Annotated in this window: 46 protein-coding genes and 1 tRNA gene; 26 read left to right on the top strand and 21 right to left on the bottom strand. The window is 63.2% G+C overall.

Annotated elements, in window-relative coordinates:
* Positions 1 to 139: 139 nt before the first annotated feature.
* Entirely contained in the window at positions 140 to 1,108 is a 969-nt protein-coding gene (locus BCY78_RS21005; protein WP_068305721.1) for an NAD(P)H-dependent glycerol-3-phosphate dehydrogenase, read from the bottom strand.
* 85 nt (positions 1,109 to 1,193) lie between these two features.
* Here BCY78_RS21005 and pncB point away from each other — a divergent pair, with 85 nt between their 5' ends.
* The 3 genes from pncB to BCY78_RS20990 all read left to right on the top strand — a co-directional run bounded on the left by pncB (position 1,194) and on the right by BCY78_RS20990 (position 4,525).
* Positions 1,194 to 2,486, top strand: coding sequence for a nicotinate phosphoribosyltransferase (gene pncB / locus BCY78_RS21000; RefSeq protein ID WP_068305731.1), 1,293 nt, complete (start codon positions 1,194 to 1,196; stop codon positions 2,484 to 2,486).
* Between the two features lie 126 nt (positions 2,487 to 2,612).
* Entirely contained in the window at positions 2,613 to 3,719 is a 1,107-nt protein-coding gene (gene aroC, locus BCY78_RS20995) for a chorismate synthase (protein WP_068305719.1), read from the top strand.
* Positions 3,716 to 4,525 (top strand): MaoC family dehydratase N-terminal domain-containing protein, encoded by an 810-nt coding sequence (locus BCY78_RS20990; RefSeq protein ID WP_068305718.1) that lies wholly within the window; start codon positions 3,716 to 3,718, stop codon positions 4,523 to 4,525. Before aroC ends, BCY78_RS20990 begins: the two co-directional genes overlap by 4 nt.
* A 105-nt stretch (positions 4,526 to 4,630) precedes the next feature.
* Here the strand turns inward: BCY78_RS20990 and BCY78_RS20985 are convergent, their stop codons facing one another.
* The 4 genes from BCY78_RS20985 to BCY78_RS20970 all read right to left on the bottom strand — a co-directional run bounded on the left by BCY78_RS20985 (position 4,631) and on the right by BCY78_RS20970 (position 6,936).
* A complete protein-coding gene (locus BCY78_RS20985; RefSeq protein ID WP_068305716.1) occupies positions 4,631 to 5,074 on the bottom strand; it encodes a GNAT family N-acetyltransferase in 444 nt (147 codons plus the stop codon).
* 75 nt (positions 5,075 to 5,149) lie between these two features.
* Positions 5,150 to 5,431, bottom strand: coding sequence for a 50S ribosomal protein L28 (rpmB, locus tag BCY78_RS20980; protein WP_068305715.1), 282 nt, complete (start codon positions 5,429 to 5,431; stop codon positions 5,150 to 5,152).
* Positions 5,432 to 5,537: 106 nt separating this feature from the next.
* Positions 5,538 to 6,554 (bottom strand): methylmalonyl Co-A mutase-associated GTPase MeaB, encoded by a 1,017-nt coding sequence (gene meaB, locus BCY78_RS20975; protein ID WP_068305713.1) that lies wholly within the window; start codon positions 6,552 to 6,554, stop codon positions 5,538 to 5,540.
* A 112-nt stretch (positions 6,555 to 6,666) separates the two neighbouring features.
* Complete coding sequence (locus BCY78_RS20970) at positions 6,667 to 6,936, bottom strand: DksA/TraR family C4-type zinc finger protein (RefSeq protein WP_068305712.1); 270 nt, start codon at positions 6,934 to 6,936, stop codon at positions 6,667 to 6,669.
* A 93-nt stretch (positions 6,937 to 7,029) separates the two neighbouring features.
* Between BCY78_RS20970 and BCY78_RS20965 the strand changes: the two genes are divergently transcribed.
* The 8 genes from BCY78_RS20965 (at position 7,030) to BCY78_RS20935 (ending at position 13,874) form a co-directional block, all read left to right on the top strand.
* Entirely contained in the window at positions 7,030 to 7,707 is a 678-nt protein-coding gene (locus BCY78_RS20965; RefSeq protein ID WP_068305710.1) for a DUF4336 domain-containing protein, read from the top strand.
* Between the two features lie 49 nt (positions 7,708 to 7,756).
* Positions 7,757 to 9,211: a 1-acyl-sn-glycerol-3-phosphate acyltransferase gene (locus BCY78_RS20960; RefSeq protein ID WP_068305708.1), complete on the top strand. Its 1,455-nt coding sequence runs from the start codon at positions 7,757 to 7,759 to the stop codon at positions 9,209 to 9,211.
* A gap of 108 nt (positions 9,212 to 9,319) precedes the next feature.
* Complete coding sequence (gene ccrA / locus BCY78_RS20955) at positions 9,320 to 10,609, top strand: crotonyl-CoA carboxylase/reductase (protein ID WP_068305707.1); 1,290 nt, start codon at positions 9,320 to 9,322, stop codon at positions 10,607 to 10,609.
* Positions 10,610 to 10,787: 178 nt separating this feature from the next.
* Positions 10,788 to 10,958 (top strand): hypothetical protein, encoded by a 171-nt coding sequence (locus BCY78_RS25675; protein WP_158515976.1) that lies wholly within the window; start codon positions 10,788 to 10,790, stop codon positions 10,956 to 10,958.
* A 91-nt stretch (positions 10,959 to 11,049) separates the two neighbouring features.
* Positions 11,050 to 12,321: an FAD-binding oxidoreductase gene (locus BCY78_RS20950; protein ID WP_083195208.1), complete on the top strand. Its 1,272-nt coding sequence runs from the start codon at positions 11,050 to 11,052 to the stop codon at positions 12,319 to 12,321.
* Between the two features lie 74 nt (positions 12,322 to 12,395).
* On the top strand, positions 12,396 to 12,704 hold the full coding sequence (locus tag BCY78_RS20945) for a hypothetical protein (RefSeq protein ID WP_068305705.1): 309 nt from the start codon (positions 12,396 to 12,398) through the stop codon (positions 12,702 to 12,704).
* Positions 12,705 to 12,784: 80 nt separating this feature from the next.
* Positions 12,785 to 13,399 (top strand): LysE/ArgO family amino acid transporter, encoded by a 615-nt coding sequence (locus BCY78_RS20940; protein ID WP_068305703.1) that lies wholly within the window; start codon positions 12,785 to 12,787, stop codon positions 13,397 to 13,399.
* A gap of 4 nt (positions 13,400 to 13,403) precedes the next feature.
* A complete protein-coding gene (locus tag BCY78_RS20935; protein WP_068305701.1) occupies positions 13,404 to 13,874 on the top strand; it encodes an OsmC family protein in 471 nt (156 codons plus the stop codon).
* Positions 13,875 to 14,020: 146 nt separating this feature from the next.
* Here BCY78_RS20935 and BCY78_RS20930 read toward each other — a convergent pair whose 3' ends face one another.
* Both BCY78_RS20930 and BCY78_RS20925 read right to left on the bottom strand, forming a co-directional pair.
* Positions 14,021 to 14,704: a gamma-glutamylcyclotransferase gene (locus tag BCY78_RS20930; RefSeq protein ID WP_068305699.1), complete on the bottom strand. Its 684-nt coding sequence runs from the start codon at positions 14,702 to 14,704 to the stop codon at positions 14,021 to 14,023.
* 86 nt (positions 14,705 to 14,790) lie between these two features.
* On the bottom strand, positions 14,791 to 15,219 hold the full coding sequence (locus tag BCY78_RS20925; RefSeq protein ID WP_068305697.1) for a MarR family winged helix-turn-helix transcriptional regulator: 429 nt from the start codon (positions 15,217 to 15,219) through the stop codon (positions 14,791 to 14,793).
* 156 nt (positions 15,220 to 15,375) lie between these two features.
* On the opposite strand from BCY78_RS20925, the gene BCY78_RS20920 reads away from it, so the two are divergent.
* The 8 genes from BCY78_RS20920 (at position 15,376) to BCY78_RS20890 (ending at position 24,279) form a co-directional block, all read left to right on the top strand.
* Positions 15,376 to 17,280 carry an FAD-dependent monooxygenase gene (locus BCY78_RS20920; RefSeq protein ID WP_068305696.1) on the top strand — a complete coding sequence of 635 codons (1,905 nt, stop codon included), beginning with the start codon at positions 15,376 to 15,378 and terminating at the stop codon, positions 17,278 to 17,280.
* 70 nt (positions 17,281 to 17,350) lie between these two features.
* Positions 17,351 to 18,376, top strand: coding sequence for an ACR3 family arsenite efflux transporter (arsB, locus tag BCY78_RS20915; RefSeq protein WP_068305694.1), 1,026 nt, complete (start codon positions 17,351 to 17,353; stop codon positions 18,374 to 18,376).
* Between the two features lie 226 nt (positions 18,377 to 18,602).
* Positions 18,603 to 20,129, top strand: coding sequence for a site-specific integrase (locus BCY78_RS20910; protein ID WP_068305693.1), 1,527 nt, complete (start codon positions 18,603 to 18,605; stop codon positions 20,127 to 20,129).
* On the top strand, positions 20,129 to 20,635 hold the full coding sequence (locus BCY78_RS20905) for a hypothetical protein (protein WP_068305691.1): 507 nt from the start codon (positions 20,129 to 20,131) through the stop codon (positions 20,633 to 20,635). The genes BCY78_RS20910 and BCY78_RS20905 overlap by 1 nt, the downstream gene beginning before the upstream one ends.
* A gap of 92 nt (positions 20,636 to 20,727) precedes the next feature.
* Entirely contained in the window at positions 20,728 to 21,063 is a 336-nt protein-coding gene (locus BCY78_RS24855) for an AlpA family transcriptional regulator (RefSeq protein WP_083195207.1), read from the top strand.
* 134 nt (positions 21,064 to 21,197) lie between these two features.
* Complete coding sequence (locus BCY78_RS20895; protein ID WP_139103254.1) at positions 21,198 to 23,207, top strand: AAA family ATPase; 2,010 nt, start codon at positions 21,198 to 21,200, stop codon at positions 23,205 to 23,207.
* Positions 23,208 to 23,410: 203 nt separating this feature from the next.
* Complete coding sequence (locus BCY78_RS25360; protein ID WP_139103253.1) at positions 23,411 to 23,812, top strand: hypothetical protein; 402 nt, start codon at positions 23,411 to 23,413, stop codon at positions 23,810 to 23,812.
* 98 nt (positions 23,813 to 23,910) lie between these two features.
* A complete protein-coding gene (locus BCY78_RS20890; protein ID WP_139103252.1) occupies positions 23,911 to 24,279 on the top strand; it encodes a hypothetical protein in 369 nt (122 codons plus the stop codon).
* Positions 24,280 to 25,133: 854 nt separating this feature from the next.
* On the opposite strand, the gene BCY78_RS20885 is transcribed toward BCY78_RS20890, so the two are convergent.
* The 5 genes from BCY78_RS20885 to BCY78_RS20860 form a co-directional block, all read right to left on the bottom strand.
* Positions 25,134 to 25,655, bottom strand: a complete 522-nt coding sequence (locus tag BCY78_RS20885; RefSeq protein ID WP_068305686.1) for a type II toxin-antitoxin system VapC family toxin — start codon at positions 25,653 to 25,655, stop codon at positions 25,134 to 25,136.
* On the bottom strand, positions 25,655 to 28,327 hold the full coding sequence (locus BCY78_RS24850; RefSeq protein ID WP_158515975.1) for an N-6 DNA methylase: 2,673 nt from the start codon (positions 28,325 to 28,327) through the stop codon (positions 25,655 to 25,657). The genes BCY78_RS20885 and BCY78_RS24850 overlap by 1 nt, the downstream gene beginning before the upstream one ends.
* Positions 28,328 to 28,763: 436 nt before the next feature.
* A complete protein-coding gene (locus tag BCY78_RS20875; RefSeq protein WP_068305682.1) occupies positions 28,764 to 30,023 on the bottom strand; it encodes an McrC family protein in 1,260 nt (419 codons plus the stop codon).
* A complete protein-coding gene (locus BCY78_RS20870; RefSeq protein WP_083195209.1) occupies positions 30,020 to 32,275 on the bottom strand; it encodes an McrB family protein in 2,256 nt (751 codons plus the stop codon). The genes BCY78_RS20875 and BCY78_RS20870 overlap by 4 nt, the downstream gene beginning before the upstream one ends.
* A 1,075-nt stretch (positions 32,276 to 33,350) precedes the next feature.
* Positions 33,351 to 33,434 (bottom strand) — tRNA-Tyr (locus BCY78_RS20860).
* Positions 33,435 to 33,591: 157 nt separating this feature from the next.
* On the opposite strand from BCY78_RS20860, the gene rlmB reads away from it, so the two are divergent.
* Together rlmB and BCY78_RS20850 are read left to right on the top strand one after the other, a co-directional pair.
* Entirely contained in the window at positions 33,592 to 34,380 is a 789-nt protein-coding gene (rlmB, locus tag BCY78_RS20855; RefSeq protein WP_068305679.1) for a 23S rRNA (guanosine(2251)-2'-O)-methyltransferase RlmB, read from the top strand.
* Positions 34,381 to 34,597: 217 nt separating this feature from the next.
* The gene (locus tag BCY78_RS20850) at positions 34,598 to 35,080 is read left to right on the top strand and encodes a CoA-binding protein (RefSeq protein ID WP_068305723.1); all 483 of its coding nucleotides are present in this window, start codon (positions 34,598 to 34,600) and stop codon (positions 35,078 to 35,080) included.
* Here BCY78_RS20850 and BCY78_RS20845 read toward each other — a convergent pair.
* Entirely contained in the window at positions 35,064 to 35,498 is a 435-nt protein-coding gene (locus tag BCY78_RS20845) for a MarR family winged helix-turn-helix transcriptional regulator (RefSeq protein WP_068305677.1), read from the bottom strand. The two genes, BCY78_RS20850 and BCY78_RS20845, sit on opposite strands and share 17 nt — an antisense overlap.
* A 107-nt stretch (positions 35,499 to 35,605) precedes the next feature.
* Between BCY78_RS20845 and BCY78_RS20840 the strand changes: the two genes are divergently transcribed.
* Entirely contained in the window at positions 35,606 to 36,034 is a 429-nt protein-coding gene (locus tag BCY78_RS20840) for an organic hydroperoxide resistance protein (protein WP_068305675.1), read from the top strand.
* Here BCY78_RS20840 and BCY78_RS20835 read toward each other — a convergent pair whose 3' ends face one another.
* Positions 36,035 to 36,823 (bottom strand): alpha/beta hydrolase, encoded by a 789-nt coding sequence (locus BCY78_RS20835; RefSeq protein WP_068305674.1) that lies wholly within the window; start codon positions 36,821 to 36,823, stop codon positions 36,035 to 36,037.
* An 82-nt stretch (positions 36,824 to 36,905) separates the two neighbouring features.
* Here BCY78_RS20835 and BCY78_RS20830 point away from each other — a divergent pair, with 82 nt between their 5' ends.
* The gene (locus BCY78_RS20830) at positions 36,906 to 38,384 is read left to right on the top strand and encodes an NAD-dependent succinate-semialdehyde dehydrogenase (protein WP_068305672.1); all 1,479 of its coding nucleotides are present in this window, start codon (positions 36,906 to 36,908) and stop codon (positions 38,382 to 38,384) included.
* Between the two features lie 143 nt (positions 38,385 to 38,527).
* On the opposite strand, the gene BCY78_RS20825 is transcribed toward BCY78_RS20830, so the two are convergent.
* The 6 genes from BCY78_RS20825 to BCY78_RS20800 all read right to left on the bottom strand — a co-directional run bounded on the left by BCY78_RS20825 (position 38,528) and on the right by BCY78_RS20800 (position 43,012).
* Positions 38,528 to 38,800: an HPr family phosphocarrier protein gene (locus BCY78_RS20825; protein WP_068305670.1), complete on the bottom strand. Its 273-nt coding sequence runs from the start codon at positions 38,798 to 38,800 to the stop codon at positions 38,528 to 38,530.
* Positions 38,797 to 39,198 carry a PTS sugar transporter subunit IIA gene (locus BCY78_RS20820; RefSeq protein WP_068305668.1) on the bottom strand — a complete coding sequence of 134 codons (402 nt, stop codon included), beginning with the start codon at positions 39,196 to 39,198 and terminating at the stop codon, positions 38,797 to 38,799. The genes BCY78_RS20825 and BCY78_RS20820 overlap by 4 nt, the downstream gene beginning before the upstream one ends.
* The gene (gene rapZ / locus BCY78_RS20815) at positions 39,195 to 40,103 is read right to left on the bottom strand and encodes an RNase adapter RapZ (protein ID WP_068305666.1); all 909 of its coding nucleotides are present in this window, start codon (positions 40,101 to 40,103) and stop codon (positions 39,195 to 39,197) included. Before rapZ ends, BCY78_RS20820 begins: the two co-directional genes overlap by 4 nt.
* Before the next feature lie 3 nt (positions 40,104 to 40,106).
* On the bottom strand, positions 40,107 to 40,511 hold the full coding sequence (locus tag BCY78_RS20810) for an HPr kinase/phosphorylase (RefSeq protein WP_233499458.1): 405 nt from the start codon (positions 40,509 to 40,511) through the stop codon (positions 40,107 to 40,109).
* 26 nt (positions 40,512 to 40,537) lie between these two features.
* Positions 40,538 to 42,241, bottom strand: coding sequence for an ATP-binding protein (locus BCY78_RS20805; RefSeq protein WP_233499457.1), 1,704 nt, complete (start codon positions 42,239 to 42,241; stop codon positions 40,538 to 40,540).
* A 69-nt stretch (positions 42,242 to 42,310) separates the two neighbouring features.
* Positions 42,311 to 43,012: a response regulator transcription factor gene (locus BCY78_RS20800; protein WP_068305661.1), complete on the bottom strand. Its 702-nt coding sequence runs from the start codon at positions 43,010 to 43,012 to the stop codon at positions 42,311 to 42,313.
* Between the two features lie 357 nt (positions 43,013 to 43,369).
* Here BCY78_RS20800 and BCY78_RS20795 point away from each other — a divergent pair, with 357 nt between their 5' ends.
* Together BCY78_RS20795 and BCY78_RS20790 are read left to right on the top strand one after the other, a co-directional pair.
* Positions 43,370 to 44,968: a phosphoenolpyruvate carboxykinase gene (locus BCY78_RS20795; protein ID WP_068305660.1), complete on the top strand. Its 1,599-nt coding sequence runs from the start codon at positions 43,370 to 43,372 to the stop codon at positions 44,966 to 44,968.
* Between the two features lie 76 nt (positions 44,969 to 45,044).
* Positions 45,045 to 45,560 carry a DUF3859 domain-containing protein gene (locus tag BCY78_RS20790; protein ID WP_068305658.1) on the top strand — a complete coding sequence of 172 codons (516 nt, stop codon included), beginning with the start codon at positions 45,045 to 45,047 and terminating at the stop codon, positions 45,558 to 45,560.
* On the opposite strand, the gene BCY78_RS20785 is transcribed toward BCY78_RS20790, so the two are convergent.
* On the bottom strand, positions 45,529 to 46,299 hold the full coding sequence (locus BCY78_RS20785) for a sulfite exporter TauE/SafE family protein (RefSeq protein WP_068305657.1): 771 nt from the start codon (positions 46,297 to 46,299) through the stop codon (positions 45,529 to 45,531). The two genes, BCY78_RS20790 and BCY78_RS20785, sit on opposite strands and share 32 nt — an antisense overlap.
* Before the next feature lie 173 nt (positions 46,300 to 46,472).
* Between BCY78_RS20785 and BCY78_RS20780 the strand changes: the two genes are divergently transcribed.
* On the top strand, positions 46,473 to 48,146 hold the full coding sequence (locus BCY78_RS20780; RefSeq protein WP_068305655.1) for an acyl-CoA dehydrogenase family protein: 1,674 nt from the start codon (positions 46,473 to 46,475) through the stop codon (positions 48,144 to 48,146).
* Positions 48,147 to 48,172 lie beyond the last annotated feature (26 nt).

Below are 48,172 nucleotides of genomic sequence, written 5' to 3'. Positions count from 1 at the left end.
GTTCTGAGGCTTGGGCTTTGGGGCGGCCGGGCGGCCGGGGCACGCTCCCGCCCACCCACCCGCGCGCCCCGGCCGCCCTGTGCGGGCCTTGGTCCGGGGCGGGTTTTGAGTATTTGGGACAAGGTGAGGGGGCGGGTTCTTAGCCCCTTTCGTGGCGTAGCGGGCGGGAGAGGAGCAGGTCTTTGGCCTCGTCGAGGCTAACCGCGCCTTTCAGAAGGGCCGAGACCATGCAGGTCACCGGCATCGTGTCGGCATCTTCCTGTGCGGCGATGGCGTGGGCGGTCATCACGCCTTCGATCGTCTGGGCGGCGTCCGGGACCTCACCGCGCCCCAAGGTGAGGCCGTGGCGGAAGTTGCGGGACTTCTCGGAGGTGCAGGTCAGAACCAGATCGCCGAAGCCCGAAAGGCCGAACAGCGTCTCGCGTTGACCGCCGCGGGCCTGCGCCAGCCGGCCGATCTCGGCAAAGCCGCGGGTCATGAGGGCGGCGCGGGCGCTTTCGCCAAGCCCCGCACCCAGGACCACGCCGGCGGCAATGGCGACGACGTTTTTCAGCGCCCCGCCCAGCTGCGCGCCGATCACGTCCTCGGCCAGATAGAGGCGCAGGTTATGGGTGGCGAGGGCTTCCTGCAGCTCGGCCCCGCCATGGGCGGTGGCGAGGGTGAGGGCGGTCGGCTTGCCGCGGGCGATGTCGATGGCGAAGCTGGGGCCGGTGAGGACAGCGACACGGGCGCCGGGCAGGACGGCCTGCAACACCTGCGTCGGCAGGAGGCCCGTATCCAGCTCCACCCCCTTGCAGCAGGCGACCAGCCAGCGCCCGGCCAGCGCGGCGGCATGGGCCTCGGCCAGACGGCGCACTTGCTGGGTGGGGACGGCCAACAGCAGGATCGGCGCCGTCGCGGCCTCGGCCAATTCGGCGGTCACGGTCAGGCTGTCGGGGAAAGGCGCGCCGGGCAGGCGGGCGGTATTCTCGCGCTCGGCCTGCATCCGGGCGACCTGCGCGGCGTCGCGGGCCCAGAGGGTCACCCGGCGGCCCGTCTGCGCCAGCGCGATGGCAAGGCCCGTGCCGAAGGCTCCGGCGCCCAGAACGCCAATGTCAGGACCCGTCATGGCCCCCCTTTCCGCCCTTTCAGGCTTTGCACCCAAGGCCCCGGAACGCTATGAGGGGCAAATTGCCCCGCGCGAGGAGGGCCTGATGGTCGATATCGCAAGCCGTGTCCATAATCACAACTGGAAGATCGACCCGATCGTCCGGTCGCTGATCGACACCGACTTCTACAAGCTTCTGATGTGCCAGTCGATCTTTCGCAACCGGCCGGACACGCGGGTCACCTTCAGCCTGATCAACCGCACCAAGGATGTGCGGCTGGCCGAGCTGATCGACGAGGGCGAGCTGCGCGAACAGCTGGACCATGTCCGTTCGCTGTCGCTGTCGCGGGGCGAAAGCACCTGGATGCGCGGCAACACCTTCTACGGCAAGCGCCAGATGTTCCGCCCGGATTTCATGGAATGGTTCGAGGGGCTGCGGCTGCCGGACTACCATCTGGAAAAGCGCGACGGCCAATACGAGCTGACCTTCGAGGGCGCCTGGCCCGAGGTCATGCTGTGGGAGATCCCGGCGCTGGCGATCCTGATGGAGCTGCGCTCGCGCGCCGTGCTGAAGACCATGGGCAAGTTCGAGCTGGAGGTGCTCTATGCCCGTGCGATGGCGCGCGTCTGGGACAAGGTGCAGCGCCTGCGCAAGATCCCGAACCTGAAGATCGCCGATTTCGGCACCCGTCGCCGTCACAGCTTCCTGTGGCAGGATTGGTGCGTGCAGGCGATGCTGGAGGGCCTCGGTGACAGCTTCACCGGCACCTCGAACTGCCGCATCGCCATGCGCCGGGATCTGGAGGCCGTGGGCACCAATGCCCATGAGCTGCCGATGGTCATGGCCGCGCTTGCGGATAGCGATGCCGAGCTGGCCGAGGCGCCCTACAAGGTGCTGGCCGACTGGCACGAAGAGCACGACGGCAACCTGCGCATCATCCTGCCCGACACCTATGGCACCGAGGGCTTCCTGAAGCACGCGCCCGATTGGCTGGCCGGTTGGACCGGGATGCGGATCGACTCGGGCGATCCCGCTGCCGGGGCCGAGACGGCGATCCGCTGGTGGAAAGAACGCGGCGAGGACCCGCTGAACAAGCTGGTGATCTTCTCGGACGGGCTGGACGTGGAGAAGATCGAAGAGCTGCACGCCCAATTCGCCGGTCGGGTGAAGGTCTCGTTCGGTTGGGGTACGCTTTTGACCAACGATTTCCGTGGCCTCGCACCAAATGACGCGCTCGCGCCGTTTTCGTTGGTGTGCAAGGCGGTTTCGGCCAATGGGCGACCGACGGTGAAGCTGTCGGACAACCCGCGCAAGGCGATGGGTCCGGCCGACGAGGTCGCGCGCTATCGCCGGGTCTTCGAGACCGGCACGCAGGAGGCAATGGCGGTCATCGTCTGAGCCGTCGCCTGCGTATTTGCGGCAGAATGAACGAGGGGGCGGGGTCATTGGGCCGCGCCCCTTTGCGCTAAGGGCTTGAGCCGGGGCAGGGGGGCGGCTATTGCCAAGCGAAGCCAAGGAGACGCCATGTCCTTCAACTCGTTCGGCCACCTGTTCCGTGTCACCACCTGGGGCGAATCCCACGGGCCCGCCTTGGGCGCCACCGTCGATGGCTGCCCGCCGGGCGTGCCCCTGACCGAGGCCGACATCCAGCCCTGGCTGGACAAGCGCAAGCCGGGGCAGAACAAATACACCACCCAGCGGCGCGAGGCCGACGCGGTCGAGATCCTCTCGGGCGTCTATGAGGGCAAGACTACCGGCACGCCGATCCAGTTGATGATCCGCAACACCGATCAGCGGTCCAAGGATTACGGCGAGATCGTCAAGACCTTCCGCCCGGGACACGCCGACATCACCTATTACCAGAAATACGGCATCCGCGATCCGCGCGGCGGTGGGCGTTCCTCGGCCCGCGAGACGGCGGCGCGGGTGGCGGCGGCGGGCGTCGCGCGGCAGGTGCTGGCCACGCTGGTGCCGGACCTCAAGATCACCGGCTACATGGTGCAGATGGGCCCGCGCGGCATCGACCGGACGAAGCTGGACCTTTCAGTCATCGGCGACAACCCCTTCTGGTGCCCGGATGCGGCGACTGCCGAGCTTTGGGCGACTGACCTCGACGCCCTGCGCAAGACCGGCAATTCGGTCGGGGCGACGATCGAAATCGTGGCCTCGGGCCTGCCCGCCGGCATCGGTGCGCCGATCTACGCAAAGCTCGATTCCGAGCTGGCCGCAGCGATGATGACCATCAACGCGGTGAAGGGCGTCGAGATCGGCGCAGGCTTTGGCGCGGCGGCCCTGACGGGTGTCGAGAATGCCGACGAGATCCGCCTCGGCAATGAAGGCAAGCCGGTCTATGGCTCGAACCATGCGGGCGGCATTCTGGGCGGGATTTCCACCGGGCAGGATGTGGTCGTGCGCTTTGCTGTGAAACCGACCTCCTCGATCCTGCAGCCGCGCCAGTCGGTGACCATCGACGGCCAGCCGACCGAGGTCATCACCAAGGGCCGCCACGATCCCTGCGTCGGCATCCGCGCCGTCCCGGTGGGAGAGGCGATGATGGCCTGCGTGCTGCTCGACCAGCTGCTGCTGCACCGCGCGCAGGTGGGCGAAGGCCCGCGCGGCGTGATCGGATGAGTTGGGCCCCGGTGACCGAAAGCGTCACCGAGCGGGTGGCGGATTTCCCCGCCCGCGCCATGGCGGCGACGCTGAGCCGGCCTGAGGATTTCACCCCCGGTACGCCCCTGCCGCCGCTCTGGCACTGGTTCCATTGCCTGAAGCTCTACCCGATGACCGAGGCCGGTGCGGATGGCCATCAGGCGCTGGGGCATTTCCTCCCCGACCTCGGTCTGCCGCGCCGCATGTGGGCCGGCGGGCGCTTCACGTTCTACCGCATGCCGGTTATCGGCGCCGAGGTCACAAGGACCTCCGTGGTCTCGAATGTGGCGCAGAAGGAGGGCCGCTCCGGCCCCATCGCCTTTGTCACGGTTTCCCATCGCTGGACCGACGCCGAGGGCGCGGTGATCGACGAGGAGCAGGACGTGGTCTACCGCCGTGCCGACGCCCCGGCGGGCGCCACGGTCCCCGCCCCTAAGGGCGAAACCCTGTCGCGCGAAATGTCGGTCGGCCCGGTCGATCTGTTCCGCTACTCGGCCCTGACCTTCAACGGCCACCGCATCCATTACGACCGCGATTTCTGCGCCTTAGAAGGCTATGACGGCCTCGTCGTCCACGGCCCCCTGCTGGCCACCCTGCTTCTGGACCTGCTACGGATCGAAGGCGCCCGCTGGCCCCTAACCTTCCAGTTCCGCGCCATGGCCCCCGTCACCGCGGACACGCCCTTCACCCTCTGCGCGACCCTCAACGGCAACGAGGCCACCCTCTGGATCCGCCGCCACGACGGCGTCCAGGCCATGAGCGCCACGGCCACGCTGCGCCCTTGATATCTTCGTTCTGAAAATATCCCGGGGGTCCGGGGGCAGAGCCCCCGGCTTGGTCGCCTAAGGCGCACGCGCCCCGAAGGGGACGGGCAACGCGGGCGAAACCCCTCAGACCGCCTTCACATAGAAGACCCGGTCGAACCCCGCATCCATCCGCCGATCCACCTGCACATAGCCCAGATGCGGATACAGCGTCAGGTTCTCGGTCATCATCGCATTGGTATAGAGCCGCACCTCGGGCAAACCTGCCTCACGCGCGGCCTCCTCGGCGCAGCCCACCAGCTTCCGCCCCAGACCCTGCCCGGCGGCGGCGGGCAGAAGCGCCACGGCATCGAGATAGACGTGATCCGCCTCGGCCCAATAGGCCACGAAGCCCAGCACCACGCCCGCCTCGTCACAGGCCACGCGCACATGCCCGGCCTCGACCAAAGCCGCGTAATCGGCATCCATCGGCGCCGGGCGGCGGCCGATCCGGGGGATGTACAGCGCATAGGCTGCCTCGGCGCAGGCGCTGATGGCGGGCAGGTCGGCAATCACGGCCAGACGAATCATCAAAGACACTCCGAGTGAACAACGAAAAACCCCGCCGAAGCGGGGCCATCCGTCAGCAATGCTGCCAGCCTGAGATCAGGCGGCGGCTTTCGCCAGCTCTTTCTTGATCGCCAGAACGCGATCCGAGAGCTCGACATCCTTCGCCTTGGCGAGGAACGCATCCAGACCACCGCGGTGATCGACCGAGCGCAGGGCAGCCGCCGAGATGCGGAGCTTGTAGCTCTTGCCAAGGGTTTCCGACGCCAGGGTCACATCGACCAGGTTCGGCAGGAAGCGCCGCTTGGTCTTGTTGTTGGCGTGGCTCACGTTGTTGCCCGACATCGGGCCTTTACCGGTCAGTTCGCAGCGGCGCGACATGCTGTCATCCTCGTCTTTGTCAGGCGGGCGCCGGGTCCCACGAACGGGGGCGCCGTCAATCGGAAAGGGCACTGCCATGGCAATGCCCAAAAACTCGTGGGGCTGCTTAGGCGGATTTCGGGGAGACGTCAAGGGATTCGGGCGCGGATTCCGGCAAGCCCGGCAAAGCCGCCACCAAAGCCCGTGCCGCCGCCCCCGGCGCCACCTGCCCGGAGGCCACCTCTTCCGCCGTCCGGGCCATCAGCGCGCGGGCCGCCGGCGTCTCCAAACCGGCCAGAAGGGCCTGCTTCACCTCCTCGGTGAACCAATGCCGCGCCTGCTCTTCGCGCCGCCCGTCCCAATGCCCGTTCTCCTTGCGCCAGCTCGCAAGGCTGCGGATCTGCTCCCACACGTCCGAGAGCCCCTGCTCATGCAGCGCCGAGGCCGTGATCGCTTTGGGAAAACCCGGGGCATCCTGCGGGCGCTTGCGCAGCAGCCGCAGCGCCCCGGCGTAATCGGCGCAGGTGCGGGTCGCGGTCGCCTTCAGATCGCCGTCGGCCTTGTTGACGACGATCAGATCGGCCGCCTCCATGATGCCGCGCTTCACCCCCTGCAATTCGTCGCCGCCCGCCGGGGCCAGCAGCAGGACGAAGACATCGGAGAGCTCGGCCACCACCGTTTCCGACTGGCCCACGCCCACCGTCTCGATCAGCACCACATCAAAGCCCGCCGCCTCGCAGAGCGCCACCGCCTCGCGCGTGCGCCGCGCGACGCCGCCCAGATGCGACTGGCTGGGCGAGGGGCGGATGAACGCCCCCGCATGCCGTGACAGCCGCTCCACCCGCGTTTTGTCGCCCAGAATCGACCCGCCGGTCCGCGCAGAAGATGGGTCGACGGCCAAAACGGCGATCTTCAACCCGGCCTCGGCCAGCATGATCCCGAAGCTCTCGATGAAGGTCGATTTGCCAACTCCCGGCGTGCCCGAAAGCCCGATCCGCAACGCCTGCCGCCCATGCCCGGCCAGTTCGGCCAGCAACTCGGTCGCTTGCTCACGGTGATCGGGGCGGGTCGATTCGACCAAGGTGATCGCTCGAGCCAAGGCGCGACGGTCAGCTTTCAGGATGCGGGTGGCGAATTCGGTCATGGCCTCTCTCTTGCCCGCCGCGCCCGCACATGTCCAGCCTGCGGAACGCTGCCCGTCTTTGTGCTGCAAGTATCCCGGGGGAGTCGCGCAGCGACGGGGGCAGAGCCCCCTCTCACTTCAACTGACTATCCTTCGAGCCCCGCCGGTTGATCCCCGGCCGCGCCCGGAAGGCATGGTCCCTCTCGTCCTGACACTCGCGGCACAACGTCACCCCGGGGATCGCCGCACGACGCGGCTCGGGGATCGGCTCCTCGCATTCCAGGCAATGGGTCCGGCTCTCGCCGCCCGCTTTGGTGCGCAGCCGCATCCGGGCGAGCTCCTCGCCGATCGAGGCCTCGATCTGCTCGTTCACCGCGCCGTCCTTCGCCCATCCGCCTGCCATGGTCCGCTCCTTGCTGGCCCGCTTCTTGCCCGGGGAGACCGCAACCCCTAGGCTGCCGCCGTGTTCCGAGTAAGCAATGTAGGGAGGGCGCCCATGCCCCTGCAAGCCTTTGCCCCCGGTCTCTGGATCGCCGAGGGGACGCCCATCAAGGCCGCGCTGGGATTTCGCTACCCGATTCGCATGGCGGTGCTGCAGGTCGAGGATGGTGGGCTGCTCTTGTGGTCGCCCGTGCAGCCCGAACCCCTGCTGGTGGCCGAGATTGCCGCGATGGGGCCGGTGCGGGCGCTGATCGCGCCCAACAAGCTGCACCATGTGTTCCTCAAGGACTGGGTCGCGCATTTCCCGCAGGCCGAGATCCATGCCGCCCCCGGCCTTGCCTCGAAGCGCGACGATCTGACGATCAGCGGAACGCTCCATGACCTTGCGCCGAAGGGCTGGGAGGGCGTCGAGGTGCAACTCGTGCCCAACAGCATCGCGCCCGAGGCGGTCTTGTTCCACCGCGCCTCGGCCACGGTGCTGATCTGCGACCTGCTGCAGAACATGCCGGGGGATTGGTACCACGGCTGGCGGCGGCTTCTGGCGCAGCTGGACCAGATGATGGAGCTGCATCCGACCGTGCCGCGCAAGTTCCGCTTCGCGCTGGGGGCCGAGGCGAAGGCGCCGCTGGTGCGGATGCTGGGCTGGCCGGCAGAGCGGGTGCTGATGGCGCATGGCACGCCGGTCACCCGCGACGGGCAGGCCTTCCTGCAGCGCGCTTTTGCAGGCCTTTAGGTCGCGCCCGGCCATTGTCCGCCCCCGGGGCTGATGCCACATAGAGGGCATGTTCCAACGCGTCGACCTGCCCCTGTGGCTTCTGATCCTCATCGTCCTCTTTGCGGCGGTGGCTTTCCTGTCGCATTTCCTGTTCCCCTCGGTGCGCTGGTTCCTGCGCCGTCGGATGGAGCGCGCGGTCGAGGAGCTGAACAAGCGGCTGGACCGGCCGATCCGGCCGTTCAACCTGATGCGCCGGCATGACCAGATCATCCGCCTGTCCTATGACCCGCAGGTCATGCAGGCCGTCGCCGAATACGCCCGTGCCGAGGGCATCCCTCGCACCGTCGCGCACGAAAAGGCCCGGCTTTACGCGCGCGAGATTGTCCCCGGGTTTTCGACCGCGACCTATTTCGGCTTTGCCATCCGCGTCGCACGGGCGCTGAGCCGGCTGTTCTACAAGGTGCATATCCAGCGCGACGAGGGCGATACCCTGCGGCGCATCGACCAGAATGCCGCCGTGGTTTTCGTCATGAACCACCGCTCGAACATGGATTACGTGCTGGTCACATGGCTGGCCGCGCGGCGCTCGACCCTGTCCTATGCGGTGGGCGAATGGGCGCGGGTCTGGCCGCTGAAGCAACTGATCCGCGCGATGGGGGCCTACTTCATCCGGCGGCGCTATTCGACAGACCTCTACCGGGCCGTGCTGGCGCGCTATGTGCAGATGTCGGTGCAGGAGGGGGTGACGCAGGCGATGTTCCCGGAAGGGGGCCTCAGCCTGACGGGCGCGGTCGGTCCGGCGAAGAAGGGGCTCTTGCACTACATCGTCCGCGATTTCGATCCGCAGGCCGAGGGGCGCGATGTGCAGGACGTGGTCTTCGTACCCGTGGCGCTGAACTACGACCGGGTGCTGGAGGACGAGGTGCTGGTGCAGGCCGGGCGCAAGGGCGATCGCCGCTTTCGCCTGCGCGTGACCGAAGCCGCCGGTTGGTTCTTCTGGATCCTGTGGCAGAAGCTGCTGCGCCGGACCTCGACCTATGGCCATGCCGCTGTCTGCTATGGCCAGCCGCTGTCCCTGCGCGCCTATCAGGCCGGGCGGGCCGAGATCTCGACCGAGGCGCTGGCCGAGGAGCTGATGGGCCGCATTCGTACCGCCGTTCCCCTGCTGCCGGTGCCCCTGACCTGCGCCGCGTTGCAGCGGCTGTCGCTGCCCGAAGGCGGCAGCGTCTCGGCCCGGGATCTGGAAGCCGCACTCACCGACCTCGTGGCCGAGGCGCAGGGCAAGGGCGCCAACCTGCATCTGGTCGAGGGTTCGGTCGCCCGGACCTTGGACTTCGCCCTGTCTGCATTGGCGCGTCAGGGGTTGGTCACGCGTGATTCGGAGGGGGTGCATCTGCCCCCGGCACAGGCCCCATTGCGAGGCTATTATGCGGCTTCGGTGCTGCAACGGCTGGCGGAACCGGCGGAAATCACGCTTCCGGGGCCCTCGACGCTCACCCTGCCGGAAACGGGCGAGACATAAAATTACAACATCAGCCCATTTGGGGTTGCATTGTTGCGTGGCCGATTTTATCTATGCTGCAACTGCCGCATGGATTCTGCATCGCGGCGGGCTGTTTAGGAGAGAGACATGGCCCTCGACGTGAATGCCGGCATTGCCCAGTACGACGCCCCGGAAAAGGACCTCTACGAGATCGGTGAGATGCCTCCGATGGGCTATGTCCCGAAAAAGATGTACGCGTGGAACATCCGCCGCGAGCGTCACGGCGAGCCCGACAAGTCGTTCCAGGTCGAGGTCGTCGATACCTGGGAGATCGACAGCCACGAGGTGCTGGTCCTCGTGATGGCGGCGGGCGTGAACTACAACGGCGTCTGGGCGGGCCTCGGCAAGCCGATCAGCCCCTTCGACGTGCACAAGCAGGATTTCCACATCGCGGGCTCGGATGCCTCGGGCATCGTCTGGAAGGTGGGCTCGGCCGTCAAAAGCTGGAAGGTCGGCGACGAGGTCGTGATCCACTGCAACCAGGACGACGGCGACGACGAGGAATGCAACGGCGGCGACCCGATGTTCTCGCCCAGCCAGCGGATCTGGGGCTACGAGACCGGCGATGGCTCGTTCGCGCAGTTCACCCGCGTGCAGGCGCAGCAGCTGATGCCGCGTCCCAAGCACCTGACCTGGGAAGAGGCCGCCTGCTACACGCTGACGCTGGCCACCGCCTATCGGATGCTGTTCGGCCATCACCCGCACGAGCTGAAGCCGGGGCAGAACGTGCTGGTCTGGGGCGCCTCGGGCGGTCTGGGTTCCTATGCGATCCAGCTGGCGAACACGGCGGGTGCCAATGCGATCGGCGTTATCTCGGACGAATCGAAGCGCCAGTTCGTGATGGATCAGGGCGCCAAGGGCGTCATCAACCGCAAGGACTTCAACTGCTGGGGTCAGCTGCCCACGGTCAACTCGCCGGAATACAACGAGTGGCTGAAGGAAGCGCGCAAGTTCGGCAAGGCGATCTGGGACATCACCGGCAAGGGCGTGTCCGTGGACATGGTCTTCGAACACCCCGGCGAGGCGACCTTCCCGGTCTCGACGCTGGTGGTGAAGAAGGGCGGCATCGTGGTGATCTGCGCCGGGACCTCGGGATTCAACTGCACCTTCGACGTGCGCTACATGTGGATGCACCAGAAGCGCCTGCAGGGCAGCCACTTCGCCAACCTCAAGCAAGCGGCGTCGGCCAACCGCCTGATGATCGAGCGTCGTCTTGATCCCTGCATGTCCGAGGTCTTCCCCTGGGCCGAGATCCCGGCCGCGCATATGAAGATGCTGAAGAACGAGCACAAGCCCGGCAACATGGCGGTGCTGGTGCAGGCCCCGCGTACCGGGCTGCGCACCTTCGAGGACGCGCTGGAAGCCGGCCGCAAGTAAGCTCCGTTTGAACGACGCGCCCTGTCCCTCGGGCGCCGGGGCCATCCCTTCGGGGGTGGCCCTTCTCATTGTCGTGACCGGTGATCGCGACGGGCTGCAACGAATTCTCAACCCTATGCCTCAAGATTGAAACTTTACGAGTGATCTTGCGGTACCGGTTCGGGATAGGAGTGTAGCCATGGCGCATGACTGGATGAGACACACCATGGAGGAGATGCGCAGTTACGCGCGCCTGCATGGTCTGACCGCCCTTGAGGAGCATCTGGCGCAGGCCTCGCTTCTTCTGGAGGTGGAACTGGCCAATCGGCCGGACCCGCGGGTGGAAGAGGGCATCGGCCCCCGGCACTGAGAGGCTGGTGCGGGTGGCTTGCGGCTGGATCGGGCTGGGCATAGCGTGCGCCGGCGTGATCTGACGCCGACACCTGATCCGGGGATTCTCCGTGCACCGTTATCCTGACACTTGGTACAGCCGAACGCTGGCCGACACCCGTGAACGCCCGGTTTTGAGCGGCAGCCTGCGCGTCGATTGCGCCGTGGTTGGCGGCGGCTTCGCCGGGCTCTTCACCGCGTTGCAACTGGCGCGGGGCGGGATGCGCGTTGCGGTGCTGGAGGCGCAGGCGGTGGGCTTTGGGGCCTCCGGGCGCAACGGGGGCTTCGTCTCGGACGGTTTTGCCAGCGGCGAGGCGATGATCCGGGCCCGTGTCGGCGCGGCCCATGCGCAAGCGTTGCAGGATCTCTCGGCCGAGGGTGTGGAGATCATGCGCAGCGCGATCAACGACTTGCAGATCGCGGGCGCCATGCCGGTCGACGGCCTGCTGCGCCTGCGCCGCTTTGACCGGGCGGAGGATCTGAAAGCCGCCGCGACCCCCGACATGCCCTATCTGGACCGCGCGGCGATCCGTCAGCGCGTTGCCTCGGACCGATATCTGCACGGTTTGGAGGAAAGCACGGCCTTCCACATCCACCCCTTGAACGTGGCCCGCGGCCTCGCCGCCGAGATCGAACGCCTCGGCGGGCTGATCTTCGAGGGCAGCGCGGTCACCGGCGCAGACTACAGCGCGTCGCCCAAGGTGCTGACCATGGCGCGGGGGCGTGTCGAGGCAGACCAGATCGTGCTGGCGACCGGCGGCTATTCCGGTCCGCTGGAGCCACGCCTGCGCCGGGCGATGCTGCCGATTGCCACCTATGTGATGATGTCCGAGGCCGCGCCCGAGCTGCTGGCGACGGCGATCCAGACCCCGATGGGGATCGGCGACGACCGTCGGGCCTCGGATTACTACCGGCTGGTCGAAGGCGGCGCGCGCCTCCTGTGGGGCGGGCGGATCACCACCCGCGCGGCCAATCCCGAGGGCATCACGCGCGAGCTGCGCGCCGAGATGATCGGCGCGTATCCGCAGCTCGCCCCGCTGAAGACCGAGCTCGCCTGGTCCGGTCTCATGGCCTATGCCCGCCACCGGATGCCGCAGATCGGCGAATTGTCGCCGGGCGTCTGGCACTGCCTCGGCTTCGGCGGGCATGGGCTGAATACCACGGCCATCGCCGGGACCGTGTTGGCCGAGAAACTCCTTGGAAAGACGGACAGAATTGCCCTTTTCGCCCCCTATGGCCTGGACTGGGCCGGTGGGCCTTTCGGGCTGGCCGCCGCGCAAGGGACCTACTGGGCGCTGCGGGTGCAGGATTGGTGGCGCGAAAGAAAATCGTCGAACCGTTGAACCCTCGGCGGGGCTGGCACGACCCAAGGACATCCACACAATGTGGATTTCATTTCAAACCTTGGAGACTTTCTATGATCCGTTACTTTGCCATCGCCGCCACCGCCCTTTCGATCACCGCGACCTCGATGACGCCCGCTCAGGCCGGCCCGATTTCCTCGCTCAGCGAGTGCTACACCGCCGTCATCACCTGGTGCACCGAGACCTTCCCCGACCACGCTGATTCCTGCGGCTCGTCCTCGGCCCTTGATGAGTGCGACGAAGAATTCGGCAACGCCACCGCCAGCCCCGCCTTCGCCATCCGCCGCAACGGCCCGGCGATCTCGGAACGCACCTTCCGCCGCCTGATGGCCGGTGCCACGGTCATCCGCGCCAGCCGCTGATGCCCTGCCAATGACCGCCGGAACGGGCTCCCGCGTTCCGGCGGCTTTACTTTTCCCCGAAGCTGGCATCCAAAAGGCGCATGACACAGGCCTTGGTTGCCGGCTTTCTCACCGGTCTCTCCCTCATCGCCGCCATCGGTGCACAGAATGCCTTCGTCCTGCGGCAGGGCCTGAAGCGCGAGCATGTCGGCGTCGTTGTTCTTCTTTGTGCAGGTTCTGATGCCCTGTTGATCACGCTGGGTGTCGCAGGCTTCAACGCCGCCGCCGAGCGTCTTCCCTGGCTGGAGCCGTTGATGCTCTGGGGCGGGGTCGCCTTCCTTCTGGTCTACGGCGCGCTGCGGTTCCGCGCGGCGCTGCGAGGCGGCGAGGCCCTGGCCGCCGGTCAGGCGCAGGCCGTGCCCTTGAAGCGCATCGTGCTGACCTGCCTCGCGCTCACTTGGCTCAACCCCCATGTCTATCTGGACACGCTGGCGCTGCTGGGCGCCTTGTCCGCGCAATATTCGCCTATGGAGGCGGTCTTCGGCATCGGCGCCGTGATCGCGTCCTTCTGTTTCTTCGCGGCCCTTGGCTATGGCGCCCGGCTTCTGGCCCCGGTGCTCGCCAAGCCCCGCGCCTGGGTCGTGGTCGAGGCCCTGATCGGCCTCGTCATGTGGATGATCGCAGCCAGCCTGGTGATGCAGGCCATCGGAGGATAAGCCCATGAAACAGCACAGCTATACCAGCGCGATTCGCTGGACCGGCAACACCGGCGAGGGCACCGCGCATTACCGCGCCTATACCCGCGACTGGGAGGTGGCGGTGCCGGGCAAGCCGGTGATCCCCTGCTCGAACGACCCGCTGCTGGGTGGCAACAAGGGGCTGATGAACCCCGAGGACATGCTGCTCTCGGCGCTCTCGGGCTGCCATATGCTGTGGTATCTGCACCTCGCGTCCGATGCCGGGATCGTGGTGACGGCCTATGAGGATGCGCCCGAGGGGACGGGCGAATTGGAGCCCGGTGGTGCGGCGCGCTTCGTGAAAGCGGTGTTGCGGCCCCGAATCACGTTAAAGCCGGGCGCGGATATGGCGCGGGCGGAGGCGATCCATCACGAGATCCACAAGGTCTGCTTCATCGCCCGCTCGGTAAATTTCCCGGTCGAGATCCAGCCGGTTTTCACCGTGGAAGCCTGAGGGAAGCGCCATGCCCGACCTCGGGAGGGCGTTGCCGCAAGCCGAGGGGTTGAGCTTCAAAGCCCGGATGTCGCCCGTGCTGAGGATTGGCCGCCGAATGCCCTCCAGGGGGGGGCGGGCATGGCGCTGGCGCGCCGGAGCGCCCCTTAGATCGACGCCCGCTCCGGCAGCCGTTCCAGCCTCTCCGCTACCATGTCCTGTAGCCGCCACAGATGGCTGTCATGGATGCCGGCCTCGGCCAGATGCTCGCAGGTGTTGAGCAGGTATTCCGCCATCGTCCCGCCGGTCCCGACCGCACCGGCCAAGGCATCGGCGACCTCCTCGATCGGCCCCTCGGGGCAATAGGCCCACCACGTCCGATCCATGGTGAAGGCCACCGCGCGGACCATGCCCTGCGCGGTCTTCGCGCGGACCCATTTCGGCGGGCGCGGCGGCTCCTTCTCCAACAGCGCGATCAGATCGGCGCGCTCATTCCCCGGTTCCATCCGCTGCACGATCCCGTGGCACGACCCACCCCGATCCAGCGACAGCATGTAGCCCGGCGCCTGTGGCGAGCCCCGGAAGCGGCGGATCGGCCCGAGGCAGAAGCTGCGGTGCCAGCCATGCACCAAGGCGTGTCGCCGTTCGGCCACCGGCATGCGCGGGTTCCAGATCAGCGAGCCCGAGGCGAAGACCCAAAGGCCCGAGGGATCGGCCTCGGCCAGCAGGCGGTCGGCGGTGTTCGGGTAGTGCTCGGGCGGGGTCGGATCGCCGCGCACCGGGCCTTCCTCGTCCACGCGGGCGGGCAGGCGGTCGACAAGCGCGCGGGTCAGGCGGAGAGCTGGCGGCATGGGGGATCCTTTTGCGCCAAGCCTAGGCCCGCCGACCGCCCCGGCAAAGCGAAAGCGCCGTGCAGGGGCGCGCGGCTTCTGTGCGCTCAGTCGGAGGGCACGGAGAGCGATTTGCGCGCCAAGGACAGGAACAGCGTGCGTTCCTCGTCACTCAGCGGCGCGAGGATCTCGGCCTGCAGGCGTTTGACCAGGGGCAGGAAGGCGTCGAACAGCTTGGACCCCGTCTCGGTCAGGCGCAGCTCGCGCGCCCGCCTGTCGCGCGGATTGACCACGCGCTCGACCAGCCCCTTGGTCACCAGCCGCTCGATCACCCCGCCAATCGTCGCGCGGTCATAGGCGATGAGCGCGGCCACCCCCGCCTGATCGACGCCGGGATGCTGACGGATCGCATCCATCGCCGCGAATTGCACCGATGTGAGGTCGAACCCGGCCTCCCGCGCATGCTGCGTGAAGACCTGCGTCGATTGCTGATGCAGCCGCCGGATCAGGTGACCGGCCATGCCGAGGGCTTCCATCGCGTCCTCTCCCGTCTCTATCACCTTGATCGTACAGCGTTTCGGCTGAAATAGAAAGTACACATACTTTTTCGTTGACGCAAGATGATATGTACAGTTATCAATTCTGCATCCCCCGCGATGCGGGGCCATGGAATCACGGGTTGGGAGGACCTCATGCAGTACCATCTGAACGGCTTCCGGGCGGGCGATCCCGATATCCACGCGGCCGCAGCCAATGCGCATGACCGCAGGGACGGCCTGCCCGAGACGATCGATGTGCTGATCGCCGGCTGCGGCCCGGCGGGCCTCTGTTTGGCGGCGCAACTGTCGATGCATCCCTCGATCCGCACGATGATCGTCGAGCCCAAGCTGGGGCGGATGGAGAAGGGGCAGGCGGACGGAATCTCGGTCCGCTCGATGGAGATGTTTCAGGCCTTCGGCTTCGGCGAGAAGATGCGCCGCGAATCGGTCTGGATCAACGAGACGACCTTTTGGACCCCGGGCGAGGAAGGCGGCATCAGCCGCGCCGCCCGTGTTCAGGACGTGCCGGACGGGATGTCCGAGATGCCCCATGTGCTGATCAATCAGGCCCGCGTGCATGACATGTATCTGGATATCATGCAGAATTCGCCGACGCGGCTGGAGCCTGATTATGGCTACCGCGTCGCCGATCTGGTGATTGATCCCTCGACCGACGACCATCCCGTCACCGTCACGCTGGAACATACCGCGCCGGGGCAGGAGGGGCGGACCTCGGTGGTTCGCGCCAATTACGTCGTCGGCTGCGACGGCGCGCGCTCTTCGGTCCGGCGGGCCATCGGCGGGGCGCTGCATGGCGATGCGGCGCATCACGCCTGGGGGGTGATCGACCTCCTCGCCGTCACCGATTTCCCCGATTGGCGGATGAAGAGCTTCGTGCGCTCCGAGCATGAGGGCACGCTGATGGTGCTGCCGCGCGAGGGGGGCTACCTCGTGCGGCTCTATGTCGAACTTGACCGGCTGGGCGAGGATGAGCGCGTCGCTGATCGCGGGATGGATGCGAGCCACATCATCGACAAGGCGCAGCGCATCCTGCATCCGCATTCGCTCGATGTGAAAGAGGTCGTCTGGTGGTCGATCTACGAGATCGGCCATCGTCTGACCGACAAGTTTGACGATGTGCCCGCCGATCAGGTCAGCACCCGCGCGCCCCGCGTGATGCTGGCAGGCGACGCCTGCCACACCCATAGCCCGAAGGCCGGGCAGGGGATGAATGTCTCGATGGGCGACACGTTCAACCTCGGCTGGAAGCTGATCTCGGTGCTGGAAGGCCGGGCCGAACCTGCGCTGCTGCATTCCTATACCGAGGAACGGCGCGGTGCGGCCAAGGGCCTTGTCGACTTCGACCACAAATGGTCGCGCGTTGTCGGCGGCGCGGCGGGCGAAGATGTGCCGGGCGATCTGCCCGCCGTCGCGCGCGCCTTCATCGGCAACCTGCCCTTCACCTGCGGGCTGACGATCCAATACGAACCCTCGGCCCTGACCGGCGGGGCGGCGCATCAGGCGCTGGCCACGGGCTATGACATCGGCAAGCGCTTCCACTCAGCGCCGGCGGTGCGGCTGGCGGATGCGAAGCCGATGGAACTGGGCCATTGCATCGACGCCGACGCGCGCTGGCGGCTGTTCCTCTTCGCGCCCGAGGGGGATGCGGGGCAGAAGGGTGGCGCTGTCGCGACGCTGTGTGACTGGCTGGAGAGCGACCCGGACTCGCCCATCGTCGCGCATACCCGCGTGGGCGAGGATGTGGACGCGGTGATCGACGTGCGCGCGGTGTTCCAGCCGGGTTTCCGCGAGGTGGACTACGGCGCGATGCCCTCGATGCTGCGGCCCCACAAGGGCGATTACGGGCTCTGCGACTACGAGAAGGTCTTCTGCGCCGATCTGCGCGCGGGCGACATTTTCGACGCCCGAGGCATCGACCGTGCGCAGGGCTGCGTGGTCGTGGTGCGCCCCGATCAATATGTCGCGCAGGTTTTGCCACTGACAGCGCGCGAGGAACTGACCAACTTCTTCGCCGGCATCCTGAAGCCCGCGGCCTGAGCCGTCGCGCTTGCCCGGGGGCAGGGGCCGGTCTAGGGTCCGCCGCGACGCAGCATGCCCGGAGGCCCCGATGTCCCTGTTCGAACGCTGGCTCAGCCTCTGGGTCGCGCTGGCCCTGATCGCGGGCCTGATCCTCGGCGCGGTGATGCCGGGGATCTTCGGGGTCTTGGCGGGGCTGGAATATGCCTCGGTGAACCTGATCGTCGCGGTGCTGATCTGGGCCATGGTCTACCCGATGATGATCGGCGTGGATTTCGGCTCGATCCGCTCGGTCGGGGCGCGGCCCAAGGGGTTGATCATCACGCTGGTGGTCAATTGGCTGATCAAGCCCTTCACCATGGCCGCGCTGGGCGTGTTGTTCTTCGAGCATGTCTTCGCCGGCCTCATCGACCCGCAGGACGCCCCGCAATACATCGCAGGCCTGATCCTTCTGGGCGCGGCGCCCTGCACGGCGATGGTCTTCGTCTGGTCGCAGCTGACCAAGGGCGACCCGAATTACACGCTGGTGCAGGTCTCTGTGAATGACCTCGTCATGGTCGTGGCCTTCGCGCCGATCGTGGCTTTCCTTCTGGGCGTGACCGAGATCGAGGTGCCCTGGGCAACGCTGGTGCTGTCGGTCGTGCTCTATGTCGTGGTGCCGCTGATCGCCGGGATCCTGACCCGCCGGGCGCTGCTGGCCAAGGGCGGCTTGGCGGCGGTCGAGGGCTTCATGGCGCGGATCAAGCCGGGTTCGATCCTGGGGCTGTTGCTGACGGTGGTGCTGCTGTTCGGCTTCCAGGGGCCGGTGATCCTGGAGCGCCCGCTACTGATCGCGCTGCTTGCTGTGCCCATCGTGCTGCAAAGCTACGGCATCTTCGCGCTGGGCTATGCCTGGGCCTGGGCCTGGCGGTTGCCGCACCGTGTCGCCGCGCCCTGCGCCCTAATCGGCACATCGAATTTCTTCGAACTCGCCGTCGCGGTCGCCATCGGCCTTTTCGGCCTGCAATCGGGCGCGGCACTGGCCACGGTGGTGGGTGTGCTGGTCGAGGTGCCGGTGATGCTGTCGCTCGTGGCCTTCGCAAACCGGACACGCGGAAGCTTCCCGGCAGAGCCGTGAGTTTCACCTGAGATATCAGAGAGGTTAGCGTGGGCCACCATCCTGTCCCGAGAGGGAGGATGGTGGGCGACCCTTCCACCGGTCATGCTTCCGCACGGTTCCGCAAGCTTCTTGTTTCTCATTTAAAAACAGTTAGTTAATTTGATTTCGGTTTCGCATGACTCTTGACGGTTCCGCCTAGTTCCAGCTAATTTCTTTGTTAGGGATTGGTTAGGAGGTGGCAGGCGTGGCGCGCGGAACCGAACTGTTGACAGTCGCAAAAATCAAAAGCCTCAAGAAGCCGGGGCACTATCGCGACGGCGGCGGGCTTTACCTGCAAGTGTCGAAGTGGGGCACGAAATCTTGGGTCTTCAAGTTCACGGTTCCAACCTATGAAAAGCTGTCGGACGAAGACCTTGCCGCCGGTCGAACACCGAAGCGCATCCCCGGCAAGCTTCGTAGCATGGGCTTGGGGTCGGTCTTCGATTACGACGAAAAAGACGCCGATGACGTTCCTGAACTCGAACGCATGACCTTGGCCGATATTGTCGCGAAGCCGAACGATCTTCGCCTTGCTGACGTTCGCAAGCTTCGCCTGATCCTGAAAGACATGGTAAGGGCCGGAATTGACCCTATCGAACACCGGGCCGCGCTTGAACTGCGGAAGCAACAGGCGGTGCGGGACGAAGCGGAAGCCGAACGCGCAGCGGCGGAAGCGAAGGCGCTTGAGGAAGCCCGCAAGAAGACCTTCAAGGATGCGGTCGGCGAATATCTCAAAAAGAAGGACGCCGAGTTGTCCAATGACCGATACCGGCAAGCTTGGCGCAACAGCCTTGACGCTTACGCCCTGCCGATCATCGGCGATATGAGCGTTGATGAAATCGAAGTTTCGGACGTGCTGCGCGTCCTGAACCAAGATTTCCGTGATAAGTCAGGCGAAGTCATCGGCACATTGTGGGAATGCCGAACCGAAACCGCGTCGCGCCTGCGCAACCGTATTGAAGCTGCCCTTTCTTGGGCGACCGTTTCGGGCTTTCGGGCGGGCGACAACCCGGCGCGCTGGACGGGCAACCTAAAGGAACTTCTGCCGAACCCGTCGAAGGTTGCGAAAAAAACCAATCAACCGGCGTTGGACCTTCCCGATTTGCCCACATGGTTCGCCGAACTGCGCCAGCGGAAGGGCACGGGGGCGCGGGCGCTTGAATTTGCCATGTTGTGCGCCAGCCGGTCGGGCGAAGTCCGCAACATGACATGGGATGAAGTTCGGGACATGGACGGCGACAACCCCCAATGGGTTATCAGCGCGGATAGAATGAAAATGTCACGCCCGCACGTTGTTCCTTTGTCATCCGCAGCCGTCGAAGTGTTGAAGGCTCTTCCCCGGCTGCCGGGCGAAGACCTTGTTTTTCCGTCCAGCAAGAAGGGAAAGCCGATTTCGGATATGACAATCAGCAAAGTTATGAGGCTGATGCACGAAGCGAAGTTGAAGAAGGACGGTTGCGGATACGTTGATCGGGAAAGCAAACGGCCCGCCGTTCCCCATGGAACTTGTCGCGCGACGTTCCGCACATGGGTTCAGAACGAAACCGAATACGATCCTGCTATGGCAGAGGTCGCTCTGGCTCATAAAGTTGATACGAAGGTCGCCCAAGCCTATGCGCGCGGCGATATGCTGAACAAGCGTCGCGGAATGATGGCGCATTGGGCCGCTGTCTGTCATGGCAAGAAGCCCGCCGGAAATGTCGTTGATCTGACGAACCGGGGGGTCGCGTGATGGAAGGTCAGACCTTTAATCCCTTGGCTGGCGATGATCGAATTGCCAAGATCGCGAAGCATGTGGGTTGCAGCGTTCCAGAAGTTGAAGCCGCGTTCGGCACTCTATTGACCTTCAACCTTTGGATGGCAGAACGATCCGAAAGCGGCGAAGCGCGGCAGGAGGCAAAAGCCCTTCGTGACTTTGCTGCCAAGTTTGAAGCCAAGTTTCCTCACCTGACCGAAATCAGGGACGACATTCTTGCCGAAGCGGCAGTAGCGGCGCATTTCACCGACGCTAGAGCATACCCGGCGACCAAAGGACGGAAGGAACGGGCGCGCATCATCGCGAACGCCGTCGCAAAGCTGTTTGTTGCCACCGGTCGAAGTGTCGGCGTTGGAAAATCCGCATATGACGGGGAGCCATCAACGGCATTTGGGCGCGCTGTTCAGTATGCGCTTGCGGTGTTTGAGATCGAAGCTGACTGGTATCAGCCCGCAAAAGACGCCCGCAACAATACCAACTAGGCGGATATTTTCCCTTTCAGTTGCGTCTTATACGCCGATCCGGCGACCCGATAGCTTCGTCTCATGCCCACAAGTAAGCATGAGGAAGCACGATGACCCTTCACAGTTCCAGTGACACGACGCCGGGCGCAGATGCGTTCGACCGGTCCGCCGCGAAGTCCGAACCCCTAATTCCCGAAAGCGCGCAGCACGTCCAAGTTCGTCTTGATACGGTCAAGGCGATGCTTGGCGGAATTTCGACTTCGGCCCTGTATGCCGATATGTCGAAGGGCGTCTTCCCCCGACCGATCACCATTTCCCGGCGCATGGTCGTTTGGCCGCTGGACGAAGTGGAACGGATCAGCGCGGCGAGGATTGCGGGCAGAACCCCCGAACAAATCCGCGTCCTTGTTTCGCAGCTTGTCGAAGCGCGCAAAGACCGTTCGTAGCGATTGGTGGAACGGCTTGCCGTATAACCAATCATCTTTCTATTTGAAAATTAGCCGAAATTTAGAACGCTGCGCAGCCGGACGCCGGATCGCCTCTTCCTAACAAAGACCTAAGAAAAACAAGGCTGCTGGAAATGTCACAATTGACTTCGGAATTAATGATGGAAGCCGCGCGCTGGTTGTTGTGGCGATATGGTCCTGCAAACGCGAACGGCAAGCGACCGAAGATACCTTGCAACGTCCGAACTGGACGCGCCTGCGACAATACCGATCCAGCGAATTGGGCGACCTATCAGGAAGCGGTTGCCGCCGTGCAGGGGGGCGACGGTTTGGGCTTCGCCTTGGGCGATGGCTGGCAGGGCATTGACGGCGACAGCGAAGAAGCCGCCGCGTTCCTGCGAGACAATGCGCCGGGGTATGTGGAAGAAAGCCCGAACGGTGGCATCCATGCTATCGGCTTTGGACCGTCCTTCCCCGCCCTTGCCAGCAACAACAGTGGGTATGAGGCTTACGCAGGCGGGCGATACTTCACCGTCACGACGAAGGGTATCCGCGACCCGCAGCCGACCGACCTTGCGCCCTTCGTTGCGCAGGCCATAGCGCCCCGCCACGCGGCAGGGAAGGCGTCACCGGCTGCACTCCCTACACGGGAACAGGCTGGCCCGCTGGACGCCGCGAAGCTGCGGGACTTGTGGAGCGCTGCGCCCTATGTCGATTGGGTCAGCTACGGCGGTTGGCAACGGCAGCTTTCCAGACTGAAACCGCTCGGGGATGATGGCCGCGAACTCGCAAGGCATCACTCCAAGCTACTGCCAAACTATCCCGGTGACGCTGAATTTGATCGCAAATGGCAGCACGATATTAGGTCCGATCATACTGGGCCGAATGCGCTGTTCAAGGAAGCCGAAGCGAACGGCTGGCAGAACCCAGGATACCGGCAAGATGTTCCGCGCGTAAACAACCCTATCGCCACGAACAATCCCTTTGCCGGGCAGGGGGGCGCAGTAGAATTCGCCGAAACACTGGATTTGACCGGGCTTCTTAGGATTGTCGAAACAACGCCCGAACGGCTGTTCACGACCACGTTCTTAACCCCTGTCGGCGAAGTCACCCTTCTGTCGGCTGACGGTGGCGTGGGTAAGACCATGTTCGCGCTGGCATGGGGCTTGTGTCTTGCTTTCGGCATATCGGCGCTATCACTCCAAATCCCTTCATCCATCCCTGTTCTGTTCGTAACCGCCGAAGATGCGGCAATTGAGTGCGGCAGGCGACTGAAAGCGATTGCCGCCGCGCTGAACCTGAATTTTTCCGGTGATTGGCTGATGGAAGGTTTCCGGCGTTTTCATCTTTGGGACATTGAAGGCGCAGCATTTTGGACCGAAACACGCGACAATCCTGCCGGGGTTTCAACCGCAGCCTTGGTCGAACTTGAACAGCGCATCGTCGCTACCGGGGCGAAGCAAGTATTCATTGACAACGCGTCGACGGTATTCCTTGCCGATCACAACGGGCTTGTTCCCGTCAATGCCTTTATCAGTGCACTTCGCGGAATAGCTGCCCGCACCGACTGCAACATTCTTCTTCTTGCGCACGTCAACGCCGAAACGGCGACAAAGGGCGGGGCAAAAACTTACAACGGTTCTGTTGCGTGGAATAACGGCGTTCGTTCGCGCATGTTTATGAAAATCGTTCCGGCCGAAGCCCATCTTCCCGAACATATCCTTGTCTCGCACGAAAAGGCAAACTTGGGGCCGAAGGCTGCGCCGTTTCGACTGCGACGGAATCCAGAAACTGGCATCCTTTCTTCATTCTCAAATTACGAAATTGCCGCAGCGATTGATGAAAGCCTGTCGTCGTTGGCCGAACAAGTTTTTGCTCATATTCAGGAAGCGCAGAGCCGGGGCGAACCAATCCGCGTTGCGACGCATGGGCCAAAGACGGCATATCATGGTTTGTCCGATATGTTCCCCCGCGAATATCCCGAAGGCAACAAGGAAGTGAAGGCGCGCGTGAAACTGGCGATAGCGAAACTTTCCGACGAAAAAAGGATTGTTAAGCGCAGCGACTATGACAAAAACCGCAATCCTTATGAGCGTTGGACGGTTCTGCCGCCTGACGACCCCCTGTATGGCCGGGGTGTATGATCGTGAGTTCGGAACTTACGAACTCGTAAGTTCAACTCATACCCCCCCCCCCTCGTGAGTTCTTACTCACAGGGGGTATGGGGGAACTCAGACGACGAAGATTACTCACGATGCGAACTGACGATCCCCCTGCCCGACAACCCTATAGCTTCGGGCAAAACGAAACCCGCCCATCCGGGTAGAACAACGCAAAAGGAACGATCATGACTAAAATCGATAACGATGCTGCTGACTACGGCGACTATGAGCATGTAATCCTCTGCCCCCATTGCGAATACAACTACCTTCATCACTTGCCGCCTGCGGTCTATTACGTTCGCGGCGAAGATGATCCAGTTGTTTCGGTTTGGGCCGGGTCAAAATCCAAGCATATGTTGAACCGGGATAGCGGCAACCCTTCGGCCCGGCGCGGTTCGGTCGAAATTGAATTCTGGTGTGAAGGTTGTCAAAAGCATTCGGTTCTTCAATTCGCTCAACACAAGGGCTGCACCTTCGTCAAGTGGGCGGCAGAAGGTCGGCAGCCGAAGCAAGCCGTTCTGATGGATGCCGAGGAATACGGGAAGTTGCTTCGTGATCGGCGGCGTCCGACGCGGGGGCGTTGGTAGTGCGGCGTCCGCTTGCCACCGCCATGCACCAATCTATGAGTGATACTATGAACCGATCTGCCCCGCCCCCCGGCACCTTCAATACCTTGCCTGACCAAATGGCCCCTGACCGGCCCACTGTTCTGCGGGGGGCGGATGGCCGTTTCCTAACGGGCAATACTGGCGGCGGCAGGCCGAAGGGATCGCGCAACCGGCTGACCGAACTGCTGATGACAGCGATTGCGGATGACTTCGCCACGCATGGGGCCGATGCCATAGCCCGGCTTCGTGCCGACGATCCGGCGAACTATCTGCGGATGGTCGCGGCGCTGGTCCCGCGAGAACTGATCCTGCAACGGGAATCGCAACCCGTTCCCGATTATGCCGAACTGTCCGATGAAGAAGCCTTTGTCCTGCTGGAAGCGGAATACCGTCGCAGGCGGCTGGAAGCTTCCATGAAATCCGTCGCCGCTTCCGTGAACGCTTGACTTGGCGAAGGTGCCATCCCGCGTTTTGACGCTGCGTCGGGTCATTCTTACTTCCGTTAGCCCTTCACGTGGCGTGGCTGAAATCTGTCAAAGCACAGAACGCACTGCAGCCTTTTAAGTGGAGCGGACGTCCGTGGTGGCGTTCGATCGCTGGCCTTGCCGTCTGACACATAGCGCCAGGATCCAGCTACCCCATAGGCTGGCCAAATGGTTTAAGCGAGGAAAGAAGTTGGCTGCGGGGTAAGCACAAGACTGAACTGGTGTTTGACCTCAATGAACTCGCTTGGCGCCATCGCCGTGGCGTGCTGGCGTGCTGGCGTGCTGACAGGTCGGGCAGCCTGGCGAGACTAACGGCGACGACCGCTGACGCAACCTGCTGCCGACGGCACGACAGCTTGGGGCGGGAAGCGGACGCTCGCTGCGTCAAGGGCGAGCGGCAACTAATCGCAGGAAGCGGACTTGAACATCTGCAGCATGAGAAGTCCCAGGAAGTTGGGTATCGGAAACTATGATCGACAAACCGTAGCTAACGCGGTCGACATGACCGGCACATTCCGGACGACAATTCTTAGCGCAACCGCTTCCTGAGTGCGCAAAAGATCGCCTTGGTTGGGGAGCGCGGAAAGTACGTTCTGGTCGAAATTGGGCGACTCCAATTAATCTCAATGCTAATTTAGATTGTGCACGCAGTTTTATAATGATCCGACGGCAGGCGACTAAGAGGGCGGCGCTCTAGAAAATCGACTGACCAAGGAGAATTGCGGCCACCGCGCCAGACAACCGACTTCATCGGAAATAGTTGCTCCCCAGAAAAAAAGACACCTCTTTCGAAATTTACAAAACGATCGGATTGATTAAAACTCCTGAAGCTCGAAGCTCTTCATGTCCCATAAAGAAAATTTATAGCCAGCGCCAATGCACCTTGTGTAATCTCCGGTATCGAAGGTTACAATCGGTATTCCTTTTTCAAATTCTCCAGTAGTTGATATCCTGTCGGCCAGGTCAACCAAGAAAGCATCAACATAGTCGATCCTGAAAGTTCTCATTATGTGGTGGGGCTCCGAAAATGCTTCACCTTCCTTTTCAAGGATGTGTGTGGCATTTATGTGCCTCCTCTGAGACGCCTCGGTGAACCAAGACATCACCTTCGCCGCATAAGGCTGGTCTCGGCGGCGACTTAAAAGCCCACTGCTCTCGATTAGTACGGGGTGCGTAAGTATCCAGACGAAATCGAAATCAGCGCTAAAAAACTCCTGCGCCTGGTCATGATGTTGATCGCGCTCATCAATCAGCCCGACGATGAAATTGCTATCCAGAAGCGCTACGTTCCGTGGCAGTGTTACGCTCGATGATGGGAGAAGGAATTGGAACGACATTAACCAATCTCAATACCATGCGCGGCAAGCGCTTTGACTAAGATATCATCGATTTCATCTTCTGCAATTTGAATTTCCGTCGAGCTTTCAGATTTAGTTGCACTGAGAACTTTGAGCGCAAGATCTCTAAGATGGTCACGCAACTCCCCCTCCTCAATTACCGAAGTGAGAATGGGAATTGATTCGATATGTCGCGGTTCGTACTTTCGAAAGTTTCCGCCAAACTGAGGAGTCGTTTTTGAGATTAACCTATCCACAGCGGAGCTATTCAAGTATGCCATCAAAGGTAAGAGAAAGTCCGGATCGAAGGGAGTGACGGCAGTGCCCCCAATAAGGAAAACTTGACCTCCAATATCAATTCCAAAGGACGGCCTCAGCGCAAGATCACGCATTACCAGTTTCGGCGCAGAAAGCCAGCCGATATTTCGTGGCCTAATTAGTTCATACCATCGCACGCCTCCAGATACGCTGGAGCGAGAAGATAGAAGGCCATGGTTCTCCTTCAAATATTCCCAAGTTTTCGGAAATTCTTCTGCGAGCTGCCCATCAGGTAGGCTCCGACCATCTCGGTATGGATACAGAATGAGCTTGGTGCTTCTAACCCTCGTGCTCCTTCTAATTTCGGCGCCGAAGATCACAGGATGTAGCAGTTCTGACTCAAGAAGGGCCTCTTCTCCCATGCCGTTGACAACCTGAGAGAGGTGCGTGCCATCAACTGCAACTGGCTCGAACAGGAACACATCGTTAGCCCCAGTCTTGATGCCTTGGTTCACCGTCGCGACTTCAGATAATGGAACCGCGAACTCACTCAATGCGATGCGTGCCTTTTCATCGGACGCTGAAAGAAGGAGCCAAGGGGACGAAGAGTTGGGTTGCTTTGCGTCATAAGCCAAAACAAAGCCGTTTCGCGACCAACGCTCACTATCTGCCTTAAGCAAAATTGATGAAATAAAATCAGCACTGATCGACTCCACCTCAACGACTCGGACATGGCTCTGCTTATCAGTGCCGTCAGAAAGCACCTGAGCTATGAGGCACATCACATATGCGGATACATCGCGAAATGGGCGGTTTGATCCGAAGTCGACGATTGTCTGAATGCTACAGCTCGAAATAAGTTCTGCACGTAATGTTTGCGCTGACGCGCTCTGCAGGATTCGGTTTGGCAGCACCAGCCCCAAAATTCCGCCAGGGGCAAGGACCTTTATAGCCTGCTCCGCGAAAAGATGGGAGAAGTCGAATCGGCCCTTTGCCGTTTTGAAGCGGTCAGAAAGGTCGTCTTTCTCTTCAACCAGCGAAGTTTTTAGGAATGGTGGATTGCCAAGAACAATGTCGTAAGGCTGATCCAGTTTCCCCCAAGTTTCGCTCCGCAACCCATCGGCGGAAATCACGATCTCCGACAAACTTGGAAGTGGCAGTGCGTCAGGTTCTTCTACCAGACGGTGCCAAAGCCTCAGTCGCGCGATCGACACCGCTTTCGGATCAATGTCTACACCTGCAATGAAGCGACCACCTATCAGAATTTTCGCCCATGGCTTTTGGGGGTCGCGGGCCTTCAGCAACTTCAAAACTTCGTCTATCGCCGCTACCAAGAAAGATCCCGAGCCGCAAGCGAAGTCTATGACCCGTGGCGGTTCGGTATTTTTGACTTTGTCGAAATACTCTCCGACGCACTTCGCCGCAATGTAGTCGTGCATGAATGGGGGCGTGTAGTAAGTTCCAGACTTCTTTCGAGCGCTATAGCGGGAAACTTCACGCTCAGGTGTGTTAAATAGTTCCATTTGAGACGGCGCAGATCCTGCTTCTAGAACTGTTGAGAGATATTTCTCATACGCAGTCCCGAGCACATCCGCCTCAATCCACGAAAAATCATACTCAATGTCTATTCCGGCGAGATGGGAAGGGCGATAAAGATCATTGATCACCCCAGCCAAGACGTGCTGCGGAATATCTTGAGCGAAATCTGTTGAAAAGAGATCACTGCCAATCCTGCTTCTGGCCTGATCGAAAAGCGAAATCCACTTGTCTCGATTTATCGAATCTGACCCCTGAATTACTTCGCGAAGAGAGGAAATTTTGGGGTCAAGTTTTCTATCCTCTACGGCCCTCAACACAAAAAGTTGCGAGTAAAGCGATTGAAGCTTCTCATCGATCGCGTCTGACTTCTTGCTGTACCGAAGCGCTTGATCACGCCACAGATCAAGGCGCCGAACGAGGCTATCGTCGATCGGCTCCAGAATCCTCGTAGGCTTATCTAGTCTATTTGCGAAAGTCTCAATCTTCTCTTCGATAACTTCTTCTGGAGTGAAGCAATTAAGAAGATCTTTATTATCTTCGACTTTATCCCAAGAAATCTCTGGGAAGGCCAGCCATTCGTGGCCAACCAGTCTGTGAGAGTTGAAAACTCGAATACCTGAATCTGAGGATAGAATCCCCCAATCCACACCGGAATGATAGCCGTACTTGGCAGCAGCCCAAAGAGGATCGACTCCATTCCTTTTTTCAACCGTCGCGAAAAGAGCGGCTGGCTTCCCAACCTGAAGGCCCCTCGCTAGATTCAGTTGTGCGCCATGGCTAGAAATTTTTCGAGCTTGAAGATCTTGGGTGCTCCAGCCAAGCGCAACAGCCAAAGAGGACCCATCAGAGGCCGCATTTTTGTGAAGCATGCTCATCACCAATTGGTATCTATTCTTCGCTATCGATCTCCTTGCCATAGCACGGAGGGCTGGGCAACTCGTCGTGAGGGGCGCATGTAGGGCAGCAGCCTTCAGTCTCCCGTGGCTCCTGCCGTGCGCGACGAGTTTGGCTCTGTGCAATCTGGTTTGGCGCGCCAACGTTGGTGGCAGTGGCTCTTCTTCATTCAGCGACACCAGAGCGGAAAGACGCGGGCAATCGAACTCACGCTTGAGGCGGGCCTTCGCTGTGCCCAACATGCCGGTGCGTACCGCGGTTCGTAGCGCCGGGCATGATTGTCTGCATCGGGTTGGCTACCGTATGAATGGCCGGAATTGGCAGGGAGCGGTCATCTGCTGCGGAGGGCGCGAACGGCAGGTATGGGCCGGGCGCCACGGCGCCCGCTGTCACGCGCGCCCTGCTGCTATGGGCCGTCTAGTCGTGTCTACGACACTCTTTCGGTATCGCCCTTTCCAGACCGATGGGAATGCCATGTCCGTATGCAAGCTCTCGGACATCAACGGCAATGATCTCCAACGTTGGCTGTTCTTGCGTGGTAAGAGCGAACTCAGTGACTCTTCCTGGCGGACACCCTCCGTGCGCTGGGTAGAGGAGCGCTAGTCGGTTGCAGTTGTAGCGGCTGGCATACGCGTTCATCTGGTACGCATCGTCACTCGATACGCCCGAGTTAGGCTTCCCGAGGTTTAGGCGCTTCCATTTTGCGTCGAAGATGGCGAGGGTCTGGTCTGCGCTCTGAATGCTAATATCAGGACGCAACTCGAAGCCCGCCGTGGCGAGGTTCTTTATCGGACCCTGCAAAGTGACCGTGACGGGATCACCGCCGCGCAAATGACATGAATGCCGTATGCGCATTCCGAGCACGGTCTCGAAGAGCTTTTCCATGTTGAATAGCAGCGCCGAACCAGCCGCATCGCCGGTTCGAACATCCGGATAGAGGCCTGATAGCAGCCAACGAGCTTTGGTAAACACTGGTTCCCAGTGCCGGATGGTCCGGTCAAGGCGGAGCGCCTCAATGTCTCGAGCCCTGACTCTGCGATCGGTCACCTCGTCAAAACGATGGAGGAACGTCGCCACCATAGTCCGGGCCCTTGGGCTTAGTGCGTGTACAAGAAGGATCCGAAAGACCGCCTTCAGTGCTTGATTGTAGTTGTTGTCAATGCTTCGTTCGTCGAAGCGACATAGCAGATGAGAGCGATCGAAGGCGTTCGTGCGCAGGTGCTTGGTCAACTCGAGTCGCCCGCGGATGGCGTTGAGGTTCTCTGCCCTGTCCGAGTACCGTGCGATTGCGCCGCCTCGGAGCGCTGTTTTTACCTGACTACAGAAGTCCTCAATGAAGACGTCGAGGAGGTGGCTGTGCTGTTGTCCGAGGCCAGCATCGCCAACCCGCTTCGACCCAAGTTCACCAACGCGCGCAAGCATGGCCACCAAGAGCCCCCGCATGTCTTCGCTGCTATCACTGCCCTGCTCTATCTTTGGAAGGATCTCGATTGCTAGCTGCTCAGTTTGCAAGACTCCGCAGAACGGCCCGAACTTCAATGACCGATGGCCCCATGCGAGGACACCGGGTGGCAAAAGTGCGGCGAGTCTCGCGATGCCTTCTGCCTCGAGCTCGCTGATCTCGCCGGCCGGACCGACGTTGACGCCCTGCCTCTCTCGGACGGTTAGGTGCCTCATTCCGGCGGCTCGTAGATCTTGCGGATTGCGTTCGGAGTGATCTCGTCTTCCCGAATGATCTCAAACGCTTCGCCGTCCCTGATTTCAGTCTGGTCGGCCTTTGGAAAGAGCATAGCGGCATTCTGTTTGTGCGCCCGGACCAATTGCAGCTTCTCCTCGACGGCCTGGTCGCCGAGTACGTAACGGATCTGACGCCAGTCGTCGTAGAATGCCTCTTGCAGAAACGGCAGTATCTCCCGCGCAAATACACGGCGCAGTTCGTCGAAGGACTTTACGTGGTAAAAATAGCTGTGGCCGAGAGTCTGATCGCGATGCAGCAGGCGGGACAGGCGCGCATTCATGGCCTGAAGAAGCTGACGCAAGTCGATTGTGTTGCCCTCATCGTCTTCGAACGATTCAAGTAGTTCCGGCTTTGGCGTGAGTTCCTCGAACCGGAACCGGCGCCGTAAGGCGCTGTCGAGCAGAGCGATTGAGCGGTCCGCGGTGTTCATAGTGCCGATTACGTCCACATTCGGGGGCACCCCAAAACGCTCGCCGGAGTAGGGGAGCGTCACTTCCAAGCCCTTGCAGTCCGCCGCGCGGTTGCCCGATGCATCTACGCGGATCCGCTTGTCCACCTCGACAAGCGTGATGAGCTCTCCGAAAATTTTGGCGACGTTTCCGCGATTGATCTCGTCGATGAACAGGGCGAACCGCTTATTCGGCGAGCGCCGGGCCCGATCGCAAAGCCGTTTCAACACCCCCGGCCGCACCTCATAGGTGACGGTGCCATTCTCCGTGACAGGGCGAATGCCCTCGACGAAGTCCTCGTATGCGTAGCTCTGATGGAACGTCACGAACTCAAAGCGATCACCGGCCACATCCCGATATAGCGGCAGGTAGTCGCTATTGAGTCGGTAGGTCTTTCCGGTGCCCGGCGGGCCGTAAAGAATGAGGTTCAGGGGCGGCGCGAGTTTCTGTGGAGATTCGCCCATAGACCCGGCGTCGTCTCTAGGCGTAGTAGCGTCCGATACGATACTTGGCAAAGCCTTCCATAGGCGCTCGAGGTTGCGAGCAGCCTTTGCCTTGATCTCGATGCCGGAAGACTGCGGGTTCCATTCCTGACCGGGCTCGCGGCTTTGCAGCTGTTCCAATGAGACAATCTCGTCTGACGTTGCATCGCGGACGGAATTGAATGCCACGTCTATGAAGCGCGTCGTCTCCCCGGCGTCGGACCGTGCCTGTTCCCAGTGCTCAGCTTCGTAGGGTGCGCGCGTGACCTTTCCGGCTGCCACGACGCCTTTCGGAGGGCTGCCGGTGCGGATCAGAAAGACGCGGTCACCCTCGCGCGGTTTGCTCGAGCCGCAACGCCATCGGTTGTCGGCCTTCTTCCCGCTGATCGTCGCGGCGCGGTCGGCGGCGAGTGTGTTCCAGGTCCATCTGGAGGGGTTCCAGCTGAGTAGCCAGTACTTCGTCTGGTCCTTCCATTGGGACGCGAACTCTTCCTGGTAGAAATCAATGTCCGCGCCGTGCTCCTCTTCAAGTCGGCGGCGCAGCTTGAGCAAGGCGCGGTCGATCTCGACGGTGCTCCATTTCTTGATCTCCTTCTCCGTTGTGTCTTCGAAGCCGGCGAGGATCAGGCGCTTATCGCCCTCGGAGCTGATCCGTTCGAACGTGTCGGGAAATAACAGGTGTGGCAAGACGTGGATCAGCTGCCTATGCCGCGCCTCCGGGAGGCCGCTTAGCCAACCAGAGAATGCCCACGGCTCTGACGCGATCCGTTCACGGTCGGCGGCATCGCGGGCTTTGAAATCGCGCAAGGCGCCGATGAGGAATACCAGTTCGCGCCAGCGGTGCGTGTTGTAAGCCGTCCCGGCGGAGCCGATGCTTTCAAGAACAGCGTCTTCCAGGAGAGAGTGAGACGCGTTCAAACCTTCTCCAGACCAGGACCAGATCTCCAGCACATTCTCGCGCTTCTTGGCTGCGCCGACGTTCGATGGGAAGAGCAGCGTTAGCCAAAGGCTCTCGGCCATCAGCTGGCGGCAATCAGGCGAGCCCTGCGAAAGCTGTACCTTTAATTTCGAGAGAAAATCACCTTCCCCAGCGTCAAGGTTCTTTACGAAGTGCTGATCCAATTCGTCAAGAAGGGGCGGTGTCCAAATCTCTTTCTCATCGGTGAAAACCGATAACCCCACTGAAAGCGCTGCATCGTGCCATTTTTGCGCGGCAGCGTAGATAGGGGCAACATGGTGATGTGGGTTGTATCGTGACACAGTAGAAGCCTCCTCAGCCGATCGGTAGGACTTCGACCCGCGCCTGTCCCTGACCAAAGCCTTTGTATCTTTAAGATTGATTTTCGACTAGCTATCTAAACCTCAGAGTTCGCTCCAATAAAATTTGGGCGTCAGGTTCTGGAATATGCGCTCTCCACTATTCATGCGGGTAGACCGGCCGCAACGTGCCGCGAGAGGTCGCGGTCCCATTGGGCGGAAACCGTCGTCCATTGCCCGAGCTCAAGCGCTCTGCACCTGCTAATCGTCAGAACCTGCGCGAAGGCCGAAGGCGATGGTGTGTGGCTGGCCAGAAAACACGGCTCATCGAGGCAGCGGGATTGGGGTGAGGTCTACCACGGGGTTGATGCCAAGACGCTGACGTGCAGTGCCAGCCAAATCACAGAGAGCTGGATCGACGATGCGCCAGTTATGCCCGACCTGCCGGACCGGATCCCAGGCGATCAGCCATTGGTGTGGCGACCGCTGATGGGGACTTGTAGCACGAGGGCCTGGCACTCTGTCATTGCAGCGCTGGGGCGCCTGGGCACCCTGCAAGGGGCGGCAACGGCTTACGGGGCGGACGAGTGGGTTTGGAGCAACATCCGGTCCATCATGCTCGTGCAGGTGGGGGGAGGCACGGGACGGCGGGGCAGCGAGACGGACGGCACATCCATACCGACGATGTGAGGGAGTGGCTGCTGTAACTGGGGCTGGATGACACGGAAGTTGCAATCAAGTCCGTCGAGCAAGCTGACTTGTGCGATCCCTAGAGCGATGACCTTCTGGCCTAAAGTGCCCGCTTGCGCGTGATCATTACCAAGGCCGCCCTCCAGGAGGGCTGCGATTGCACTTTTTCTTGTGTCTCGTGTTCCCTGCCGGCGGCATCGCACCTGTCAGCCGTAACGCAGCGTGAGTACTGGAGTGAGTTGTCGTGAGCACTCGACAGTTTGCAGCACGCCTTCACTGCATCCCTCCGTGGGTTCAAGGCGTTTGCTGTAGGTATTTGTTAGCGAATAGCGGTGAAATCCGGCCATCCCGCCAAGATATTGATTTAAGTGACAATATCTTGGGGGAATGGTGGGCGACCCTGGAATCGAACCAGGCGTGGGTCTCCCCGGCGGAGTTACAGTCCGCTGCCGCACCTTGCAGCACGTCGCCCGACGCTGCGGGGGGAATAGCCAACGGGGCGGGGGGCGTCAAGGGCCGAAACGATGCGAAAGTGGCGCCCGTCGCTTGAGTATTTGCGACAAGGTGATAGGGGCAGGGGGCGCGCGCCGTCCGGGGCGGCTTTGGCGCAAGCGGCAAGGGGCAAGACGATGAAGAAACCGACCTGGGTGATCGAGAAGGAACGCGCCAAGCGCGCCGCTGCGGCCGAGACCGTCTGGCTGTTCGGCCTGCATGCCGTGCGCGATGCGCTGCTGAACCCCGCGCGCGAGAAACTGCGCCTTCTGGTGACCAAGAACGCCGCCGACAAGCTGGCCGAGGCCATCGCCGAATCCGGCATGACCCCGGAAATGGAGGACGCCCGCAAGTTCTCGGCGCCGATCGCCGCTGATTCGGTGCACCAAGGTGCCGCGCTGGAGGTGAAGCCGCTCGACTGGGGCCGCTTCGACGACGTTTGCGCGGCCGGAAAAGGCGCGCCGGTCGTGGTGCTGCTGGACCGGGTGACCGACCCGCATAACGTGGGGGCCATCCTGCGCTCGGCCGAGGTGTTCGGCGCCCGCGCGGTGATCGCGCCGCGCCACCATGCCGCGCCCGAGACCGGGGCGCTGGCGAAGACGGCTTCGGGCGCGCTGGAGCGGCAGCCCTATCTGCGCGTGACCAACCTCGCCGAGGCCATGGAGCGGTTGAAAGCCATGGGATTCACGCTACTTGGCTTGGACGGGGAAAGTGAGACGACACTGGCCGAAGGCTTGGCCAATGCCGGAACCCGCCCCGTCGGACTGGTGCTGGGGGCCGAAGGGCCCGGCCTGCGCGAGAAGACCCGCGAGACCTGTGACGCACTGGTTCGGATCCCCTATCCGGGCGGCTTCGGCTCGCTCAACGTGTCCAACGCGGCGGCCGTTTCGCTGTATGCTGCAACCGCAGCGCGAGGCGTCTCTTAACGCTTGGCTTATCACGAAATTGCGACAGGGCTTTTTTTTCCGGGAAATGCGCTCATATTGTCACATGAAGCGTTGAGCTGGAACTCTCGCGTTTCCTCCACTGTCCCTCGTTCCCAACTGCGCCCGGCCGATGAGCCGGGCGCTTTTTCTTTGGCCTTGCCGCGCCATCTTGGGTGGGTAGGCTGCCCCGCGCGACAGGACCCAGATGGAGACGATGATGACCACCCAACCCGACGCCCCCGATGATGACACCCTGCGCAAGATCCTGCGGCAGATCCGCGTGGTGGGCGTGGTCGGTGTCTCCTCGAACCCGGTGCGCCCCAGCTATTTCGTCGCGCGCTATCTGGGCCTGAAGGGCATGCGGGTGATCGGGGTCAATCCGGGGCTGGCCGGGCAGCGCTTGTTCGGTGAGGTGGCGGTGGGCGAGGTGTCCGAGCTGCCGCCCGAGGTCGACATGCTGGACGTCTTCCGCCGCTCGGAACACGTGGCCCCCATCGTGCGCGAGGCGCTGGACAATCTGCCGGGGCTGAAGACGGTCTGGCTGCAGATCGGCGTGGTCAGCGAGGAGGCGCGGGAAATGTGTGCCGAGCGTGGCGTGAATTTCATTCAGAACCGTTGCCCGAAGATCGAATATCAGCGCCTGTTCGGCGAGCTGCGCATGGGCGGGTTCAACACCGGGGTGATCAGCTCGAAGCTTTGAGCTTGAGGTGATCGCGCAGGGTCTTCACCTGATCGCGAAGGGCCATGACCTCGGGCAGCGACATGCCCGTGGCTTCCAAAAAGCAGGCTGGGACATGGGCGGCCTTTTGGCGCAGCGCCTCACCCTCCGGCGCGAGGGTCACGCGCACCTGCCGCTCATCGACCTTGTCACGGCGGCGCGCCACCAGACCCGCGGCCTCCATCCGTTTCAGTAAGGGCGTGAGGGTGTTCGTCTCCAGCGCCAGCTGCGCCCCCAAGGCGCCGACCGTCTGGTCGTCCAGCACCCAGAGGGCCGAGAGCACCAGATATTGCGGATAGGTCAGGCCCAGCGGGTCGAGCAGCGGCTTATAGGCCGCCTGCATCGCGTGCTGGGCGGAATAGAGCGAAAAGCAGAGCATGTCGGCGGGGGCGATGGGCATGTCTGGAAGATAAGTCGCGCACGATAGAAGCGCAAGCGATTGACAGGCGGGGCGACTCATCCTAATTATATCGCATACGACATAATCGTGAGCGATAGGAGAGACCCATGACCGTCGACGTCAAATACCGCACCGAAGCCACCGCAACCGGCGGCGGCCGCAACGGCAGCGCCAGCCTGGCCAGCGGCATGCTGACCATGACCATGGCAACGCCGAAGGAGCTGGGTGGTTCCGGCAAGGGCCATAACCCGGAAGAGCTGTTCGCGCTGGGCTATGCCGCCTGCTTCCTCGGCGCGATGCGCGCTGCGGCCAATATGCAGAAGCTGGGCACCGTTCCGGACGACGCCACCGTCACCGCCAATGTCGGCATCGGCCCGCGCGACGATGGCGGCTTCGGCATCGCCGTCGAGCTGAAGATCGCCATCCCGGGCGTCGAGCCCGAACTGGCGCAGAAGATGGTCGATGCCGGCCACTTCGTCTGCCCTTACTCGCATGCGACCAAGGGCAACATCGACGTCACGCTGACGCTGGTCTGATTAGTCCAGCAAGGTTTGCATCAGCAGGCTGTCCGGGTCGGTCAGGTCGTCGATGACGTTGAAATGGTGCAGCCCCGGCGCGACATGCCAGGCGCAGTCCCAGTTCTCGCTCAGAAGGCGCGCCTGCCACAGGAAGCTCGGCCGTTCCTGACCGCCGACCCAGACCGTACAATCCACATCCCCGCGCTTCGACAGGAGCGCGGGGCTTTCTCGATCCGCCTCCTCGGCATCGAGCTGCAGCTGCGTGTTCATCGCGGTCTGCCGCAGCGGATGCAGGTCCGAGAGCGGCGAGATCGGCACCACGCGGGCCAGCCTCTCGGCCCAGGCCGGGTTGCGATCCGCGCAAGCCATCCGGGCCGAGAGATGCCCGCCCGCCGAATGCCCGGTGACCACGATCGGGCCGTCGACAGCCTCGGCCGCCAGCGTGATCGCCGCTTCGACCTCATCCGTCATCTGGTGGATCCGCGCCTCGGGTGCCAGCGTGTAGCCCGGCATCGCCACCGCCCAGTCCCGCGCCAGCGCGCCACGGGCGAAATGCGACCAGGTCGAGGGCGAGAAGTTCAGCCAATAGCCGCCATGGATGAAGACCATGAGCCCGGCGACCGGCCCCTCGGGCAGGAACAGGTCGACCTTCTGACGCGCGGTGCTACCATAGCTCAGACCGAGGCGGGCGCGATCTCCCAGCTCCTCGCGAAAGGCGGCGGCCTCGGCCTCCCAGCGCGGGACAAAGCTGCCCGCATCGGGGATGAAGTCGCCATTCGCGTAGGCTAGGCTCAGATCGTCGGCCATGGATGCTCCATTGCTTGCGTTGTTAAGTAATTTGTGCTCTCTGTGACCCGAGCCCGCATCAGGCATTCGAGGAAGAGGAACCATGCTGGACGACACTACCGATCTTAGGCGCCTGCTCAAGGACCCGTCGCTGTTTGAAACCCGGGCCCTCGTGGCCGGAGATTGGGTCGAGGCCGATGACGGCGCGACCTTCGAGGTGACCAACCCGGCGCGCGGCGATGTCATCGCCAAGGTCGCCGACCTGTCGCGTGCGGAAGTCGCCCGCGCCATCGCCGCGGCCGAGACGGCGATGAAGGAATGGGCCAAGCGCACCGGCAAGGAACGCGCGGCGGTGCTGCGCAAATGGTACGACCTGATGGTCGAAAATGCCGATGACCTCGCCACGATCCTGACCGCCGAGATGGGCAAGCCACTGGCCGAGGCCAAGGGCGAGATCCTCTATGGCGCGGGCTTCGTCGAATGGTTCGGCGAGGAAGCCAAGCGCATCTATGGCGAGACCATCCCCGGCCATATGCGCGACAAGCGGATCACCGTGCTGAAGCAGCCGATTGGGGTCTGCGCCTCAATCACGCCCTGGAACTTCCCGAACGCGATGATCGCCCGCAAGGTCGCCCCGGCTCTGGCGGCAGGTTGCGGTTTCGTTGCCCGACCGGCCGCCGAGACGCCGCTCTCGGCGCTGGCGATGGCGGTGCTGGCCGAACGCGCGGGGGTGCCCAAGGGGGTTTTGTCCGTGGTCACCTCCTCGCGCTCCTCGGATGTGGGCAAGGAGTTCTGCGAGAACCCGGCGGTGCGCAAGTTGACCTTTACCGGCTCGACCGAGGTGGGTCGCATCCTGCTCAAGCAGGCCGCCGATCAGGTGATGAAATGCTCGATGGAGCTTGGTGGCAACGCGCCCTTCATCGTCTTCGATGACGCCGATCTCGATGCGGCGGTCGAGGGGGCCATGGCCTCGAAATTCCGCAACAACGGCCAGACCTGCGTCTGCGCGAACCGCATCTACGTGCAATCGGGCGTCTACGATGCCTTCGCCGAGAAGCTGCGCGCAGCGGTCGAGAAGCTGAACGTGGGCGACGGTCTGGAGAAGGACGTGACCACCGGCCCCTTGATCAACGCCAAGGCGGTCGAGAAGGTCGAGGAGCATATCAAGGACGTGCTCGATCATGGTGGCGCGCTGCTGACGGGCGGCCATCGCCACACCCTCGGCGGGACTTTCTTCCAGCCGACGGTGGTCACCGGCGTGACGCAGGAGATGAAGGTCGCGCAGGAGGAAACCTTCGGGCCCCTCGCGCCGCTGTTCAAATTCGAGACCGAGGAAGAGGCGATCCACTACGCCAATGACACGATCTTCGGCCTCGCCTGCTATTTCTACGCTCAAAACGTCGGTCGCGTGACCCGCGTGCAGGAGGCGCTGGAATACGGCATCGTCGGCGTGAACACCGGCCTCATCTCGACCGAGGTCGCGCCCTTCGGCGGCGTGAAGCAATCCGGCCTCGGCCGCGAAGGCTCGCATTTCGGCATCGAGGACTTCCTCGAGCTGAAATACATCTGCCTGAGCATCTGAGGGACGGGCGCCGCGCCCCTCTCTCACCTTGTTCCAAATACTCAATCGGCGCGGGCCACCCCGCGCCGCTTTCGTTATGGGCAGCCGACGCAAACAAAAAAGGGCGCCAAAGCGCCCCTTCCTAATACCGTCTCAAAGCAGGGTCAGAACGGCTCGCCGAACTTGTCCGCGACCAGCTTGGCCAAAGCGTCGATCAGCGGCGCGGCCTGTTCGCCCTCGGTGCGGACACGGATCTCGGTCCCGCGCGAGGCGGCCAGCATCAGAAGACCCATGATCGAATCGCCGGAGACGCTCATGCCGTCCTTCTCGACCTCGGCCTGCGCGTCATGGGCTTCCACCACCTCGACGAATTTCGCCGAGGCGCGGGCATGCAGCCCCTTTTCGTTGACGATCTTCAGGACCCGCTCCGCGCTCATACGCCCCCGCCTCCGGTCATCTCATAGGAATTGATGTAGCGGCGCCCGGCTTCCAGCGCCAAGGCCGCGGCGTCGGGCACCGGCAAGGCGCGCGACTTGGCCAGCTTGATCAGCATCGGCAGGTTGGCCCCGTACAGAATGCGCCGATCGGGCTGACAACAGGCGGGCATCGACAGGTTGGACGGAGAGCCGCCGAACATGTCGGTCACCACGACGACCCCGTCGCCCGAATCTACATCATCGGCCGCCGCGCAGATTTCCGCCTGCTTGCGCGCCCGGTCATGGTCATATTCGATCGCGATCGCCTTGATCCCGATTTGCTTGCCAACCACATGCTCGACCGCGGCGAGATACTCCCGCGCCAGCCCACCATGTGCGACGATCACGATCCCGATCACGTCCCTAACCCTTGCTCAGTCGAGGTCGCCATCAGGCGACGTCGTTCCAGCTCCCTGTGTCTCTTTGACACCCGCCAGCCTTGCTCTGCAAGCACCCGGCTCATTTTTTCTGCACATGCAACGCTGCGGTGCTTACCGCCCGTGCATCCGAAAGCTATCGTCAACGAGGTCTTCCCCTCATCCACAAATGCCTCCAGCAACGAGGCGACCAGACCATGCACCCGCTCGAAGAAATCGGCGAAGCGTGGATCGGCCTCGACAAAGGCGGCGACGTCCGGGGTGCGGCCGTCATGCTCGCGCAGCGCCGGCTCCCAATGCGGATTGGCAAGGAAGCGGCAGTCGAACACCATGTCCACCCCGCGCGGCAGGCCGCGCTTGTAGGAAAAGCTCTGGATTGCCAAGGCCATGGGCCGCCCATCCACCGGGGCGAACCAATCGCCGATCTCGGCCCGCAGCTGGTGCGGCGTCAGCGTCGAGGTGTCCAACAGGACATCGGCACGCGCGCGGACCGGCTCCAGCAGGCCCAGTTCATGCTCGATCCCCGGCAGGGGGGCGTCATCGGGGCTGAGGGGGTGGCGGCGGCGGGTCTCGGAATAGCGGCGGACCAAGGTGTCGGCATCGCAATCGAGATACAGAAGGTCCGCACGCACGCCCGGCATCCGGTGCAGGCGGTCGACCAGCTCGATCAGGGCTTCGGAGGAAAAGTCGCGATTGCGGACATCCACGCCCAAGGCCAGCGGGCGGGGCAGGGGCGGGCCGTCCAGAAGCCGGGGAATCAGCGACATGGGCAGGTTGTCGATGGCCTCGAACCCGAGGTCCTCCAGCGCGTTGATCGCAGACGACCGTCCGGCACCCGAGGGGCCGGTGACCATCACCATGCGAACCTGATTCACGCCTTCCTGCATCACTCAGACCCTGACATTCGCCGAATCCTTCATGCCTCTTAGATAATGGCCCAGCGCGCGAGCGAAAGCCGAATCGGGCCGCGCTGGCAGACACTCTATCGTGACACCTTGAAGACAGCGTTTCTGCGGCTCGGGCAGGCGGGCGGGCGGCAGGGCCAGATCGACCGCGAGGACGATCCGCGCAAGGCGCCGGAGCGGCAGGGTCAACAAGCCCAGCCCGCGGGCCTCGATCAGGCCGGCGATCGGTGCGGGGGCACGGGCGTAAAGCTCTCCGTCCGAGGCGCAGAGCAGCACCTGATCGTCCGATACAAGCTGCGCGCCCTCACCGATCAGCGCCATCGCCAGCCGGGATTTCCCGGCGCCCGAGGGGCCGAGGATCAGCACGCCGCGCTGGGGCCCGAAAGCCACGGCGGAGGCGTGCAGATTGGGGGGCGTCAAAGGGGCAGGCCGACGACGAAGCGCGCACCCAGCGGCGGCGAGTTCTTGTCGGCGGTGGTCGGGCGGATGTTCTCGGCCCAGATCACGCCGCCATGGGCTTCGATGATCTGCTTGGAAATCGCCAGGCCAAGGCCCGAGTGGTTGCCGAAGTCCTGCGGACGCTCGGAATAGAAGCGCTTGAAGACCTTGGCCAGCGCCTGCTCGGGGATGCCGGGGCCGGTATCCTCGACGACAACCAGCACCCGGTTCTCGCGCTTGCGGGCCCAGATGCGCACGGCGTCGCCTTCCTCGCAGAAGGAGATGGCGTTGGTGATCAGGTTGACGAAGACCTGCGCCAGACGGGCCTCAAGCCCTTGGATCATGATCGCGTCGCGCGGCAATTCGCTGATGAATTCGACACCCTTGGCCTCGGCCTCCTGCGCGAGGTGCTGGGACAGGTTGTCCAGCGTCTTGCACAGGTTGAAGGTCTCTTCCTCTTCCTTGACCAACTCGGAATCAAGGCGCGAGGCGTTCGACGTGTCCGAGATCAGGCGGTCGAGGCGGCGCACGTCATGCTCGATCACGTCGAGGAGGCGCGTCACCTGATCCTCGCGCTTGGCCACCCGGAGCGTACCGACGGCGGAGCGCAGCGAGGCGAGCGGGTTCTTGATCTCATGCGCCACATCGGCGGCGAATTGTTCGTTCGCGTCGATCCGGTCGTAAAGCGCGGTCACCATGCCGCGCATGGCCGAGCTGAGGCGCCCGATCTCGTCGGGGCGGCCGGTCAGGTCGGGGATGCGCACGCGGCCCGGCGACATGCGGCGGGCGTTCTTGTCCCGGCCGAGTTCGGCGGCGGTGGCAAGGTCGGCCAAGGGGTTGGCGATGGTCGAGGCCAGCACCAGCGACAGGCCGACGGAGACCAGCAGCGCGACGATGAACATCTGCAGCACCTGCTCACGCTCGGCGCGCAGCATGCGTTCGATCCCGGCGGGGATCTGCTGCATCACCACCGAGCCGACGACGATGCCATTCTCGAACACCGGCGCGGCGGCCAGCATGCGGAAGCCGTCATCCAGACGAAGGGTGCGGCTGGCGGAATGGCCGTTCATCGCCTCGGCATGCAGGTCCGACAGCAGGACCGAGGGGTCGGGCTGCGGCGAGCGGTCGCCGGGGATGATCGCCGAGAGGCCGGACCACAGCGCATCGAGGATATCGGAAATCAGCGTGGGCTGGTCATCATCGACCGCCAAGCGGTCCAGCGGCGTGGAACGACGGGCGTCCGAGCCGCGGCGCGCGCTTTCGACGGCGCCATCGGCGCTGAGGAGCAGTACCTCGGTCTCGCCGTTGAGGGTCAGGGCGTTGATGGCGCGACGGCGCGCAGCGAGGGCGTCGGCCTCGGAATAGCCCGGCTGATCGGGCAGCAGGGCAGGCAGGGCGCCCACGACATCCGCCAGACCTTCGGCCTGATCGACGAGGCTGATTTCATGCTGGCGCGCCAGCGAGTCCCGGAAGGGGTTGGTGACCAACACGCCGGCGACCAGAAGCACCAGCGCCAGCATGTTGAACAGGATGATCTTCCGGGCCAGCGGGGACTGGAAGATCGAGAAAAGGCCGCGGCGGGCGCGGTGAATGCGCACTTCGGTGTCGACCGCGCTTTGCGGCCTCACCCAATCGTCGCCCAGGACGACCTCGCTGCCCGGCGCGCCGGTCTGCGTGTTCACCTCTGCCCCCACCGCCTTATGTTCTTACGGGACATGCCCCTCACCGGAGCGGCCGATCGCATCCTGCGATCAGGCCTCGTTGTACTTGTAACCGATACCGTACAGCGTTTCGATCGACGAGAAGTCTTCATCGACCGTGCGCATCTTCTTGCGCAGGCGCTTGATGTGGCTGTCGATCGTGCGGTCATCGACATAGACCTGATCGTCATAGGCCACGTCCATCAGCTGGTCGCGCGACTTGACGAAGCCGGGACGCTGGGCCAGCGCCTGCAGCAGCAGGAATTCGGTCACCGTCAGCGTGACCTCCTTGCCCTTCCAGGTCACCGCGTGACGCAGCGGGTCCATGCTGAGCGAGCCGCGCACCATGACCTTGGTGTCCTCGGTCGTGCCGACCTCGTTGGTCTCCTGCGCCTGCTGGCGGCGCAGCAGCGAGCGGATCCGTTCGATCAGCAGGCGCTGCGAGAAGGGCTTCTTGACGTAATCGTCGGCACCCATGCGCAACCCGAGGACCTCGTCGATCTCATCGTCCTTGGAGGTCAGGAAGATCACCGGCATCTGCGTCTTCTGGCGCAGGCGCTGCAGAAGTTCCATGCCGTCCATGCGGGGCATCTTGATGTCCAGGACGGCCATGTCCGGGAGCTTGCGGTTGAACGCATCCAGCGCCGATTGGCCGTCGTTATAAGTCTCGACTTCGAAGCCCTCGGCTTCGAGCGAGATGGAAACCGACGTCAGGATATTCCTGTCGTCGTCCACAAGGGCGATCTTCGACATGTGCCTGTCCTCGTAATGCTGCTCATTGGTCTTATTTTTCGCGACATTCTGGGGTTTTCGCCCGATAGAATCAACCGCATAGTCAACAAAGCAGCGCGAAGTGCGGCGAAAATACCGCGTCGAGGGTGAAGATTTCGCTTAACGGAACACCGCTTTCCGATCCGCTGCGACAGTTTGCGATAACACCGGGATGTTGGCGCTAAACGGTTAAATGTGTCCTGTTCCTTCCTGAAATCGCCATGATATAGGCCAGAAGACGGTTGAGGAGACCTGAAGCCGGGTTGCCCTGAGGCAGGGGGCGGCTCCGGAAATTTTTTCCAAATCGAGGCCAAGCGCCACGGCCAAGGAGCGAGCACCATGACTGCAGGACGTGTCAATCCCAACTACAAGCTCGAGGATCAGGGCATCACCGGGCTGGGTTCGGTGGCCTACAACCTGATCGAGCCCGCACTCGTCGAAGCCGCGCTGACCCGCGGTGAAGGCACGCTGGGCAAGGGGGGCGCGTTCCTCGTGTCGACCGGCCAGTTCACCGGCCGCTCGCCCAAGGACAAGTTCGTCGTCCGGACGCCTTCGGTCGAAGACACCATCTGGTGGGACAACAACAAGCCGATGGCCCCCGAGGCCTTCGACCGTCTGTATGCGGACATGCTCGCCCACATGCAGGGTCGTGACTATTTCGTCCAGGATCTGTTCGGGGGCGCCGATGCCGAACACCGTCTGGACGTGCGCGTCGTGTCCGAGCTCGCCTGGCACAACCTGTTCATCCGCCACCTGCTGCGCCGTCCGACCCGCGACGAGCTGGACAGCTTCGTGCCGGAATGGACGATCATCAACTGCCCCTCGTTCAAGGCTGACCCCGAACGCCACGGCTGCCGCACCGAAACGGTGATCTCGCTGAACTTCGATCGTAAGGTCATCCTGATCGCCAACACCGAATACGCTGGCGAGAACAAGAAATCGGTCTTTACGCTGCTGAACTACATCCTGCCCGGCAAGGGCGTGATGGCGATGCACTGCTCGGCCAACCACGCGATCGGCAACCCCGATGATGCGGCCGTGTTCTTCGGCCTCTCGGGCACCGGCAAGACCACGCTGTCGGCCGACCCGTCGCGCACCCTGATCGGCGATGACGAGCACGGCTGGTCCGAGAACGGCATCTTCAACTTCGAAGGCGGCTGCTACGCGAAGACGATCAACCTCTCGGCCGAAGCCGAGCCGGAGATCTACGCGACGACCACCAAGTTCGGCACCGTCATCGAGAACATGGTCTACGATCCCGAGACGCTGGATCTGGACTTCGAGGACAGCTCGCTGACCGAGAACATGCGCTGCGCCTATCCGCTCGACTATATCTCGAACGCGTCGGACACCGGCCTCGGCGGCACGCCGAAGCATGTCGTGCTGCTGACCTGCGATGCCTACGGCGTCCTGCCGCCGATCGCCCGTCTGACCCCGGCGCAGGCGATGTACCACTTCCTGTCGGGCTTCACCTCGAAGACCCCGGGCACCGAGCGTGGCGTGGTCGAGCCGACCCCGACCTTCTCGACCTGCTTCGGCGCGCCGTTCATGCCGCGTCGTCCGGAAGTCTACGGCAAGCTGCTGCAGGAGAAGATCGCGCAATACGGCTCGGATTGCTGGCTGGTGAACACCGGCTGGACCGGCGGCGCCTTCGGCACCGGCAAGCGCATGCCGATCAAGGCGACCCGCGCCCTGCTGACCGCCGCGCTGAACGGCTCGCTGTCGAAAGGCCAGTTCCGCAAGGACCCGAACTTCGGCTTCGAAGTGCCCGTCGCCTGCGACGGCGTGGACAGCGCGCTGCTCGACCCGCGCTCGACCTGGGCCGATGGTGCGGCCTATGACGCGCAGGCCGCGAAGCTGGTGCACATGTTCTCCGAGAACTTCGCCCAGTACGTGCCCTATATCGACGAAGACGTGAAAGCCGCTGCGATCGGCTGATCGGATGGCTCGCGTTCTCAATGCCCTGGCTGGCCCCGTCCTGGTGACGGGGCTTTGCCTCTTTGGGGCCCCCGGCATGTCTCAGCCCTTGGGCGAGGTCTCGGACCGGGTCGCGGATCTGCAACTGGGTCTGTTCTGTGCACCTCCCGAAGGCGGGCGCCGCCCGGCGCCGGGCACCATGGCCGGCTGGGTCCACATCCCTGATCAGCCGGTGCAGATGGTCGCCACCGGCACCGTCGCGCCGGCTGTGTTGGGGCAGGGGTTCGGCGTCCGCTACCGGTTGGCCGACAACCTCGGCGCGACGACGCAATATACGGTGACGCATCCGCCGATGCCGCCCAGCGGCACCACGGCTCAGACCTGGAGCGGCTCGGTCGCGCCGGGCGACGGCGATACCGTGTTCTTCCAGTTCGACATCCCCGAGGAACTGCAGCTGGGCGACTGGACCTTCACCGCCGAAGCGGATGGCGAGGTCCTGTTCACGGTGCTGTTCACCGTCGTCGCCCCCGCGGAAATCCCCGAGGCGGCGCATCTGTGCGACGCGCCCTCGCTTCTGTCGTTCAGGCGAACAGGCCCCGCTGCAGCAGGTTGAGCGCGCTCAGGATCAGCAGGATCAGCGTCCAGCGCTTGAAGCGGACGGGGTCCATGCGGTCATGCGCGCGGTAGCCCAGCCACATCCCGCCAAAGGCCGGGATGATCATCAACGCCGACAGCACCCCCGTCTCGGCGTTCAGCACGCCTGAGCGCAGGTGGGCCAGCGTCAGCACGATCGCACCCATCAGGAAGATCACGCTCATCACGCGGACCATCTCGGTCTTCTCGACCTTGGCAGCCATCAGGTAGACGATGGAGGGCGGGCCCCAAACGCCCGAGATCCCGCCGTAAAGCCCGCCGATCAGGCCGGAGGTCAGCTCGATCGGTCCGCGCGCCCGGGGCGGGATATCCGGCGACCAGCCACTCAATTGCAGGCCGGCGAAGAACAGGACGGCCACGCCCAGCAACAGGAACATCGCCTGTTGCGGCAGGTCGACGACGAAGGGCGCGGTGATCAGGATGCCGCCCATGGTCGCGATGATGATCCGCCAGAATTTCAGGCCCGAGGCCAGCGCCGGGGCAACGCCATGGCGCAGGGATTGGTGCAGGTTCGACACGAGGACCGGCAGGATCAGCGCCGCCAGAGCGGTCTGCGCGGGCATGAAGGACGGCAGGACCGCGATCATGATCAGCGGCATGGCAAAGCCGATCGCGCCCTTGACGAAGCCCGCGCCCAGCGTCACCGCCGCCGCCAGCAGAAAGGCCCACAGCGGTAGGCCCGCAATCATGCTATCCATGGAAAATCTCCTTCGGTCAGGATCTTGTAGACCTGCGCTGGAGGAGGTGCACGGCCAAAACGAGCGCGACATTTTCATGCTTGAGGCGATGTCGTGTTGAATTAATGTTGCGCTGCGACTGCGAAGGGGCTATCGCTGCACCAGCAATACAAGCCCCGCGAAGGAGTCGCCCCATGCCCCATGATGGACAGGACCTGAGTGCCGCCGCACCGCTGATGGCCGATCTTCTGCCCCGCGTTGCCGCCTTGGTGGCGCCGCTGGAGGCGCTGCAGGCCCGTGCGACCGAGACCCTGCGCGCAACCGTTTCCGAGGGCGGCAAGGTGAAGGCCGGGCTGATCGAACAGAACCAGCGCGCCGCGCATGGTCTGGCCTGGCTGGCCACCTATGTCGAGGCCGTGCGCCAGATGTCCGCCTGGGCCGCGCGCCTAACCGAGGCCGGGACCTTCGGCGAAATGGAGGGGCTGATCCTGCAGATCGGCGCGGGCGAATATCTCGCGCAGATCCTCGGCGGCATCCCGATGAACCAGGGCGAGATCCTGCGCCCCTCGGATATGGGCCTGACCCCTGCCGACCTCGCCGCTTTGGCCGATCAACCGATCCTCGCCGGCAACAGCCCCGCTGCCCGCGCGCGTCTGGTCGAGCTGATGCGCGACAACCACGGTCGCGCGACCTTCGGCGCGACGGGTCTGGAGGAAGAGCTGGAGATGATCCGCGACCAGTTCCGCCGCTTCGCGGATGAGAAGGTCGCCCCCTTCGCGCATGACTGGCACCTGAAGGACCAGCTCATTCCGATGGAGATCATCGAGGAGCTGGCCGAGATGGGCGTTTTCGGCCTGACCATCCCCGAGGATTTCGGCGGCTTCGGCCTGTCCAAGGCCTCGATGGTCGTGGTCTCCGAGGAACTCTCGCGCGGCTATATCGGCGTGGGTTCGCTAGGCACGCGTTCGGAAATCGCCGCCGAATTGATCCTCGCCGGCGGCACCGACGCGCAGAAATCCGAATGGCTGCCCAAGATCGCCTCGGCCGAGATTCTGCCGACCGCCGTCTTCACTGAGCCCAACACCGGCTCGGACCTCGGCTCCTTGCGCACCCGCGCGGTGAAGAATGCGGACGGCGACTATGAAGTGACCGGCAACAAGACCTGGATCACCCATGCCGCGCGGACCCATGTGATGACGCTGCTCGCGCGTACCGATCCCAACACCACGGATTACCGCGGGCTGTCGATGTTCCTCGCCGAGAAAACGCCCGGCACCGACGAGGCCCCGTTCCCGACGCCCGGCATGACCGGCGGCGAGATCGAGGTGCTCGGCTACCGCGGCATGAAGGAATACGAGCTCGGCTTTGACGGCTTCAAGGTGAAAGGCGAGAACCTGTTGGGCGGCGAAGAGGGCAAGGGCTTCAAGCAGCTCATGCAGACCTTCGAGAGCGCCCGCATCCAGACCGCCGCCCGCGCCATCGGCGTCGCGCAGAACGCGCTGGAAGTGGGCATGCAATATGGCGAGGACCGCAAGCAGTTCGGCAAATCGCTGATCGACTTCCCCCGTGTTGCCGACAAGCTGGCGATGATGGCGGTCGAAATCATGGTGGCGCGGCAGCTCACCTATTTCTCGGCCTGGCAGAAGGACCACGACAAGCGCTGCGACCTCGAGGCCGGCATGGCGAAGCTGCTTGGCGCCCGCGTGGCCTGGGCCGCAGCGGACAATGCGTTGCAGATCCACGGCGGCAACGGCTTCGCGCTGGAATATCAGATCAGCCGCATCCTCTGCGACGCGCGCATCCTCAACATCTTCGAGGGCGCCGGCGAGATTCAGGCCCAGGTCATCGCCCGTCGCTTGCTGGATTGAGAAGAATGGCGGCCGGGCCACGCTCC

Origin of the sequence: Pararhodobacter sp. CCB-MM2 (assembly GCF_001691415.1) — a bacterium.
In the GTDB taxonomy this organism is placed as follows: Bacteria; Pseudomonadota; Alphaproteobacteria; order Rhodobacterales; family Rhodobacteraceae; genus Pararhodobacter.
Note: the sequence above shows the minus strand (reverse complement) of the source record. Positions and strands in the feature narration are given on the sequence as shown.

Excerpts from the sequence above, each read along its gene's own strand:
- BCY78_RS21005 (WP_068305721.1), bottom strand. The coding sequence starts at position 1,108 with ATGACGGGTCCTGACATTGGCGTTCTGGGCGCCGGAGCCTTCGGCACG.
- pncB (WP_068305731.1), top strand. The coding sequence starts at position 1,194 with ATGGTCGATATCGCAAGCCGTGTCCATAATCACAACTGGAAGATCGAC.
- aroC (WP_068305719.1), top strand. The coding sequence starts at position 2,613 with ATGTCCTTCAACTCGTTCGGCCACCTGTTCCGTGTCACCACCTGGGGC.
- BCY78_RS20990 (WP_068305718.1), top strand. The coding sequence starts at position 3,716 with ATGAGTTGGGCCCCGGTGACCGAAAGCGTCACCGAGCGGGTGGCGGAT.
- BCY78_RS20985 (WP_068305716.1), bottom strand. The coding sequence starts at position 5,074 with ATGATTCGTCTGGCCGTGATTGCCGACCTGCCCGCCATCAGCGCCTGC.
- rpmB (WP_068305715.1), bottom strand. The coding sequence starts at position 5,431 with ATGTCGCGCCGCTGCGAACTGACCGGTAAAGGCCCGATGTCGGGCAAC.
- meaB (WP_068305713.1), bottom strand. The coding sequence starts at position 6,554 with ATGACCGAATTCGCCACCCGCATCCTGAAAGCTGACCGTCGCGCCTTG.
- BCY78_RS20970 (WP_068305712.1), bottom strand. The coding sequence starts at position 6,936 with ATGGCAGGCGGATGGGCGAAGGACGGCGCGGTGAACGAGCAGATCGAG.
- BCY78_RS20965 (WP_068305710.1), top strand. The coding sequence starts at position 7,030 with ATGCCCCTGCAAGCCTTTGCCCCCGGTCTCTGGATCGCCGAGGGGACG.
- BCY78_RS20960 (WP_068305708.1), top strand. The coding sequence starts at position 7,757 with ATGTTCCAACGCGTCGACCTGCCCCTGTGGCTTCTGATCCTCATCGTC.
- ccrA (WP_068305707.1), top strand. The coding sequence starts at position 9,320 with ATGGCCCTCGACGTGAATGCCGGCATTGCCCAGTACGACGCCCCGGAA.
- BCY78_RS25675 (WP_158515976.1), top strand. The coding sequence starts at position 10,788 with ATGGCGCATGACTGGATGAGACACACCATGGAGGAGATGCGCAGTTAC.
- BCY78_RS20945 (WP_068305705.1), top strand. The coding sequence starts at position 12,396 with ATGATCCGTTACTTTGCCATCGCCGCCACCGCCCTTTCGATCACCGCG.
- BCY78_RS20940 (WP_068305703.1), top strand. The coding sequence starts at position 12,785 with ATGACACAGGCCTTGGTTGCCGGCTTTCTCACCGGTCTCTCCCTCATC.
- BCY78_RS20935 (WP_068305701.1), top strand. The coding sequence starts at position 13,404 with ATGAAACAGCACAGCTATACCAGCGCGATTCGCTGGACCGGCAACACC.
- BCY78_RS20930 (WP_068305699.1), bottom strand. The coding sequence starts at position 14,704 with ATGCCGCCAGCTCTCCGCCTGACCCGCGCGCTTGTCGACCGCCTGCCC.
- BCY78_RS20925 (WP_068305697.1), bottom strand. The coding sequence starts at position 15,219 with ATGGAAGCCCTCGGCATGGCCGGTCACCTGATCCGGCGGCTGCATCAG.
- BCY78_RS20920 (WP_068305696.1), top strand. The coding sequence starts at position 15,376 with ATGCAGTACCATCTGAACGGCTTCCGGGCGGGCGATCCCGATATCCAC.
- arsB (WP_068305694.1), top strand. The coding sequence starts at position 17,351 with ATGTCCCTGTTCGAACGCTGGCTCAGCCTCTGGGTCGCGCTGGCCCTG.
- BCY78_RS20905 (WP_068305691.1), top strand. The coding sequence starts at position 20,129 with ATGGAAGGTCAGACCTTTAATCCCTTGGCTGGCGATGATCGAATTGCC.
- BCY78_RS24855 (WP_083195207.1), top strand. The coding sequence starts at position 20,728 with ATGACCCTTCACAGTTCCAGTGACACGACGCCGGGCGCAGATGCGTTC.
- BCY78_RS20895 (WP_139103254.1), top strand. The coding sequence starts at position 21,198 with ATGTCACAATTGACTTCGGAATTAATGATGGAAGCCGCGCGCTGGTTG.
- BCY78_RS25360 (WP_139103253.1), top strand. The coding sequence starts at position 23,411 with ATGACTAAAATCGATAACGATGCTGCTGACTACGGCGACTATGAGCAT.
- BCY78_RS20890 (WP_139103252.1), top strand. The coding sequence starts at position 23,911 with ATGGCCCCTGACCGGCCCACTGTTCTGCGGGGGGCGGATGGCCGTTTC.
- BCY78_RS20885 (WP_068305686.1), bottom strand. The coding sequence starts at position 25,655 with ATGTCGTTCCAATTCCTTCTCCCATCATCGAGCGTAACACTGCCACGG.
- BCY78_RS24850 (WP_158515975.1), bottom strand. The coding sequence starts at position 28,327 with ATGAGCATGCTTCACAAAAATGCGGCCTCTGATGGGTCCTCTTTGGCT.
- BCY78_RS20875 (WP_068305682.1), bottom strand. The coding sequence starts at position 30,023 with ATGAGGCACCTAACCGTCCGAGAGAGGCAGGGCGTCAACGTCGGTCCG.
- rlmB (WP_068305679.1), top strand. The coding sequence starts at position 33,592 with ATGAAGAAACCGACCTGGGTGATCGAGAAGGAACGCGCCAAGCGCGCC.
- BCY78_RS20850 (WP_068305723.1), top strand. The coding sequence starts at position 34,598 with ATGACCACCCAACCCGACGCCCCCGATGATGACACCCTGCGCAAGATC.
- BCY78_RS20845 (WP_068305677.1), bottom strand. The coding sequence starts at position 35,498 with ATGCCCATCGCCCCCGCCGACATGCTCTGCTTTTCGCTCTATTCCGCC.
- BCY78_RS20840 (WP_068305675.1), top strand. The coding sequence starts at position 35,606 with ATGACCGTCGACGTCAAATACCGCACCGAAGCCACCGCAACCGGCGGC.
- BCY78_RS20835 (WP_068305674.1), bottom strand. The coding sequence starts at position 36,823 with ATGGCCGACGATCTGAGCCTAGCCTACGCGAATGGCGACTTCATCCCC.
- BCY78_RS20830 (WP_068305672.1), top strand. The coding sequence starts at position 36,906 with ATGCTGGACGACACTACCGATCTTAGGCGCCTGCTCAAGGACCCGTCG.
- BCY78_RS20825 (WP_068305670.1), bottom strand. The coding sequence starts at position 38,800 with ATGAGCGCGGAGCGGGTCCTGAAGATCGTCAACGAAAAGGGGCTGCAT.
- rapZ (WP_068305666.1), bottom strand. The coding sequence starts at position 40,103 with ATGCAGGAAGGCGTGAATCAGGTTCGCATGGTGATGGTCACCGGCCCC.
- BCY78_RS20800 (WP_068305661.1), bottom strand. The coding sequence starts at position 43,012 with ATGTCGAAGATCGCCCTTGTGGACGACGACAGGAATATCCTGACGTCG.
- BCY78_RS20795 (WP_068305660.1), top strand. The coding sequence starts at position 43,370 with ATGACTGCAGGACGTGTCAATCCCAACTACAAGCTCGAGGATCAGGGC.
- BCY78_RS20790 (WP_068305658.1), top strand. The coding sequence starts at position 45,045 with ATGTCTCAGCCCTTGGGCGAGGTCTCGGACCGGGTCGCGGATCTGCAA.
- BCY78_RS20785 (WP_068305657.1), bottom strand. The coding sequence starts at position 46,299 with ATGGATAGCATGATTGCGGGCCTACCGCTGTGGGCCTTTCTGCTGGCG.
- BCY78_RS20780 (WP_068305655.1), top strand. The coding sequence starts at position 46,473 with ATGCCCCATGATGGACAGGACCTGAGTGCCGCCGCACCGCTGATGGCC.